Here is a 57,149-nt window from a genome sequence, read left to right as displayed (position 1 = left end):
CCGGAATCGGCGCCGGAGCTGGCGCTGACGCTGATGCTGATGCATGAACTGGAGTTGCCACGTAAACCGGGGTTGACGATGCCATGGCCTGGGGTGCGGACGGCTTCCGCGTCGGTTGCACACTCGCCGGGCGAGACAGCAAACCGTACCCCAATACAGCGACGGCCACGACGCCAATTGCAACTCTCCCGGCCATTGGCAGTGCAAGCGTGTCTACCTTTCCACGTTTGGCCCGCTTGCTCATATCTTTCCCCAGGTCACCATGCCTGGATAGGTACCCGGCAAAATTTAAGAAACATCGAAGCGATTTCGCGCAGACGGGAACCGCCGGCGATGGTTAACGCCGGACTCTTGTTCGGCAACATAGAAATCGGGCGGAGCGGACACGCTCCGCACTTTCGTTAACGGCGGCTTTGGGTTCAGAAGCGGTCCATGCCGCAAGCCACCGGAGAGGTCGACTAGGGGCCAAGGGCGGTCATTCGATCGCCTCGATCCTCCTGCGCAGCGGGCTATTCGGGCAACCCCGCTTTCCGAAGACCCTCAACAAACAGCTTTGAGTGTTTGGGGACCTGGGCGATCCACGCCGATATTGTAAAGGCGGGATCGATCTCAAGCACGCGCGCCGCCGCCTCGTGCGCCTCAGCGTCGCGTCCGAGATGGGCGAAACCGGACGCAAGGCCGCGGTAAGCTGGCATGAAGGAGGGGTTGTGACGAACGGCTTTCTTAAATGCTATGATCGCCTCGTCAAAGCGGCGAAGCCTCGTTAGGGCATGCCCAATGCCAAAAAACGTCATGTGTAGCAGCGGGTCTACGGGGCTCATGCGAATGGCGCGTTCAAAGCTCCGCATCGCTTCCTCTGGAAGCCCCGCCAATATATAGACCCAGCCTCTGTTGTTCCAAGTGCGCCATGAGTTTGGGTTGAGCGCGACCGCCCGGTCAGCCATTTCGATCTCGGCTTCGCTATCGCCGACCATGCCCGCCAAGATTACTGCAACCCTTGACAGCGTGTCCGGATCACCATCATCGATGCTCAATGCCAAACGAGCAAGCCGAACTGCTTCCTTGCAGTCGAACTGGGGATCGTTGGCATAGCCTAGAGCGACGTTGCTCGCATGACAGTCACCTGCCAAAGCCGCCGCAAAGCCGAACCTCGGGTCTAGCTCCAAAGCGCGATGAGCCAGCTTGATCGCCTCCGCCAAACTTTCGCGGGTCGTCAGGTGATACTGGTGCATGGCTCGGAGAAAAAAGTCATAGGCAGTGAGGTTCTCTGGTCGCCGCCGCGTCGCCATTCCAATTTCTGTTTGAAGCATCTTTGGCTGAATAGCCGAGACGACGGCGATGGTAACTTCGTCCTGAAGAGAGAAGACGTCGGTCAAATCACGCTCAAACCTGTCCGCCCATAGATGCGCGCCAGTAACCGCATCGATCAACTGCCCTGTGATGCGAACTTTCCCCGACGCCTTCCGCACAGCCCCCCCGAGGACATAGCGCACGCCGAGCCTTCGCCCGACTTCCTTGATATCGACCGCCCGGCCCTTGAAGGTGAAGCTCGAATTGCGCGCGATGACGAACAGCGACTTGAAGCGCGACAGAGCAGTGATGATTTCTTCCACCATGCCTTCGGCGAAGAATTCCTGCTCTGGATCGCCGCTCATGTTCTCAAATGGCAGCACGGCAATGGAGGGTTTGTCGGGGATCGCAAGGTCGGGCTGTTGAAGTTCTACCTGCTGGTTGCCGGTAACTGCTGCGTCCACCGGTTCCAGCGCTTCCCGGACTGCTCCGACGAAACGGAAGCCCTTGCGCGGCAGTGTCTTTATGAAGCGCTGCTCCTCGCCGGAATCGCCGATCGCAATCCGGGCGGCATTCAGGCGGGTTGTCAGAGCCGCGTCGGATACGCTGCGCCCATTCCAAATGGCTTTGACGAGGTCGTCTTTGCTGACAACTCGTCCCCTGTTGCGGATCAGATAATCGATCAGGTCAAAAACCTGGGGCGCCACGGAGACGACGTCTGCCCCGCGATGCACCTCGCGCCGGTCGACGTCGAATGCGTACTCCCCGAAAAGATAGCGCAAGTTGCCAATCCCTTTAGGCGGTCTACAGTCATCGGGTCCCTTGCAACACTTGGAACACGAAGAATAAGCTGCCGGTAAGGAAAATAAAAGCAACACATCAAGTGTGCTCGCCGGGCTCCTGGCGGCCGACGGTCGGAGTTGGACACGGCCAGCCGCGTCGTAGCGCGGATGCCGACTTCCGGTACGGGTCATTCGCGACCGGGTCGAGCCGGCAGCAAGTCCGATCAGTGTCCGTTTCGCCACCGAACGCGGAAGTCAATTCAGAGCATGAGGCCGCGCCGACGGCCGCCAAGCTGGTCGAAACCCGCCCTGGACGGGCTCTACGCCACGCTGAGCAGCGAGGCTGCGGCATCGGGGTGATAGCATTCTGCCTGAAAGCCGATGGCTGTCCACCTCATCCATGGTGGTACTCCCCCAGCTCGCCGCTCCGCACGAGCTGGCCGCTTCGCAAGACGTGCACCCACGCTGACCTATATTGAGTCCGTCATCTGGCGTCATCGTCACTGAACCTTTGCGGAATTTCCAGGACCAACCTTTATAGGCTGCGAGGACGACGGCTTTCTGCCGTGAATCGGCCCGACCACAGTGAAGTGACCGTCTGATTTTTTGGCGCTGCATTTGCGCAAGAGAGGTCCGTTATGGACCAAACAGCTGGCAGGAAAGTCAGTTGCCATGCCACACAGTGTCATTCGCCAGGATGGCGCCGCTGCCGGATTCTCATTGTTGCGATGCTCTGTACCGCTTGCACTCTCCTGTTTGCGAGCGAAGCCCGAGCTCAATGCACGGCGCGAGACGTCCTGCAGCACCAACTAAGGCTCAAGAAAGCTCCGTCAGCTGACAGGCCGCAAATCCCGATCAAATCCGCCGTCGATGTTCCCGTGTGGAAGACGATCACGATCGGGACGTTTGCAAATTTCTTTGCCCTCAGTAACGCATTGGATGCGGTAGGTTGCGGCATCGGAAACTCGGCTGGCGAAATTCTCGCACGACCGACCTTTATCCTTCGCGGCGCGAAAACAAACGTAGAGCTTTTTGCGGTGTCGGCAGCCGAACTCGGCTTTAAGACCGATACTGCGTCGCTGGCGGACATTTATGCGCGCGCCGAACAGCTGGGTTTCGGACTTGCGGCGGCAGAAGTCGGGCCACAGCTGAGGCTGCAATATTTTGACCAGCCGATCGGTGAATTTCTGATCATCGGAATGGAGCCAATCAGGACGTGGAAGGGCGCCCCCGTCATCTTGAACGTAGCCAATGGCGGAGCGGGACTCATTCTCATTGGCCAAGATGGCAGCGCCGACGCACGGATCTCAGTGTCATCCCGTTTTGTATTCGTGCGGACCAATGACGCCGCACCTGCCGAGGAGCAGGAGACCGTAGCACTTATCGATCGCTGAATTTCCAATCGCTGAATTTTTGGGTGTGCGCAGCGACACAGCCGGGATCGTGCCTGAAAACTCGCGTCGTTTCATCGAGCCCGAAGTTGCCGGCCGTCACAGGTTTGCCGAGACCGAAAGACGCTTCGGGTGGACCTCGCGTCGGTATAGCGGCACCTCGGCTCGCGGGCACAAAGCTCAGGGGAGTATCTGCCATGACACAAGCGTCCATCAAAGTCGGCATGATCGCGGAGGAGACCGGAGCACTTTCGTTCATGGGCCGCGCAAACGCCAACGTGGCAAGGATGGTGGTTGACGAGATCAACGCCGATGGCGGCCTGCTGGGGCGGAAGATCGAACTCTATCTCGAGGACGGCGCAACGACCGACGCAGTCGCGGAGGCCAAGGCGGCCAAGCTTGTATTGCAGGACAAGGTGGATGTGATCTTCGGCGGCATCTACAGCTCCACGCGGCAGGCCATCAAGGGCCCGGCCGTCGTGAAGGGCAGGACGCTCTACGTCTACCCCGAGCAATACGAAGGGCAGGAATGCGACCCGCTGATCTTCTGCACCGGCCCGGTGCCGGCGCAGCAGCTCGACCCGCTCATTCCCTGGCTGATGCGCAAGACCGGTGCCAGGACATTCTACCTGCCGTCCGCAGACTACATCTGGCCGCACGTGATGAACGAGAGGGTCCGCCAGCTCGTCACCGCCAATGGCGGCAGCATCGTCGGCGAGGAATACCATCCCCTCGATCACATGGAGTACGACGAGACAGTCGCGAGGATCATGTCCAGCGGCGCGGACGTGGTGTTCAACACCATCGTTCCACCCGGGGTCGTGCCCTTCTTCGCGCAACTCCATAACGCCGGTTTTCAGGATCGCGGCGGCCAGTTGATCTGCACATATTTCGACGAGAACCTGCTCGGCCTGCTGCCCGCGCCGCATGTGGAAGGCCTCTACGGCTGCCTCGACTTCTACCAGAACGTCAGCGATCCCTTCAGCAAGACGCTGCTCGGCGCGTACGACAAGCGCTATCACGGCAAGGAGCAGTTCACGGGCGGCAGCGCCTGCTCCGGCCTCTACCGTGGGATCAAGCTCTGGGCGGCGGCCGTGAACGAGGCCGGCTCGCTGCGCCAGGAGGACGTCATCGCTGCGCTCGATCACGCGGGGATCGCCGAGGGGCCGGGTGGTCCGGCGGAAATGGTTCCCGGCCAGCACCACGTCCGCATGAACATGTATATCGCCCAGGCGAAGAGCGGCCGTTTCGAGATCGTCGAGAGCCTGGGGGCTATCGCGCCGGACGAGGCGATGGTGCCGTCCGCCGCGGAGTCCGGCCGAAGACCAATGGCGTAGTCAGCCCACCAGGTAGGGAGCGTGAGATGAATGTCCGGTCTCCAGTCAACGAGAGTCTCCTGAGCGAGCGTCTCGCCGCGCTCGAAGCGGCAAGAAGCTGGCCACCGAATGTTCTGCCTGAGCTCGAGCGCTTCATCCGGACCGCCGACGATTATGATCTTCTTCGCGTCAACCCCATCCAATACGGCGGCGCCGTCCGCATGTCCGAGGCGGACGCGGTCGAGCTGTTCGTGCACGCTGCCAAGGTGGGCCTGTTCGATATGGACTGGCTGCTGATCTGCGCCTATTGCCCGCAGGTCGCCGGCAGCTTCCGCGAGCTCGACCAGGTCCATCCACGCTTTCAGTGCGCGTTCTGCAACGCGATCAACGATGTGGCGCTGGACGACTACATTCAGGTCGCATTTACGGTCTCGAGCGGCGTCCGCGACATCATATTCCGTCATCCCGAAAGGCTGTCGGTCGAGGATTTTTACCTGCGCTACAACTTTTCCAAGGGCTTCATCGCTCCGCATGGAATGACGCATCAGCAGCTCGTTGCTGCGCTCTCACGGGGATTCGCCGATATCGAGGCTCATGAGCACCGCAGCTTCGACTTCGACGTCACAGCTGGCCGTTTCGAGGTGCTGGATTTGAGCCACAAGCTCCTTCTGGTATTCTTCGCGAACGGGGAGCCGGCAGAGCCGCAAGGGACGCTGGTCCAGCTCGAGTCGGGCCGCTTCCATGTACCGGACCGGCCGACGGCACCGAAAGACATGGTCCTCGGCGACGGACGCTTTTCGTTCCGGCAGACGGCCGATCTCAGCCCAGGCAGGCACACCATCCGGATCGAGAACCGCACCGACGATCGCGGTCGCTTCTGGTTCGTCCAGTATCCCCCAGGTTTCGCGCCCCATCTGGTCGAGTATGAACCGTTTCTGTCCGGCAAGCGGTTGCTGCTCACCCCGAGCTTCCGTGAACTCTACAAGGCACAGCTGGTGGATGAGGGCGAGAGCCTCAATATCTCGGACATGACTTACCTGTTCACCGATCTGAAGAAGTCGACCCCGCTGTATGAAAGCGTTGGTGACGTGAACGCGTATTTTCTGGTTCGCCAGCACTTCGAGATCCTGAACAGGATCATCCGGGAACGATCCGGCGCCATCGTGAAGACGATCGGCGACGCGGTCATGGCCGGCTTCGAGCGTCCCCAGGACGCCGTTCACGCCTCCATCGAGATGGTCGAAGAGCTGTCGCGATTCAATCGGACCGCTTCGCGGCCGCTGGGACTCAAGGTCGGTGTCCACAGGGGGCGGGCGATTGCGGTGAATCTCAACGACCGGATCGACTATTTCGGGCAGGACGTGAATATCGCCGCACGCGTGCAAGGTCTCGCCGATGTCAACGAAGTCTGCATCAGCGCAACGGTGATGGAGGCACCGGGCGTCGCTGACATCGTCAAATCACGCTCGGTGTCGTGCAACTACGAGAACCTGAAGGGGGTCGGTCAAAAGATGGAAGTCCATCGCATAACAATCCTGCCGACGCAGGCATGAAGGACCGCAAGGGCGGCGCGCGTGGGGCCTACACCACCGTCCTGTGCCGCGCAATGCAGGTGCGCAGCACCTCGTCCATGGGCTTGCCCCACCAGTCGTTGGAGAAGATCTCGATCTCCGAATAGCCGGCAAACCCCTGCGCTTCGACCGCTTTGCGCACCGATTTGATGTCGATGACGCCGTCGCCCATCATGCCGCGGTCGTTGAGGATGTCCCTGGTCGGCACCAGCCAGTCACAGACGTGGAAGGCAAGCAGGCGATCCTTGCCGGCGCGCGCGATCTGGCTCATCAGCTCCGGGTCCCACCAGATGTGATAGACATCGAGCGCGACGCCGAGCATGCCGCTGGGGCCGGGGTCGAGCCGGTCGCAGATGTCGAGCGCCTGTTTTGTCGTATTCACGCAGGCGCGGTCGGCCGCGTAAGCCGGATGCAGCGGTTCGATGGCCAATGGCAGGTTTGCCTGCTTGGCATAATCTAGCATCTCGGCGAGTGCCTCCTCGACCTGCCCGCGCGCCGCCACGAGATCCTTCGAGGCCTCGCTGCCCGGCCGCGAATATTGCGGCAGGCCGCCGACCACGAGGACGATGCAGGATGCGCCCAGCGCCTTGGCCTCGTCGACGCAGCGCCGGTTGTCGTCACGCACCTCGGTGCGGCGCGATACGTCGGAGGTGAACATGCCGCCGCGGCAATAGCCTGACAGCTCGAGCCCGGCATCGCGCACCGCGCGGGCGGCGCGATCGAGACCGACAGCAGCGACCTGGTCGCGCCAGGGATCGATGGCGCGGATGCCGTGCTTTGCACAGGCGTCGATGATCTCGACGAGGTCACCCTGCTTGCGCACTGTCGCCGTGTTCAGCGACAGCCAGCGATGGTCGGACGAAAAATCGCGCATCAGGATTCCAGTCCATGCGAGGCCAGCACGGTCTTCATCCGCCGCGTCGCCAGTTCCGGATTGGTGAGGAGACCGGCCTTGTCGGCCAGCCGGAACAGCTCGGCCAGATGCAGCATCGAGCGCGCACTCTCCTGCCCGCCCACCATGGTGAAATGATCCTGATGGCCGTTGAGGTACGCCATGAACACTACGCCGGTCTTGTAGAAGCGCGTCGGCGCCTTGAAGATGTGGCGCGACAGCGGCACGGTCGGCCCCAGCACGTCGTGGAAGCCTGCCTCGTCGCCGGCAGCGAGCCGCGACAGCGCATAAGACGCCGCCGGCGCGATCGCATCGAAGATGCCGAGCAGCGCATGCGAGAAGCCCTGCTGATCACCGGCGATCAGCTCCGCGTAGTTGAAGTCGTCGCCGGTATACATCTTGATGCGCTTGTCGAGACGACGGCGCATGTCGATCTCGCGCTGCTTGTCGAGCAGCGAGACCTTGACGCCATCGACCTTGGCGGCGTTGTTGTTGATGATGGCCACCGCAACATCCATGGCCTTGTCGAGGTCCTTGGTACCCCAATATCCCGTCAGTGCCGGATCGAACATGTCGCCGAGCCAATGGATGATCACGGGCTGCCGGACCTGCGACAGCACACGGTTGTAGACCTTCGCGTAGTCGTCGGCGCCGCGACCGAGTTTTGCCAGCGCGCGCGACGCCATCAGGATGATGCGACCGCCGACCTTCTCGACCGCCGAGATCTGCTCCTCATAGGCGCGGATCACGTCGTCGAGACCCCTGGCATCCTCCACCGCGAGCTGGTCCGTGCCGGCGCCGGAATACACCAGCGCGTTGCGATGCTTGGCAGCGCCGACCGAGCGCGTGATCAGCTCCAGCGAGGTCGGCCAGTCCAGCCCCATGCCGCGCTGCGCGGTGTCCATGGCCTCGGCGACGCCGAGACCGAGGTCCCAGACGTGCTCACGGAAGGCGATGGTCTTGTCCCAGTCAACAGCGACGGAGAGCCACGGGTCATTGTCGGCGAAGGGATCGGCCACCGTGTGCACGGCCGAGAATGCGATGCGGTTCAGCGGTCCCTCGAGCTTCGCCGGGAACGTTCGCGAGGCCGCGAGCCGGTAGGTCTCGATGGACCGGTCGGCTTTGGGCAGCTCCAACGATAGGGATGACATCGGCAGGACGGGTTTGTTCATGATTTCAGACCTCTCCCCGTCATTGCGAGGAGCGAAGCGACGAAGCAATCCAGACCGTCGCCGCGGAGGGACTCTGGATTGCTTCGCTTCGCTCGCAATGACGGCTTGGTAAACATCGCGGCTTATCCAACTAACTTCAGGCCTTGATCGGGGCGACGTCGATCCAGCGCCGCTCCTTCCAGCTCTTCAGCGCGCATTCGGCAAGCTGCACGCCCTTGGCGCCTTCGAGCAGCGTGAACTTGTAAGGAGCGCCCTCGTAGACGTGACGGATGAACATCTCCCACTGCTCCTTGAAGCCGTTGTCGTAGGAGACATTGTCCGGCAGCTTCTGCCAGTCGCCGTAGAAATCGTGCAGCCGCTTCTCGTCGGGATTCCACACCGGCCTCGGGGTCGCCTGCCGCGCCTGGATCATGCAGTCGGAAAGGCCGGCGACGGCCGAGCCGAGCGTGCCGTCGACCTGGAAGGTGACGAGGTCGTCGCGATAGACGCGCGTGACCCAGGACATGTTGATGTGGGCAATGACGCCGCCCTCGAGCTGGAATGTGGCATAGGCGGAATCGTCCGCGGTCGCCTTGTATTTCTTGCCCTGCTCGTCAAAACGCTCCGGGATGTCGGTGTTGCCGATGCAGACCACGCTCTGGACGTTGCCGAAGAGGTTGTCGAGCACGTAGCGCCAGTGGCAGACCATGTCGAGGATGATGCCGCCGCCGTCCTCGTCGCGGTAATTCCAGGACGGCCGCTGCGCCTCCTGCCAACCGCCCTCGAACACCCAATAGCCGAACTCGCCGCGCACCGAGAGGATGCGGCCGAAGAAGCCGGAGTCGCGCAGGAAGGCGATCTTCTTGAGGCCCGGCAGGAACAGCTTGTCCTGCACCGTGCCGTGCTTGACGCCCTTGGCGTTGGCGAGCTTGACGACCTCGAGGGCCTCCTCGAAGTTCGTCGCGATCGGCTTCTCGCAATAGACGTGCTTGCCGGCATTGATGGCCTGGGTCAGAAGGCCCGGACGCGCCTGCGTGGTCGCGGCGTCGAAGAACATGGTGTCGTTCTTGTCGGCGAGCGCAACGTCGAGGTCGGTGGTCCAGCGCGCGATGTTGAACCGCTTGGCGAGGGCCTCGACCTTGTCGGCGCTGCGGCCGACCAGGATCGGATCCGGCATCACGCGGTCGCCGTTCTTCAGGCGGACGCCGCCCTGGTCGCGGATCGCGACGATCGAGCGGATCAGATGCTGGTTGAGCCCCATGCGGCCGGTGACGCCGTTCATGATGAGGCCGAGGCGTTGGGTGGTCATGCCAATTGCTCCTGAAGTGATTTTGGCTGTTCGAGCGGGCGGAGCGCCGACCAGTCCGGATGGACCGACGTCGCAAAGCCCGTAGCGGTCAGCGATCCCGTCAGGAGATCGCCGCTGTGAATGGAGAGCCGGCTGCCGTGGCCGGCATCGGCATAGAGATCTGGATGTGCGGCCGCGAAGGCCTGGGCTTCCGCGGCGGGCGTATCGCCGAAGCCGTCGACATAGTGGTGGCCGTTGCGCTCGGCATGGGCGATGCCGAGGAAGGCGCCGAGCGCGAGATCCTGCTGCACGGCAAGGCCGGCCTGGCAGGTCAGGTCCTCGCCGGTCACGAAGAACGTCTCTCCGCCCGCACTCCACTTCGCCGCGCGCGTCGCGTTGACGACGGACTTGTAGAGCCCCTTGCAGGACTTCGAGGAGATGCCGTGATAGCCGAGTGCCCGAGCGGCAGGGAAGGCATCGTAGGAATCGTCGGCCTCATCGATGATGAAACCGCGCTCGGCGAGCGAGCCGAGCGGCGACTGCCGTGAGATATCACGCGGCATCGGCTGCTCGATATAGAGCAACCGCGAAGCGATCGGTCCAAGGCCGGGGTCACGATCGAGCCGATCGATCAACGCCTGAAGCGCCGCGAGATCGGCGTACTGCTCGTTCGCATCGAGCGTCACCTTGTAGCCTTGTCCGAGCGTATCGAGCTCCTTGCCGATCCGCGCCAGCCGCGCTGCGTCGGCTGCGGGATCGCCCGACAGCTTCAGCTTGAAGTAACGCGCGCCGGCGTTCTCATGAGCATCGGCGACGCCGCCCTTACCTTCGACCGTATCGTCGAGGCCGACGGTATGCCTGATAGCAACCCGCGGCAGCGGCTTGCGGCCGGCAAGAAACGTTGTGATATCCGTTTCCTTCAAATCAGGCGACAACCGTGCATCGATACCGGCGATATTCCCGGCCATCCCATCGAAGAAGTTGGTCTCCACGGCACGCAGCACCGCATCGAGGACCGCCTTGTCGATCTCCGCAGGGCCGTAAGCCGCAGCAAGCGCCGGAATGTTCTTCTTCGCACAGGTCGCAATCTGTGCGCCGATGCACGACGCATGCAGGTCGAACGCGGTCAGATATCCGGTCCGCGCCAAATAAAGACCGCGCGCGATCTGAAGCGAGCGGCGCAGACCGTCGACCGTCTGCGCCGGCGACAGCTCCGGCCGCTTGTCGAACCATTTCGGCACCAGCAGTTCGGCGCTGGCGCCGACCGCGGTTCCCCTGCCCTCGACCTCGATCTCGACCCGCACGAACAGCTGCGGCGTCGCGTGAAGCGTGATCGCGCCAAAGCGGAACGGCCGCGCGAACTGCACGGGACGTTCGAAGAATGCGATGTCTCGCAGCTTCAGGCGCGGCGCCATGGCTTTAGTCCAGTGCACCTTGTGAGAAGAAATGCTTGCGGATGCGCTGCACCAGCTCGGTGAAGACCGGGTCAGCCATCACGTCGAGCGAACGCGGGCGCGGCAGCGGCACGTCGTAGATCGCGGCGACCGCGCCGGGACGCTCGGTCATGACCAGCACGCGGTCGGCGAGGAACACGGCCTCCGGAATCGAATGCGTGATCAGCAGCACGGTCTTCTTCGTCTCGCGCTGGATCCGCATCAGCTCGACATTCATGCGCTCGCGCGTCAGCGCGTCGAGCGCGCCGAACGGCTCGTCCATCAGCATGATCTTGGGATCGTGCACCAGCGCACGGCAGATCGAGGCGCGCTGCTGCATGCCGCCGGAGAGCTGCCAGGGCAGCTTCTTCTCGAAGCCTTCGAGCCCGACCAGCTTCAAGAGCGCCTTGGCGCGGTCGAGATATTTTTGGCGCGGCAGCCGCTTCATGTCGATCGGCAGCATCACGTTGGACAGGATGTTCCGCCATGGCAGCAGCAGCGCGTTCTGGAACACGATGCCGACATTGCCGTGCGGCTTCGTCACCTTCTCGCCCTCGACCAGGATCTCGCCTGACGTCGGCGGCAGCAGGCCCGAGATCAGCTTGAGCAGCGTGGACTTGCCGCAGCCGCTTGGGCCGACCACGACGAAGAACTCGCCCTCGTTGATGTCAAAATCGAGCGGCCGCAGCGACGGCACGTCGCCGTCACGCGTCCGGTAGGTCTTCGACACGCCGGACAGCTTGATGCCCGACGCCTCGCCGGCAGCCCGGTCGCTCACCAGTCTCAGATGCGCGGCCGGCTGCGCGTCGATTGGTTTGGTCGCGGGATTCATCGCACCCCTCTCCGCCCGTCGTCCCGGCGAACGCCGGGACCCATACGCCGTGCCGGCGCGTTTGGGCACGCGGCGAGAGACCTTCCGTAACAAGCATGGACGGTGGTTATGGGTCCCGGCCTTCGCCGGGACGACAGGGGATATTTGTCGCTCACGAGCCACTCTTCGGCAGATAATCGTTGGTGTAGAACGCCTTCGGGTTGTCCTTGGCCTTGGCATCGAGCCCGCCATACTCGACCAGCAGGTTGACGGTCTCGGTCATGTTCTGGTCGGTGACCTGGAACGGCCGCTTGCTCTTGGTCTCCGCGGTCCGGTAGAGCGGAATGGTCAGTTCGAAGCCCTGCGTCAGCGTGTCGATCTTGCCGCCCTTGGGGTTGGCATCGAGGATCGACTGCGCCGCCGCCTTCGGCTCCTTCTCGGCGGCTTCGACCGCCTTGGTCGTCGCCGACATGAAGCGGCGGACGAGGTCGGCATTGGCCTTCACATAGTCGGCGTTGGCGATGATGCCTGACGACACCATGTTGATGCCGTAGTCGGCGAACTTGATCGGATAGACGTCCTTGCCGGTGGCGTCCTTGATCTTCATCGACTGGTCCATGACGTAGCCGAGCAGCAGGTCAGCCTGGCCATTGATGACGGCGTTGAGCTTGGTCTGGCCGTCGCCCGCCACCGTCTGGAAGTCGCTTTCCTTCAGGCCGGTCTTCTTCAGGAACAGCGGCCAGATCTGGGTCATGGAGTCCGCCGGCGTGATCGCCACCGTCTTGCCCTTGATGTCCTCGGGCTTCCTGATGTTCTTGTCGACGAAGCCCATGGCGGACATCGGTGAGGTCTGAAGCAGCACACCGGTCGCGACCACAGGCGCGCCCTTGATGGCGGCGCGCATCATGGTGGGCACGTCGACATAGCCGAAGTCGGCGGTCTTGGCCGCAACGGCCTGCGTGGTCGCAGCCGAGCCGCGGCCTTCCTGGATCTCGAGGTCGATGCCTTCAGCCGCGAAAATGCCCTTGGCCTTGCCGTAATAGAACGGCGCATGCTCGCCATAGACGTACCAGTTCAGCATCAGCACGACCTTGTCGGCTGCCTGCGCCGGCATGGCCGCGAATGCCAGCAGCGCCACTGATGCAGCCCCTATCCACCGCTTCATCGTCACTCTCCCTTGTCGTTGTTGTTTCGGCCGTTGGTGGCCGTTCGTTGCTTCGCTTACGCTGCGAAAATCACGTCCTCGCGCTGGCTGACATGCCAGGGAATGACCAGCTTCTCGATCCGGTCCACGATCCAGAACAGGACCACGCCGAGCAGCGCGAGGATCACCAGGGCTGCGAACATCGTCGGCAGGTCGAACGTGCCGATCGAGCGCTGCATCACATAGCCGATGCCGGAATTGGAGCCGACGAACTCGCCGACGACGGCGCCGACCACCGCGAGCGTCACCGACACTTTGAGGCCGGAAAAGATCGCCGGCAGCGCATGCGGCAGGTTCACCGCGCGAAACACCTGGAAGCGGCTGCCCTGCATCGCGCGGGCGAGATCGACCATGTCAGGATCGACCGACTTGAAGCCCTGCACCGCCGAGACCACCACCGGGAAGAAGCCGAGCAGGAAGGCGGAAATCACTTTTGGAATGATGCCGAAGCCGAACCAGACCACGAACAGTGGCGCGATCGCGATCTTCGGCACGGACTGCGAGAACACCAGCAGCGGATAGACGTAGCTCTCCACCGTCTTCGACCCCGCGATCAGCATCGCGACTGGAATGCCGAACAGCGCCGAGAGCAGGAAACCGCAGACTGTCGCATAGGTGGTCGGCCAGGACTGGCGCAGCAATTCCGGCCATTCGGTGCGCAGCACGGCGACGACATCGAGCGGAGCCGGGATCTGGTAGGCGGGAATCCTGAACACCCGGATCGCGAGATCCCAGGCCACCACGATGAAGACCAGGAACAAGAACGGCCGAACCCAGGCCGCGTTCAGCACCTTGGACACCGCACCTTGCTGCTTCGGCTCGGCCAATTTTCACTCCCGGCATTCTTCTTCGTTCTCAGGAGAAATTAACTCGTTGGATAAATACTGTCCAGAGCTTTCCCTGTGACGTTTTGCGCGGGGGGGTTCCGGCCATTTAGGCCTGGGATCGCCGATGGAGGTGTTCTTGGTGGAGTAATCCGGCACCACACATTCGGTGTCGTCCCGGCGAAGGCCGGGACCCATAACCACAGGACAAAGTTTGGCGAAGACTGGTCGTTCGGGATTAGCACCGCGCGCCGTCGATAGATCACGCGGTATGGGTCCCGGCCTTCGCCGGGACGACGATGGGGAGGGATATCGGGTCAAGCGAAGCGGCGAAGCCGCAGCTCTACGCCGTCTGCACCACGCCCGCGCGCTTCTTCGGGGTATTGACGATCTCCAGCAGCTCCACCGACCGCCCCGTCAGCGCGGCCAGCACGAGGCCCGCCATGTGCGCGAGCCGCTCGTCCTTGGCCTCCTTGGCGAGCAGATCGCGGCCGAAGATCACGCTCAGCGTCGCCGAGTTCGAGAGATAGAAGAAGCTGAGCGCCGCGATCGAGATGTAGAGCTGGACGGGATCGACCGCGACCTGGAAGTCGCCGCTCTCGACGCCGCGCCGCACCACGGTGCGGATCATCTCGACGAAGGGCGAGTGCATCGACTTGACCTTGGTCGAGCGTTTCAGGTGCTTTGCGCGCGCGAGGTTCTCGGTCTGGAGCAGCGAGAGGAACTCGGGGTTGCGCAGGAAATAGCTCCAGGTGAATTCGATCAGGCGGCGGATCGCCTCGGGCGGATCGAGATGTTCGAGATCGAGCCCGCGCTCCTCGCTGCGGATCTTGTCATAGGCGCCTTCGAGCACCGCGAGATAAAGCTCGTCCTTGTTGCCGACGTGGTAGTACAGCATGCGCTTGTTGGCGCCGGCCTTGTCCGCGATGCGGTCGACGCGCGCCCCGGCAAGCCCGTGGGCGGAAAACTCCTGCTTGGCGGCTTCGAGAATGCGCAGCCGCATCCCCTCGGGATCGCGCTGCCATCTCAGATTTCGCTTTGCCTTCGCCTTCGCCAAACCGGTTGCTCGCTGGGTGCTGTCAGGATGTCCTGTAACACGCGCGCGCCGGTTTGAGAACGTTTCGTCATTCCGGGGCGCGCCCTCTTGGGCGCGAGCCCGGAATCCATCGTGCAGCGGGGTACGTGGATGAATGGATTCCGGGCTCGCCGCTCCGCGACGCCCCGGAATGACGGAGGAGAGAGAGGCGGCTCTAATCCACCGGCTTCGGCGAGCGCTCCAGCAGCACCGTCTGGATGCCACAGGTGCCGTTCCGCACCGTCATGATCCGCGTGCCCGGCTTGCGGCCGTTGCGCACCTCGGTGACGTCGAGGCCGGCGGCGATCAGGCGGGCGCGCGTGGCGTCGATGTCGGCGACCCGCCAGCTCAGGCCCCAGAGACGGTCATGCGCGGCATCGCCGCCCGCCACGGGACGGCGCACCACCTCGACGATGAGGTCGCCGCAGCGGAAGAACATGAGCTGGCCCCAGTCCTGGTGCGAGCGGTCGAGCGCGAGATCAAGCCCGAGCCGCGCGCCATAGAGCGCGGCGGCACGCTCTGAATCCTCGGTGGTGATCACGACGTGGTCGAGCGCGTCGATCGGCGCGATGTCGGTCGCGACCGATCGGGGGCGCTCCTCGGCCAGCTCGAGGAAGAACATGCGCACGCCGCGCGTGAGTTCCGTGGCGGCGCGCGTGCGTTTCCAGTGCAGGACGGCCTCGGTGACAGCGTCGCTGCTTTCGACCTCGGCAACCGGATCGGGCTTGAGCGCAACCCGCTCCAGCCGCCGGTGCATCCTGCTCATGTCTGCGACACGAAAGCACAGGCTGGCGAGCACGCCTTCATGGTCGTCGAGCAGCGCGCGCATCCGGTCGGCGGTGACGCTAAAGCCGCTGGGCGCCATCAATTCGATCGTCATGTTCTCGAGGGTAAACAGCACCCGGTCGGCGCCCTCGCCGGAATTCTGCCAGGCCGGTGCGCGTCCCAAAAGTGTCCGATACGCGGCCTTGGCCGCACCGATATCCCGCACCAGAGCGACGACGTGATCGAGGCCGGTGATCATGCTCCCTCCCTCCCGACGGGGCCGGAACCGAACGTTCTGGGGGCGTCGGTTCTGCCCGGGCAACGCTGGCCCTGCCACGGTCGTATTCCGGCCCCATACTGACCTCAAGCGCCTATCGCCATGACTCTGCAAATATTTTGGCTCTGCGAATGTTTTTGGCTCCCGCCGAAGCGGTGCTAAGGTAAGCAGCCGGCCGGGACCACCCAGCGCATCACGGACAAGCAATGCAGGCTCTCTTTATCGGACAGACCTATATCGACGTCGTCTTCATCACCGACCACATGCCGACCGGCGACGAGAAGCACGTGGCCTCGGACTACGCGGTGTCCTTCGGCGGCAACGCGGTCACGGCGGCGTTCTGCTGCGCCAAGCTCGGCATCGTGCCCGATCTGATCGCCACGGCGGCCAATGACTGGCTGGGGCGCATGTTCCAGGACATGTGCGCGAAATACGCGATCTCGCTGCATGCGCGAAAAGTGAACCAGTCTTCGCTGTCCTTCATCATGCCCAAGGACGGCAAGCGCGCCATCGTCCGCTGCCGCGACGATTCCCACATCCATCCCTTTCCGATCCTCAATCTCGGCAATTGCCGCGCGCTCCATATCGACGGCCACCAGCCGGACGCCGCGATCCACTATGCCAAGGTTTGCCGCGAGGCCGGCATCCTGACCTCGCTCGACGGCGGCGGCCTGCGCACCAACACGCACGAGCTGCTGGAATTCATCGACGTCGCGATCGTCGCCGAGCGGCTATGCGAGCAGATGGACCTGACGCCTGAGAAGATGCTGGACTACCTGAAGAGCCGCGGCTGCAAGATCGGCGGCGTCACCATGGGTGAGAAGGGCCTGCTCTGGTACAACGAGACGGGCACGGTCGAGATCATGCCGGCGATGCCGATCCCGCGCGAGCGCGTGATCGACACCAATGGCGCCGGCGACGTCTTCCATGGCGCCTATGTCTATTCCTACCTCGCCCATCCCGGCAAAAGCTGGCGCGAACATTTCGACTTCGCCCGCGCCGCCTCGACCTTCAAGATCCAGCGCCTCGGCAACGAGGCCGGCCTGCCGACCCTTGTCGACATCGCCAAGGTCAGGCACGAGTTCGAGGTCAAAGCCTAGTCTTCGGAGAGGTTCAAAATGGGGCGCGTCTACGTCGCCGGAAGCATCAACATGGATGTGGTGGCGACGGCCGACCGCCATCCAAAGGTCGGCGAAACCGTCGCCGGCCAACAGGTGCTGTATTTCCCCGGCGGCAAGGGCGCCAACCAGGCCGTCGCGGCCGCGCGGCTCGGCGCGCGGACCACGCTGATCGGCCGCCTGGGCAAGGATTCATTCGGCGCCGAGCTGAAGGCGTTCCTCGGCGGTCAGGGCATCGATCTCGGATATCTCCAGGAGACGGCGCAGGCGCACACCGGCACCGCCATCATCACGGTCGCGGCGGCCGACAACACCATCGTCGTTATTCCCGGCAGCAATGCGCTGGTCAGCGCGGATGACGTCAGTGTCGTCCCGCTTGTCAAAGGCGATGTCGCCGTCAGCCAGTTCGAGATTCCGCTCCCCACGATTGCCGCCTTCTTCCGGCGGGCGCGGGCGGCGGAGGCGACGACGCTGCTCAACCCGGCGCCGGCGCAGAAATTCGGCCGCGAGCTGCTTGAGCTCGTCGACATCCTCGTGCTCAACGAGACCGAGCTCGGCTTCCTCGCCGGCACCGAGCTCTCCGACAGCGACGAGGCCACGCGGATCATCGACGTGGCGCGGCAGCTTCAGGCGCGCGCGGACCAGACCATCTGCGTCACGCTCGGCAAGCGCGGCGTGCTCGCACTCGCAGGCCGGGAGGAATTTTCAGCGCCGGGCCGCGTGGTGAAGGCGGTCGACACCACGGGCGCCGGCGATTGCTTCGTCGGCGCGCTGGCGGCGCAACTCGCCGACGAAGTTCCCCTGCGCACGGCGCTCGCCTTCGCCAACGCCGCCGCCTCGATCAGCGTGCAGCGCATGGGTGCCGGGCCGTCGATGCCGACGGCCGCGGAAGTGGCGGCGGTTCTGTAAAGCGCTTGCTTCCGCCTCTCCCCGCCTGCGGCAGGGCAATCGCATTTAAGGCCATTGCTCTGCGGCCCATCCTTCGAGACGCCCGCCTTTGGCGGGCCCTCAGGATGAGGACGGAGTGCGCGGCAGCAATTTTCGACCGGCAAAGATGCCGCTCAGCCTCATCCTGAGAGCCTGACCGAAAAAGGTGAGCGGCTTTAGCGGGCCTGTGATTCCTTCGGATTTGCAAAGATTCGAGGGAGGACACCATGCCGTGGACCAAAGCCGCTCGTATCAAGTATCAGCGCAGTGGACTGCGTTACACAGGTGATCTGACCGATGCAGAGTGGGCGTTGATCGCCCGGAAGATGCCGCCGCGACGGCGATTGGGCCGGCCGCGGGAGGTTAATCTGCGCGAGATCGTGCAGGCGATCTTCTATATTCTGTCGAGCGGCTGCCAGTGGCGAGCCTTGCCGAAGGAGTTCCCGCCATACTCGACGGTTCAGGGCTATTTTTACGCTTGGCGCGACACGGGTAGATGGCAGGAGATCGTCGAAGCTTTGGTTCGGAAGGCGCGCCGGAAGCTTGGGCGAAAGCCCAGACCGACAGCTGCCGTCATCGATAGCCAGACCGCCTCGACGACCGAGGCCGGCGGGCCACGCGGATTCGACGCCGGCAAGCGTCTCCATGGGCGCAAGCGCCATATCGTTACCGACACCAACGGTCTCTTGCTGGCTGCCTATGTTCATCCCGCCAACATTCAGGATGTCCATGGTGCCGTTCCTCTGTTGGAGCTCTTGCGAGACCGCTTCCCAAAGCTTGAGCATGTCTTTGCCGATCGGATTTATCGCGGCAAACAGCTCGTCAACGCACTCTCCAACTGCGGACCATGGACGATCGAGATCGTCGAGCGACCGCTCGGGGTCAAAGGCTTCCAGCTCCTGCCCAGGCGCTGGGTCGTCGAGCGTACCTTTGCATGGTTCGGCAGATGTCGTCGCCTCTCCAAAGACTTCGAAGCCTCTGCCGCCACCGAGCTAGCCTGGTTGCTCGCCGCCCATCTGAGGCTCCTAACTCGCCGCTTGGCCAGACCCTGAAAACGTCTACGCTTTTTGAGTCAGGCTCTGAGGAGACCGCGGAGCCGTCGTCTCGAAGGACGAGGCGGTGCGCTCAGGCCCCCGCCAAGAAGTCACATGCGATGGCCCTGCCGCCTGAGGGGAGAGGCCGGAATTTGCGAGAGCAAATTCCGGGTGAGAGGAGTCTCCGCGAGTCCGACTGTCACCGCCCCTGCGGAGAGCCCCTCACCCCGCCCCTCTCCCCGCGCGCGGGGAGAGGGAGCAACCTCACGCCAGCGCGCTCTTCAGGTCAAAGCTCTCATCTGCGGCCTGCTCCGGGGTGATCGAGCGGTCCATGCCCTGCAATCTGCGACCGAACATGTGATCGCCGGCGCGGTTGATGGACTCGATGCCGACCAGTCTGTCGCCCCTGTAGCAGAACGCCGAGAACGCCTTCCTGGCGGGGTCGCCGCGCAGAACGACGCGATCGTAGCCGGTGGTGAGGCCCGCGATCTGGAGCTTGTCGTCGCCCTGGTCGCTCCAGAACCAGGGATGGCTGTCGTAAGGCTTGCGGTCGCCGGTCAGCCGGGCCGCGAGGCAGCGGGCGTGATCGGTGGCGTTTTGCACCGATTCCAGCCGCAGCGAGCCGCCGAAGCGCGGGCTTGCGAACAGCGCGCAATCGCCGATCGCCGAGATGTTGGGATCGGCCGTCGAGAGATATTCATCGACGATGATGCCGGCAGCGACCGGCAGCCCCGCCTCCGCCGCGAGCTCGATGTTCGGCAGCACGCCGACGCCGACCACGACGAGGTCGGCGGGCAGATGCCTGCCGTCGCTCAAGGAGACGCCGGTGACCTTGCCGCCCTCGGCCTCGATGGAGGTTGCCTGCACACCGAGATGAATGCGGATGCCGGCCTCGCGATGCCGCGCCTGGAAATACTCCGAGACCTCCGCCGTCACCGCGCGCGCCATCACGCGCGGGGCGAGCTCGAGCACGTCGACCTCCAGCCCCTTGATCCGGGCCGTCGCTGCGAATTCCAGGCCGATGAAGCCGGCGCCGATCACCACCACCCGCGTCTTCGACGCCATGATCTTGCGCAGCGCCTCGCTGTCGTCGAGGATGCGCAGATATTTCACATCGGGCAGGTTGGCGTTGGGCAGATCGAGCAGCCGGTTGCGCGCGCCGGTCGCCAGCACGAGGTGGCCGTAATCAAGCGTCTCGCCCGATGCGAGATGCAGCTTGCGCCCAGCGCGGTCGATCGACACCGCGCGGCCGGCGATCAGCTCGATCTTCTGGTCCGCATAGAATTTCTCCGGCCGGAACATCAGGCTCTCCGGTCCCGCGGAGCCCTTGATGTAGGCCTTGGACAAGGGCGGCCGCTGATAAGGCAGGTGCGCCTCGTCATTGATCAGGCAGACGCGATCGGAAAAACCGGCCTGCCGCAGGGATGCCGCGACCTGGTAGCCACCATGGCCGGCGCCGACAATGATCACCGGACCGCCAGTCATTGGAACAGCCCACTTCCGGAGACACGAGCGTGACCCATGTCGTCTCCTCTCACGCTGATATTGGCTTGGCTAGCCTAGGAGGAGCCGGCGCTCGTGTCCGTCCCTCAACAAAGGCGGCCCTATTTGAGCCTATCGTTCCGCCCAGCGCAAGGGCGGCGCGCGGGGATTGTCTCCCCTCGCCTTCTGCGATTTAGTCGCACGAACCACCTCATGCCGGGGATTTCCAATGCCAGCTCCCACCTCCCACCCCGATGATCCCGCCCTGCTGCGGATCGACGGCCCGATCGCGACCATCACGCTCAACCGCCCTGCCGCGTTCAACTCGATCAACCTGGCGATTGCGCAAAAGCTCGAACAGCTCGCGTCCTATCTCGAAGGCGACGACGCCATCAGGGTCGTGGTGATCGAGGGCGAAGGCCGCGCCTTCTCGGCCGGCGGCGATTTGCAGACGATTGGAGCTGCGGCCGAAGCGGGCACGGTGACGCCGGTGGTCGGCGAGCTGCTCAAGCATTATCACGCCTTCATCGAGACCATCCGGCGCATGCCGAAACTGTCGCTGTCCAGCGTCCATGGCTCGGCCGCCGGCGCCGGCATGGGCCTCGCCTTCGTCACCGATCTCTGCATCGCCGCGGAGGACGCCAAGTTCACGCCGGCCTATGCCAAGATTGGGGTGTCGCCGGACGGCGGCTCGACGGTCGGCATCGTCGGCACGGTCGGATCCCGCCGCGCGCTCCAGATCTTCCTGTCCGAGGACAATTTTACCGCGCAGCAGGCCCACGAATGGGGCCTGGTCGCCAAAATCGTTCCCGCGACCGAGCTGAAGGCGGCGACGCGGCAGCTCGCCGAACGTCTCGCGCAGAACCCGCCTGCCGCGATCGCCGGCACCAAGTCGCTGGTCTACCAGGCTGCCACGACGCCGGTGAAACAGCAGCTCGACGCCGAGGAGCACAAGATCATCATGGCGATGAACACGGAGGAGTTTCGGCTCGCCGTGAAGAAATTCACGAGCAAGTCGAAGTGACCGTACCGGCACGCGCGTTCTACGGCCTTCGTCACGGCGCGACCGACTGGAATCGCGAAGGACGCTTCCAGGGCCGCACCGACAATCCGCTGAACGAGGATGGTCTGCGGCAAGCGCACGAAGCCGTGGACATGCTGCGCGGCGCCGGCATCAGCCGCATCGTCGCAAGCCCCCTGGTCCGCGCGTCGCGAACGGCCGAGATCATCGCGGCTGCGATCTCGGTGCCGCTCGCGATCGACGACGGCATCATCGAGTTCGACTTCGGCAGCTTCGAAGGCCTCCCCGTTCGCGACCTCATGATCAAGCACGGTGTCAACTCGGCGACGGGCCTCGTCTCGATCCTGCCCGCCGACGGCGAGAGCTGGGACGCCATGACCGAACGGTCGCTGGCTTGCGTCTCCGCTTGGCTCGACCGTCACCCCGACGACAATCTGCTGTTCGTCTGCCACGACGCCGTGATGCAGGGCATGGCAAACGCGCTGTGCGGCAGCTATTTCAAGAACAGCCACGGCACGCCGTTCCGTTACGTGCGCGAGCAGGCGCAATGGCGGATCGAGCAGGTTGCTATTGCGGGCAGATATAGCCCGTCCCCGCCGGCGACTTGAAGCAGCCGACCGACTCGGGAAGCACGTGCCGCGGCAGCCACAGCACGACGCTCGGGAAATAGATCGCGAACGCGATCGTCCCCAGGAACACCACATAGATCGGCAATGCGGCGCGCAAGGCCTTGGCAAAGCTGATGCCGACGAATTTCGAGGCCATCAGCAGCACCAGGCCATAAGGCGGCGTGATCAGGCCGAAGGCGAGCGTGGCGATCAGCACCACGCCCATATGCACGGCATTGATGTCGCCCGCCTCCGTCAGCGTGTTGACCAGCGGCATGAAGATGATGATGGTCGGCACCGGCTCGATGAAGTCGCCGACCACGGTGAACAGGAGCACCATCAGCAGCATGATCAGATGCGGATCATGACCCGCGATCGAGGTGATCACTTCTGCGATGTAGCTCGCGCCGCGCAAGTAAGCGAGCATCCAGCCGAAGGCGTTGGCGGCGCCGATGGTGATCAGCGGCAGCGAGAAGATCAGCCCGGCGAGGCAGAAATCATAAGGGATCTTCCTGAAGTGGCCGCGGTTGAGCGCGGGGATGACCACGAGGACGATCCAGACCACGGCGACGACGCCGGCCTCCGTCGGCGTGAACCAGCCGGTCAGGATGCCGCCGAGCAGGATCACCGGGATCATCAGCGGCAGGGCCGCATCGCCCGCCGCGAACACCACTTGCCGCAGCGGCGCGCGCGGCTTGCGCAGGCCGGAGGGGCCGAAGAAATAGCAGTAGATCATCAGGCCGAAGCCGATCATCAGACCCGGCACCACGCCCGCCATGAACAGGCCGGCAATCGAGACGTTGCCGACGGCGCCATAGACCACCGCCGTGATGCTCGGCGGCACCAGCGCTGCAATCGTCGAGGCGGATGCGATGATCGCGGCGATGAAGGCGGGCTCGTAGCCCTCGCGCTTCATCGGGCCGCCCAGCGCGCGGCTCATCACCGCGACGTCGGCCGTGGTCGAGCCCGACATCTCCGAGAAGAACATACTGAAGACGACGACCACCTGCGACAGCCCGCCCCTGATATGCCCGACCAGCGACACCGACAGGTTCGCGATCCGCACCACCACATTGGCCGAGCTCATGAGCTCGCCGACCAGCAGGAAGAACGGGATCGCCAGCAGCGCCTCGGAATCGACGCCGTCGAAGATCTTCTGGATGATGGCGGCGAGCGAGACGTCGGACAGGATCGCGCCGATGAAGACGCCGGCCATCAGCGAGAACGGCACTGGCACGCCGAGATAGCCAAAGAAGAGGAAGCAGAACGTCATCAACGACAGGACGACAGGTGCGCTCACGGCTGCGCCCTCATCTGTACGTCGGTAACGACGGGCGCTGCGTCCTCGTCGGGCGGCTCGGGATGGTCAAAGCCGTTGCGCAGGCCGTTGACGAGCTGCTCGATGGTGAACAGGCCGATCAGCACGCCCGAGAGCGGAATGATTGCATAGAGCGAGGCGATCGGCGTGCCCGACGGCAGGCGAAAACTACCGAAGCCGCGCAGATAGTTCTGGTAGCCGTACCAGATCAGGCAGAAGGCGACGCCGAGCACGACCAGGCGGATGATGACTTCGACGATCAGCCGCGGTGTGCCGTGCATCGCCTCGGAGATCGCGGTGAGATAGAGGTGATCGTTGCGCCGCGTCGCAGCCGCTGTGCCGACGAAGATCGCGTAGATGAACAGCGTCGAGGTGACTTCCTGAAGCCACAGCCAGGGATGGCCGATGGTGCGGGTGACGATGTCGGCGGTGACCGACAGCGAGAAGCCGAAGCACAGCACGCCGCAGAGAATCATCAGCGCAAGCTCGAGCCAGTCGAGCCCGCGCCATTTCAGGTGGCGTTGGCGCTGAACGAGCAGTTTGTCGGCGATGGGCATTTGCGTCCTCGTCATCCCGTAGCTAGCGCGATGACAGCTGGGAAGCTGCCGATCGTGCTCGGCCTGCATGGTTCGAGACGCCCGCTTTGGCGGGCTCCTCACCATGAGGGTCTAAAATCTCGCCGCAAAACGAGACCTCATCCTGAGGGCCCGCCGCAGGCGGGCGTCTCGAAGGATGGCCGCGGGCGATCTAATTGACCGACCGGATCAAATTCTTGATCTTCTCGGCATGCGGGCCGAGCTCCTTGGCGAGCTTGTCGAGATAGGGATCGGCGATCATCGTAAAACTCTTCTTGTCGACGTTGTCGACGATCTTGACGCCCATCTTCTTCAGCTTGTCGGCCGCGGTGCGCTCGAGGTCGAACGCCTTCTGCGGTTCCTTGGTGCTGATCTCGTTGGCCGCCGCCTGCACCCACCCCTTCTGCTCCGCCGACAGGCTCTGCCAGAGCTTGTCGGAGATGAACACCAGCGCGTTGTTGGCTTCATGCTCGGTGATGTTGAGGACCGGCGCGACCTCGTAGTGCTTGTTGACGAGGTAGACGTTGATGCTGTTCTCGGCGACGTCGACCACGCCGGTCTGCAGCGAAGTATAGACGCTGCCGAACGGCATGTGCACGGTCTGGGCACCATAGGCCGGGAACATCAAGTCTTCGGTCGCGGTCGCCTGGACGCGGACCTTGAGGCCCTTGACGTCGCCGACATTGTGGATTTCCCGCCTGCTGTACATGTGGCGTACGCCCTGCGAGCCGGTCGCGATCACGTGCAGGCCCTGCGTGGTCTCGTCGATCATGGTCTTGAGCGCTTCGAACACGCGGGGATCGGCCAGCCCCTTGACCACGTGGTTCTCGTCGCGGAACAGGAAGTGCAACGACATCACGCCGGCCTGCGGCGAGATCGTCGCGGTGTTGGCCGAGGAGATGATCGCGAATTCGACGTCGCCGGCTTTCACGAGCTGGAGCACCTGCGGCTCCTGCCCGAGCTGCGCGCCCGGGTACTGGTCGATGATCATGGTGCCCTTGCTCAATTCCTTGAGCTTGTCGGCAAAGAGGTCGCCCGCGATCGAATAGCCGGTGTTGCGCGGCTGGTCATAGGCGAAACGATAATGCTTCACCTCCTGTGCCCCGGCCCCCGTGACGAAAAGTACGGCGGCCATGGCCACCAACCCACGCATGGATCGTGCAATCATCGTTTCCCCCTGTTTTATCGCCCGCCGCTTCAGCGGTCTGGGCGTTCGTTCGGGTGGTTGGTCACCCCTTCTCGGTCTGCTTCCCAGTCCTCTGCATGAAATCGAAATCGCAGCCCTCGTCGGCCTGCATGATGGTCTCGTTGAACAGCCAGGCGTAGCCGCGCCGCGCCTCTTCGGGCGCAGCCGCCGGCTTCAAGGCGGCGCGCCGCCGTTCCAGCTCGGCGGCATCGACCAGCAGCTCGATGCTGCGCCTGGCGACATCGAGCCGGATCATGTCGCCGTTCTTCACCAGCGCCAGCGGCCCGCCGACGGCGGATTCCGGCGTGATGTGCAGAACGATGGTGCCGAACGCCGTGCCGCTCATGCGCGCATCCGAAATGCGCACCATGTCCTTGGTGCCACCGCGTGCGAGCTTCTTCGGGATCGGCAGATAGCCCGCCTCGGGCATGCCCGGCGCGCCCTTCGGGCCGGCGTTGCGCAGCACCAGCACGTCGTCGGCGGTCACGTCGAGATCGGGATCGTCGACCCGCAAGGTCATGTCCTCGACGGATTCGAACACCATTGCCCGGCCCGTATGCTGCAACAGCTTCGGGCTTGCGGCGGATTGCTTGATGACCGCGCCGCGCGGGGCGAGATTGCCGTGCAGGACGGCGAGGCCGCCTTCCTTCTTGATCGGATTGTCGCGCGGACGGATCGCGTCCTGGCCGGGCACGTCTTCCGCATTCGCCGCGATATCGCGCAGCGTCTGACCGCTGATGGTCTTCGCGTCGAGATCGACGAGATCGCCGAGCTGCGCCAGCAGCTTCGGCACCCCGCCGGCGTGATGGAAATGCTCCATGTAGTGCTCGCCCGACGGCTTGAGATCGACCAGCACCGGCACCTCGCGGCCGATCTGGTCGAAGACTTCGAGATCGAGCCGGTGCGGCGAGCGATGCGCCATCGCCGTCAGATGGATCAGGCCGTTGGTCGAGCCGCCGATCGCCTGAAGCACGACCTGCGCGTTCTTGAAAGATGCCGGAGTCAGCAACTCGCTCGGCTTCGGCCCCTTGGTCTTGGCCATCTCGGCCGCAACCCGGCCGCTGGCCTCCGCAAGACGGAACCGTTCGGCATGCGGCGCCGGGATCGTGGCGCTCATCGGCAGCGAGAGCCCCATGGCTTCGATCATGCAGGCCATGGTGGAGGCCGTGCCCATCACCATGCAGGTGCCGACCGACGGCGCGAGACGGCCGTTGACCGCCTCGATCTCGGCGTCGTCGATGTCGCCGGCGCGATATTTCGCCCACAGCCGGCGACAGTCGGTGCAGGCGCCCAGCACCTCGCCCTTGTGATGGCCGACCACCATGGGGCCAACGGGGATGACCACGGTCGGCAGGTCGGCGCTGATCGCCGCCATCACCTGCGCCGGCAGCGTCTTGTCGCAGCCGCCGATCACGATCACCGAATCCATCGGCTGGGCCCGGATCATCTCCTCGGTGTCCATCGCCATCAGATTGCGCAGATACATCGAGGTCGGGTGCGCAAAGCTCTCGGCGATCGAGATGGTCGGAAACACGAACGGCATCGCGCCCGACAGCATCACGCCGCGTTTCGTGGCCTCGATGATCTGGGGCACGTTGCCGTGGCAGGGATTGTAGTCGCTATAGGTGTTGGTGATGCCGACGATCGGGCGCTCCAGCGCGTCGTCGGAATAGCCCATGGCCTTGATGAATGCCTTGCGCAGGAACAGCGAGAAGCCGGCATCGCCATAGCTCGTCAGACCCTTGCGCAAGCCACTCGTCATCATGCCACTCCATTCACCTTGCCATTGTCGTACAGCCTGTCCCTCGATTGTCAATAAGATAGGCGCGTATCCGGTAATTTCTGGATTGCCGCACCGCCAAACGACCGGATTATTGACAATCCGAGCCTTCCCTGCTCCACAGGACAGACCGGCACGGGGCCGGAGGCCGAGGGGATGCCCGAGAATCACACCGCAGACAGCATGACGGTCCGGCGCGACGATCCGGACGACGTGGTCGCGCGGCTGGAGGAGGACATCATCTTCGGCCGGCTCGCGCCGGGCGCGCGCCTGACCGAGGACGCGCTGATGTCGGCCTACGGCACCTCGCGGCACTTCGTGCGGCAGGCGCTGGTGGATGCCGAGCGGCGCGGCATCGTCCGCCGCGAGAAGAACGTCGGCGCCACCGTGCGGTTCTATTCGGCTGACGAGGTCCGGCAGATCTACGAGGTCCGGGAGATGCTGACCCGGCAGGCGGCGCTGATGATCCCCCTGCCCGCACCGCAAGGCCTGATCGACGAGCTGACCGCGCTACAGCGGCAATATTGCGCGAAGGCGGACATGCAGGATCTGCGCGGCATCCACGAGGCCAACGACGCCTTCCACCTCGCGCTGTTTTCCGCCTGCGGCAATCCCTATCTGGTGCGCTCGCTCCAGGACTACATGAACCTGACGCTGCCGATGCGCGCCAAGAACCTCGCCGACCGCGAGGGCCTTGCGCAATCGCGGCGCCAGCACGAGTTGATGATCCAGCTGTTGAAAGGCCGCGATAGCTGGGCGCTGGCGCAGCTTTGCGTGGATCACATGCAGTTCAGCAAGTCGGATTATCTGGCGCGGATTGCCAGCGAGGTGAGCTGACGTTAGACCAAGGCAACGCTACAGGTTTTACAATGCCGCATGATGTGAGCACGCCACCCCTGCTTGTTGACGTCGCCATCGAAGCGAAGTCCAAGGCCGATCATGAGAAGCTCGTTGCTGCGCTCGCGAGGCTCGCCGCCGATGACGAAGCGCTCGCCGTATCGGTCGATCGAGTCTCCGGTCAGATCATCCTGAAGGGAACGAGCGAAAACCACATCGAGAGCGTGATCGACGCCCTCAACCGGACCTCTGGAATAGCCATCGGTGTTGGCGTCCTGCAGGTGGCATTTCTTGAGCACCCGACCCAACGGGCGGAAGCGGAACACATTCACAAGAGGATCTACGGGCCCAAAGGTGACTTTGCCGCCATTAAGCTTGCCATCGAGCCGAATGAGCTTGGCAAGGGATACCAGCTTGAACGCAAGATTGGTGTGGATGCGCTACCGAACGAGTATATGCCTGGCATCGAGAAAGGACTCGAAAGCGTACTGGCTTGCGGTGTGATTGCCGGCTATCCGGTGGTGGACGTCAAGGTCCAGCTGATCGACGGCAAGTATCACGACGTCGATTCTTCACCGCTCGCCTTCGAGATCGCGGCCAGTGCAGTCTTCCGCAAGGCACTGCAAATTGCGGAATCGGTACTGCTCGAACCGATCATGAAGGTCGAAGTGATGACACCGGCATCATATGCGGCGTCCATTGCCGAGGACCTGAAGTTGCGGCGAGGGAAGAACAACTCCAGGGCCGTCGGAGGCGACACTATCGCTATCGACTCGACAGTGCCGCTCATCACCATGTTCGGCTATGCGAACAGCCTTCGGGCGATGAGCCAGGGGCTCGCCACGCATACAATGCGCTTCGACCACTATGCCGCAACACCGCGGTCCGATGACGATCCGCCATTTCCGCCGGCGATCGGGCTTCGCGCTTGACAGGCCGTTCAGTACCGTCTCAGCAGGCCGCGATCCACGCTGGTCTCGCCATAATCGGCGCAGGCCCTTTTCGGGTTTCTGATCAAGTCCGTCCGGACGCGCCTGAACGTTTTGCGGGCCGCGTCGGACACTTCGGGACGGAATTTGCGGGGATCGTAACTCTCGCCATCGCGGGCCTTGATGGCCGCAGCATAGGCGTCGATCATGGCCATCGCGGCCTCAGGACTGCCGAGCAGCCGGGCGCCGAGTTGAACGCCGCCGGCACCATCAACCTCGTAACCGTCGCATCGTTGCTCCAGCACTACGGATGCGGTGACGAGCTGGTCGAGGAACATCACTTCGGCATCGCTGAGCATGGCGGCTTGCGCCGGTCCGGATACGATCATCGCGAGCATCGCGACGACTGTCAGCACGATTTCCACGATCGTGTTGCTAGCGGTCACCACGCGGCAGAACATTTGGATTGCTCAGGCGCGCCCCTGACGACCCATGAAAAGGCCGTATAGAAACAGAAGGATGATGGCACCGACCACGCTTCCGATGAAGCCGGCGCCCTCCCCGAACCGGTACCATCCCACGGCCTGACCGAGCCAGGTCGCAACGAAGGCGCCGACAATTCCCAGCACCGTCGTCAAGATGAACCCTTTGGGCTCGGACTTATCGCCGGGCATGATGAACTTCGCGAGCAGTCCGACGAGAAATCCGATGATGATCGTCCAAAGGATGCCCATGTCCATCGCTCCATTCGGTCAATTCGAAATGTCAAACGTCTGAAGGAATGCGTGATCGCTTGATGGGCCAGACGATGCCGGGAATGACGTTGATCTAGATCAATGGGCCAAAGCAGCCGAGCCGAAAGCTGGAGACCGCTCTTCCTGTGTGAGACGGCGCTCAACGAGCCCGCAACGCGAAGCGGAATGATGCATGGCGATCATCGGCGAGATCACGCACACGACGACCTATCGCTATAGAAAGCCGGTGACGTTCGGCACGCACCGGGCCATGTTCCTGCCGCGGCGTGGGTCCTCGACCCGGCTGCTTCGCTGGTCCGCCTCGACCAGCCTGCCGTCAAAGGTGCATTGGGTCACCGATTCCCGCTCCAATGCCGTCACCGTGATGGACTTCAGCGAGCCCGGCAGCGAGTTGACATTCACCTTCAAGGTTCGCGGCATCTATTTCGGCATCAAGGGGCTGGAGACGTTTCCGCTGGAGCCGCGGGCCGAGGAAGTCCCCGTGCAGTATACGCCGGACGAGTGGACCGATCTTGCAGGATACCTGCGTCCGCATGCCGACGATCCAGACGGCAGCCATGCGGCATGGACCAAAAGCTTCGTTGCCGGCGATCAGGACCGGACTGCCGACCTGCTGCGCCGGATGCTGGGCACGTTTCGCAGCGACTTCAGCTATCGCGGGAGAGACGCGGAAGGCACCCAGTCCCCTGTCGAGACGCTGCGCACGAAATCCGGCACTTGCCGGGACTTCGCCTGGCTCATGATCGAGACGTTGCGCCGCCTCGGCTTTGCCGCGCGCTTCGTCAGCGGCTATCTCTATGATGCAGCGCTCGATGGCGGCGCCGTGGGGATGACCGGCTCCGGCGCCACCCATGCATGGGTGCAGGTGTTCCTGCCCGGCGCCGGCTGGCTCGATTACGATCCGACCAACAGGCTGAGCGCCGGCTTCGACCTCATCCCGGTGGCCATAGCGCGGCAACCGGGGCAGGCCGTGCCGCTGGCCGGCTCGTGGTACGGCGATTCCGGCGACTACCTCGGCATGTCGATCAATGTTGCCGTTCACAAGCTCGGCGAAATGCTCGATCCTTCGGAGGGATAGGCCACAGGCGCTGCGTTCAAACGTCCCAAGGCCGGGCGAGGGCCAGTCAGTGAGAGAAGACGCGCGTGCCAGGAGTCCACGGCCGCTGGCTTCCGACTGGACTGGCCCCGATCTCCCAGCCCGCGCCACCCCACAGGGCGTCAACCACGCCAAGATCGCCCGTGCCGTCACGGACGAAGAAGAGGTTCGGAACGGAGCTGGTCTGCAGCGCCCCGCTTTCGCCGTTGGCCTGCTGCTTCAAGAGACACCAGATATCGGCAAGCTTGCTCTCAGCGCGTGGGCCCAGCTCACCGAGGATCTGCACCGCACTCGAGGATTTATTCAGGACATGAGTCTGCAGAGACGTAGCGTCCGCAGCTTCGACCTTCACGGCGAACCGGCGCGCAAAGGTCGCCCCAAGCCACGAAATCTTGACAGTCGCGGTCGGCGCAATGTCTTCCCTGAAATGCTCGCTCGCAACGAAGGATTCGGAACCGGGAATGGCGGCCGTCGACGGGGGATCGAGGGGTTCACCGGGCTTGCGCTTGAGCGAACATTCGATCCTGGCGCGGGGAGCAAGCGACGCCGAGCTGCCGCCATCAGGCTTGTTCTCGTCGGCACGCGCGCTGAAACTGGATGCCGCCAGAACAATAACGAGCCACGTGTTGAGCGCTAAGCGGCGCATTGTTTGGCGTCCTTGAATTGCCGATTCAAGAACAAGGTAAACTGTAGATTGCGGCTGTAAATCGAGGATTAGGTTTCTGGTTAAGCTTAAAGCAAGGAACTTATTTGAGAGAAATGCAAACAATCTCCGGAACCATGTGCGCCACCCGGCCGCAGCGCGCAACGTAGCCGGACACCTCCAAAGAGGAACTGACGCGCGCCCCTTCTACTTGCCTGCCAAGCGCGCGACAACCTTATCAGCTGGAGGAACCTGCGAGCCCGGTTCGGACACTGGCTGCGTCGAGATCCGGCAGCATCTTGCCTGTGCGTGAAGCGGATCGCTCCACATCCAGCGCACACGCCAGGCAGGATTGTAGGCGTAGGCCGGGATGCGCCAGAACCAGATGGATTCGTAGACGCTATCTCCGAATTGCCCCACATCTGGGCGTGGCGTTGGCCAGGAGGCTGCTGCGACGAGGACGACCGCCAACACCGCGGCCCCCGACCAAACTATCTTGCGCATCTTGCTTCCACAATCGCTGGAATGAAAAGGCGGTCACTTCCGCGTAAGGCAATGCATAGAAGAAACGCTCACGTGTTCCGACAATAGAACGCCTATTTCCAAAAACGGAAATCCGGAACTCTACGGTGTGGACGCAGACGTTAGTCGCAAGGGCCCTTCAGACCTGCTGCACAAGCGAACCTCTGCCGGCTCCGGAAAGCGGAGCCGGCGAAGCGCAGCGACGTTCCTGCAAGCATCGACGCTACCGCTTGGTCCAATCGATGATGCGGCTCGCATCGCCGTCGAACTCGTTGCTACAGAACGCGCCGCCCTGGTAGTGGTCGCCGATCGGATCCGGCTTCAGCTTGGCCTGCTCGGCCATCGCGTGCGCCACGTGATCCTCGGAGCGGCCGGTCGGGCGGTAACCGAACTCGTAGGCGCGGTGGTTGTCCCACCAGGCGCGCTCGTTGAGGGAGGCGCCGTAGAAGACCTCGAAATGGATGTCGGGATGTTCGAGCCCGATGCGGCAGAGCTGCACGAGGTCGTCGGGTTTGAGCCAGATCGAGAGCCGGCGCTGGTCGAGCGGCATGTCGCCGAAATTGCCGATGCGCAGGCACGTCACCTTCAGCCCGTGCTTGTCGGCATAGAGCGCGCCGACGGCCTCGCCGAATACCTTGCTGACGCCGTAGCGGCCGTCGGGGCGCGGGGTGACATCGGTGCCGATCTTGTGATGGCGCGGATAGAAGCCGACGGCATGGTTCGACGAGGCGAACACCACGCGCTTGACGCCCTTGCGGTAGGCGGCCTCGAACAGATTGTAGCCGCCGATGATGTTGGCCTGGAGGATGTCGTTCCAGGGGCCTTCGACCGAATAGCCGCCGAAATGGATGATGCCGTCGACGCCCTCGCAGATCGCCTCGCACTGCGCGAGGTCGGCGAGATCCGCCGCCTTGAACTTTTCGTTCGCGCCGAGATCGGCGGGCGGCTTGATGTCGGAGAGCAGGAGATCCGGATAGATCGGCGGCAACAGCTTTCGCAGGCTCGTGCCGATTCCGCCCGAAGCTCCCGTCATCAAAATACGCGGCATGTCTTCCCTCGCCTGTGGTGACCGATTTGCGGCCGTAGATAACTGATGCTAGCAGACTTGGACAGAGGGAACGCAACAACGAGACCTGCACATGAACGATGCATCGTCCCACACTCAAGGCTGGCGGCCGGCGACCTATTACCCCGATCCGGCGATAAAAGCACTCGATCCCCGCTTCGAAAAATACTGGCTGAAGCTTTCCGCCGTGGAACGGCTGACGACCGGCCTGCGCTGGGCCGAGGGGCCGGTCTGGTTCGGCGATGGGCGCTATCTCTTGTGCAGCGACATCCCCAACCAGCGCATCATCAAATGGGAGGAGGAGACCGGTGCGGTCTCGGTGTTCCGCAAGCCCTCCAATTTCGCCAACGGCAACACCAGGGATCGCCAGGGCCGGCTCGTTACCTGCGAGCATGGCGGCCGCCGCGTGGTGCGCACCGAATATGACGGCAGCATCACCGTGCTGATGGATTCCTTTGGCGGCAAGCGGCTGAACTCGCCGAACGACGTCGTGGTGAAGTCCGACGGCTCCGTCTGGTTCACCGATCCGACCTTCGGCCTGCTCGGCAATTACGAGGGCTACAAGGCGGAGCCGGAGATCGATCCGAACGTCTACCGATACGATCCCGCAACGGGCAAGGCGACCATCGTCGCCGAGGGCGTGCTGGGGCCGAACGGGCTGTGCTTCTCGCCGGACGAGAAAATCCTCTATGTCGTGGAATCGCGCGGGGTGCCGAACCGCAAGATCCTCGCCTATGACGTCTCGGCGGACGGCACCACCATCTCCAACAAGCGCGTCTTCATCGACGCCGGTCCGGGTACGCCGGACGGCATGCGCTGCGATATCGACGGCAATCTCTGGTGCGGCTGGGGCATGGGCGATCCCGAGCTCGACGGCGTCGTGGTGTTCGCGCCCGACGGCGTCATGATCGGCCGCATCGCCCTGCCCGAGCGCTGCGCCAATCTCTGCTTCGGCGGCGTCAAGCACAACCGCCTGTTCATGGCGGCGAGCCAGTCGATCTACGCGCTGTACGTGAATACGCAGGGCGCGGTGGGGGGATAGGCGCTCCTCTCTCCTCCGTCATTCCGGGGCGCGCCGTCTTCGGCACGAACCCGGAATCCATCGTGCGCAGAGTCCGCTGCCAAATGGATTCCGGGCTCGTCGCTTCGCGACGCCCCGGAATGACGCGACGAAAAAACGCCGGAGCGGTTTCCCGCTCCGGCGTCATGTTCTCGTTCAAGCGATAGAGCTTACGCCGCGTTGAAGCCCGCAACCGCTTTCACTTCGAGGAAGTCCTCGAGGCCGTACTTGCCCCACTCGCGACCGTTGCCGGACTGCTTGTAGCCGCCGAACGGCGCGGTGCGGTCGTTGGGCACGCCCTGGAGGTTGACGTTGCCGGCGCGGATCTGCCGGCCGACGCGCTTGGCGTCCTCAACCGAAGCGCCCGTGACATAGCCCGCGAGACCATACGGCGTGTCGTTGGCAATGTGCACGGCCTCGGCTTCGTCCTTGGCGCCGATAATGGTCAGCACCGGTCCGAAGATTTCTTCGCGGGCGATCGTCATCTCGGGGGTGACGTCGGCGAAGATAGTCGGACGGACGTAGAAGCCCTTGTTGACGCCCTCGGGCAGGCCCGGGCCACCGGCGACGAGCGTTGCGCCCTCGTCGATGCCCTTCTTGATGAGGCCCTGGATCTTGTCCCACTGGCCGCGGTTGACCACGGGGCCGATGGTGGTGCCTTCGGCGCGCGGATCGCCCGCCTTGGTCTTGTCGGCGACCGCCTTCGCGATCGCGGCGACCTCCTTCATCTTCGAGGCCGGCACGATCATGCGCGAGGGCGCGTTGCAGGACTGGCCGGAGTTGTTGAACATGTGCATCACACCGCCGGTCACCGCCTTCGTGAGGTCGGCGCCTTCGAGGATGACGTTCGGCGACTTGCCGCCGAGCTCCTGGCTGACGCGCTTCACGGTCGGCGCGGCGCGCTTGGCAACATCGATGCCGGCGCGGGTCGAGCCGGTGAACGAGATCATGTCGATATCGGGATGCTCGCTCATGGCGGCGCCGACCTCGGGGCCGAGGCCGTTGACGAGGTTGAACACGCCCTTCGGCACGCCGGCTTCATGGAGGATTTCCGCGAAGATCAACGCCGAGGTCGGGGTGAACTCCGACGGCTTCAGGATCATGGTGCAGCCGGCGGCGAGCGCGGGCGCGACCTTGCAGGCGATCTGGTTGAGCGGCCAGTTCCAGGGCGTGATCATGCCGACCACACCGATCGGCTCGCGCAGCACCATGGCGGTGCCGACCGGCTCCTCGAAATGATAGTTCTTGAGCACGTCGAGCGTGGTCATGAGATGGCCGAGGCCGGCACCGGCCTGCAGCTTCTCCGCCATCGGCAGCGGCGCGCCCATCTCGTCGGAGACGGCGGCGCCGATTTCCTTGAGGCGGCCCTTGTAGATCTCGATCACTTTCGTGAGGAGCGTGACGCGCTCCTCGCGGCTGGTCTGGGAGAACGTTGCAAAGGCGCGCTTGGCGGCGGCAACGGCCTTGTCGACATCGGCCTTGGAGCCGAGCGCAACCTCGTACATCGCCTCTTCCGTCGCCGGATTGACCACGGCGGTGGACTTCTTGACGGCGGGATCGACCCAGGCGCCGTCGATGTAGAATTGCATGCGATTGACCATCGTTAACCTCTTCTTGGGGGCATGGTGGGGGCGTTTCGGCAGGCATCCTTGCACGAAAGCGCCGGCAATTGAACCCGCCATATGCGGGGCCAGCGTTGCGGCGGACGGAGGGTATATGAGCCGATGGCGGGAACGAGGCAAGGTGGTAGCCGCGTCGTCCCGGCCTAGTGCGCAATTGCGCACGGGGGGCCGGGACCCATAACCACCTTGCGCAGTTGGTTTGCTCAGGCGCCTACCACCTGCGGCCAATAACAACCGCCGCGGCGTATGGGCCCCGGCCTTCGCCGGGGCGACGGGGAGTTTCTACACCGCCATCTTCCGATGCAGCACCGGCGCGCCGGTGGTGAGGCTTTCGGCCGCATCGATGATGGCGTTGGCGTCGATGCCGTAGTGGCGGTAGAGGTCGGCGATGGTGCCGGTCTGGCCGAACTGCTCGACGCCGAGTGCCTCGACGCGGTGGCCGCGGACGCTGCCGAGCCAGCCGAGCGCGGAAGGATGGCCGTCGATCACGGTCACGATGCCGCAGTCGCGCGGCAGCGGTGCCAGCAGCTTCTCGATGTGGCTGAGGTGCTGCACGCCGCGGCGATCGCGGCGCAATTTCCGTGCGGCGGTCCAGCCCGCGTGCAAGCGGTCGGCCGAAGTGATCGCGAGCAGACCGATGTCGCGCCGGCTCTCGCCGATGAAGCCGGTCGCCTCGATCGCCTCGGGCGCCACCGCGCCGGTATAGGCGATCACGAGTTCGGCATTGGGGCCCGGTTTACGCAGCCAATAGGCGCCGTCGGTGATGCCTTGCTGAAGCTCCGGCGTCATGATCCGCTGCGCCTGCTCGATGCTGCGCGTCGAGAGGCGCAGATAGACGGAACCGCCCTCACCCGGATCGCGCTGCATGTGATTGAAACCCCAGCCCATGATCACGGCGAGCTCGTCGACGAAGGCCGGCTCGAACGAGGCGAGGCCATCCTGCGCCATGCCGATCAGCGGCGTCGCGATCGACTGGTGCGCGCCGCCCTCGGGCGCGAGCGTGATGCCTGATGGCGTCGCCGCCACCATGAAGCGCGCATCCTGGTAGCAGGCATAATTCAGCGCATCGAGCCCGCGCTCGATGAAGGGGTCGTAGAGCGTGCCGACCGGCAAGAGCCGCGCGCCGTTGATCTGGTGCGACAGGCCGAGCGCCGAGAGCATGATAAAGAGGTTCATCTCGGCGATGCCGAGCTCGAGATGCTGGCCCTTGGGCGAGGCGTCCCAGTTGTAGGTGGAGGGAATTTTCTCACTGCGGAATAAGTCCGCCTTCTCGGCGCTCGCAAACAGGCCGCGCCGGTTCACCCATGGGCCGAGATTGGTCGAGACGGTGACGTCGGGCGAGGTCGTGACGATGCGCCTAGCGAGCTCGCTGTCGCCGCGCGCAATCTCGTTCAGCACGAGGCCAAAGCCCTGCTGGGTGGACATCTGCGGCGACGGCTTGAAGGCGAGCTGCGACAGCACCTCGACGACCGGCGCGGTCAGCCGGCGGCCGTCCCGGTTGAATGGCACGCGCGCGAGGAACGCGTCGAGCTCGGCGGGAGCTAGCGCGAGGCCCTCGTACTTGTCCCATTCGTGGCCGGAGCGGATGTTCTGGCTCTCGCGATATTTCTCCATCTGCGCGACCGTCATCAGGCCGGCATGGTTGTCCTTGTGGCCCTGGAACGGCAGGCCGACGCCCTTGATGGTGTAGGCGATGAAGCAGACCGGGCGATCGTGGTCGATGGATTCGAACGCATCCAGCATGCTCGCCATGTCGTGGCCACCGAGGTTCGACATCAGCGCCAGCAGCTCCTCATCGCTGCGCTTGTCGATCAGCTTGGTGATCGGCCCCTGGTCGCCGATCTCGTCGTGCAGATGCTTGCGGAAGGCCGCGCCGCCCTGAAAGCACAGCGCCGCATAGAGCGCGTTCGGGCAATTGTCGATCCAGCGCTTGAGCGCCTCGCCGCCCGGCTCGGCGAAGGCCTCGCGCATCAGCCGGCCGTATTTCACGATCACCACGTCCCAGCCGAAATTGCGGAACATGGTCTCGAACTTTTCCCAGAGCCCTTCGCGCACGACGGCGTCGAGCGACTGGCGGTTGTAGTCGACCACCCACCAGGTGTTGCGCAGGCCATGCTTCCAGCCTTCTGCCAAGGCTTCGAAGATGTTGCCCTCGTCCATCTCGGCGTCGCCGACCAGCGCGATCATCCGCCCTTCGCGGCGATCCTTCATCCAGCCATGCGCCTTGACGTAGTCCTGCACCAGCGAGGCGAACAGCGTCTGCGCAACGCCGAGGCCGACCGAGCCGGTCGAGAAATCGACGTCGTCGACGTCCTTGGTGCGCGAGGGATAGGACTGCGCGCCCTTGAAGCCGCGAAAATTCTCCAGCTTCTCGCGGCTCTGCCGGCCGAACAGATACTGGATGGCGTGGAACACCGGGCTCGCATGCGGCTTCACCGCAACGCGGTCCTCAGGGCGCAACACGCTAAAGTACAGCGCCGACATGATGGTCGCGAGCGAGGCCGACGAGGCCTGGTGGCCGCCGACCTTCAACCCGTCCGCGTTGGAGCGGATATGGTTGGCGTGGTGGATGGTCCATGACGACAGCCACAGCGCCTTGCGGGCCAGGGCAGTCAGGGTTTCGAGACGCGCGGAATCGACGGGCATGGCGATGCTCCGGAAAAATCTGGCCTTGATGATACTCCCGCGAGGGGCCCCAAACTTCTCAATTTTTCGCGCCATACCTGCCGATATTGGGATATTTTACCAATCGAATGCCCCCTGACCTAGGTTTCATCCCAATGCCCGAGCTCGACGCCATCGACCGCAAAATCCTCAGCTACCTCCAAAACGACAGCCGCCTGACCATGCAGGAGCTCGCCGACAAGGTCGGGCTCTCGGTGTCGCCCTGCCACCGCCGGGTCAAGCTGCTGGAGGAGCGCGGCGTCATCTCGCGCTATATCGCGACCGTCGACCAGAAGGCGCTCGGCCTGCATGTTAGCGTCTTCATCTCGATCAAGCTGGCGCGGCAGAAGGAGGAGGACCTCAACCGCTTCGCGCGCGCGATCTCGAAATGGGACGAGGTGCTGGAGTGCTATCTGATGACAGGCAACCGCGACTATCTCCTGCGCGTCGTCGCCGCCGACCTCGCTTCCTACGAGACCTTCCTGAAGACCAAGCTGACCCGGCTCGACGGCATCGCCTCGATCGAGTCGAGCTTTGCGCTGAGCCAGGTGAAATATTCGATCGCGCTGCCGGTGTGACGGTCCACCGGGTTATTTCGGAACCGGTGTCACATGGGCGCAATAAACCCCGCCGATGGTCACGGGCGACAGGCACCCTGCCGAAAGAAGGACCCATGACCGCATCGGACCGCACCCCTGAAATGGCCAAACGCGAGCGCATCATCCGGGAAATGACCGACGATCTCGACGAAGAGCTGGAGATGGAGCTCGATGACAGCAGGCTCGACGAGCTGCTGGACGAGACCGACGCGCTTCGCCCGACGGTGGATCGCAGGCTCTATTTCCGTGAGCTGCTGCGGTTGCAGGGCGAGCTAGTCAAGCTCCAGGACTGGGTGCAGAGCGAAAAGAAGAAGGTCGTGGTGCTGTTCGAGGGCCGCGACTCCGCCGGCAAGGGCGGCGTGATCAAGCGCATCACCCAGCGGCTCAATCCCCGCATCTGCCGCGTCGCCGCCCTTCCGGCGCCGAGCGAGCGCGAGCGCTCGCAATGGTATTTCCAGCGCTACGTGGCGCATCTTCCCGCCGGCGGCGAGATGGTGCTGTTCGATCGCAGCTGGTACAACCGCGCCGGGGTCGAGCGCGTGATGGGCTTCTGCACCGAGGAGCAGTACCAGGAGTTCTTCAAGACGGTGCCGGAGTTCGAGCGGATGCTGATCCGCTCCGGCATCACCCTGGTCAAATACTGGTTCTCGATCACCGACGACGAGCAGCAGTTCCGCTTCAGCATGCGCATCAGGGATCCGCTCAAGCAGTGGAAGCTGAGCCCGATGGACGTCGAGGCGCGCAGCCGCTGGGAGCAGTACACCAAGGCCAAGGAGACGATGCTCGAGCACACCCACCTTCCGGATTCGCCGTGGTGGATCGTCGATGCCGTGGACAAGAAGCGCGCCCGGCTCAACTGCATCTCGCATTTGCTCAGCCAGATCCCGTACCAGGAGGTCGCACGCGTGCCGGTGGTGCTGCCGCCGCGCGTACGCAACCCCGACTATCACCGCGGGCCGGTTCCGCCGGAGATGTATGTGCCTGCGAAATACTGACGGAGGTGTCGTAGGGTGGGTTAGTCGAGCATATGCGCGAAGCGCGTCTGATCGGCGTAACCCGCCTCTTCTGTCACCGCTGCAAGAGAAGTGGTGGGTTACGCCGTGCGGACTGCGCTTCGCGCAGCCGCAAGGCTAACCCACCCTACGAAGCGATCACCGCCACGGCTGCACGATGATCTTCGTATGCGCCTCGGGATTGGCGAGGTCCGCGAAGGCCTTTGCGACGCCGTCGAGGCCGACCTCCGCCGTCACCATTGCTGCGGCGTCCACCTGCCCTTCGGCGATCAGGCGCAGCGAGCTTGCGAACTCGTCCGGCGTGTAGCCGAGCACGTACTGGACGTTGAGTTCCTTCATGATGCCGAGCATGGGCTCGTTTCTGTCGCTCTCCATGCAGACGCCGACCACGACGATCCTGGCATCGCGCGGGGCGCCCTCGAACACCTGCTGCAACAGGCCGGGCACGCCGACGCATTCGAAGATCAGCGCGGGCTTGAGCGCCGGCAGCATGGCCTGCAACGGCGGCCGCGCCGCCTTCTCGCCCTCCGACATCTGGGCGTGCTCGGCCCAGGTCGCGTAGGGCTGCGACAACTTGGGATCGACAACGATATCGGCGCCGAGCCTGGCCGCCAGCGCGCGCCGCGCCGGCGAATAGTCGGCGGCGACGATCGGATGCAGCCCCCTGATCTTCAGCGCGGCGATCACCGCGAGCCCGACCGGTCCGCAGCCGATGACAAGCGGCACCTCGCCGCCGCTGATGTTGGCTTTCGCCACGGCGTGGACGCCGACGGCGAGCGGCTCGGTCAGTGCGGCATGTTCGGGAGCCAGACCGTTGGGCACTTCGAGCAGCAGCGCTTCGCTGAGCAGCATCGCTTCGGCATAGCCACCGATATTGTCGTTGGAATAGCCGATGCCCTCGATACCCTGCGGCGTCACCAGGGCCGGCAGCGAGCAGACATGGGTGCCGGGCCTGAGCTTGCGCGCGGTGCCGGGACCGTAGTCGACGATCTCGCAGCAGAATTCATGACCGAACACGACGTCGCGGGCGAGGTCCATCGGCTTGCGGCCGACCTTGCGCGCCATCTCGACCATGCGGTGGGCGTGCTGGCGCGCATGCAGGTCGGAGCCGCAGATGCCGCAGGCGAGCGTCTTGACCAGCACCTGGCCGGGGCCCGGCTTCGGCTCGGCCATCTGACCAACGACAATCTCACCGTTCCTGAAGATCGCAGCGCGCATCCGGCTCCTCCCGTATTGTTGTTGGAGCCGTTGATAGCACGACGCGCGATGCGCGAACTTGCGTCAGGCGTTCGGGGAACGCTCTTCCAGCACCAGGAGCTGGGCGCGGCGGACGCGCTCGCGATGGGCGATGTAGAGACCGCTGGCGACGATGAAGGCCGCGCCGACGACGGTCCAGATGCTCGGCACCTCGCCGAAGATGAAGAAGCCGAGAATGCTGACCCACAACAATTGCGAATAGGAGAACGGCGCCAGCACCGAGGCATCGCCGTAGCGATAGGCGAGTACGACGATCCACTGGCCCGCCGTGGAGGCGACGCCGATGAAGATACCGAGTGCAATCGCGGTCCAGGACGGCGTGACCCAGACGAACGGCACCATCGCTGTCAGGATCGCAAGACCGGTCAACGAGGAATAGGCCATGGTGGTGACGACCGCCTCGCGACCGCTCATCATGCGCGTCAGGATCAGCGTGCCGGCCCAGCAAGCGGCCGAGATGACCGGGAAGAACGCTGCGAGATGAAACGCGCCGGTGCCCGGGCGCAGGATGATCAGCACGCCGATCAGGCCGAGCGCGGTGGCGAACCAGCGGCGCATGCCCACCTTCTCACCGAGGAAGACGATGGAGAGCGCAGTGACGAACAGCGGTGCGACGAAGCCGGTTGCGGACGCCTCCGCGATCGGCAGGAAGCGCAAGCCCGTGATGAAGAACAGCGAGGAGCCAAGCAGCACCGCGCCGCGCATCACATGCAATCCGAGGCGCTCGGTGCGCATCGCGTAGTACGGCGAGGACCGCAGCATCACCGGCGTGAATATAAGCGCGAAGGTAAGAAAGCGGATCCAGGTGATCTGGATCGACGGCAGGCTGGTCGAAAGATATTTCGCGGTGATGTCGGAGCAGCCGAGAAATACCGTCGACAGCAGGATCAGCGCGATGCCCTTGAAGGGATGGTCGACGCGCGCAGGCGCGCGGCGGCCGACGTTCTTCTTCTCCGGCATAGGCATGGAAATACTGTCGAGCCTTGCGGCTGCGGCGGGCGGCGGAGTCACGGCAGAAACTCTGGAAAAATGCGAATCGGGGACGGCTGTAAAAAACGACAAATGCGCCGCTTTCACAACTTCCGAAAACAGGATGCCGATATGCGCTGTGGGCTGCGCGCGTCAATATTCCATTAAGATTGCGCGCTTGCTGCACTACAGCATGGGAAGACCTCGCGGCTTCGGACCGCGCGGAAACGCCGCATCCAGCGTCGCAATCTCCTCTTTCGTCAACACGAGATCGCCGGCGGCCGCATTCTCGCCGGCATGTTCCGCCGACGACGCCTTCGGGATCGCGAACACCGTAGTTGCACGGGTGAGGAAGCTCAGCGCGACCTGACGCGGTGTCACGCGCCGCGCCTCCGCGATGCGCGCCAGCACGGCGCCGCCCTTGCTGTTGATTGCCGGAAAATCGTCATGGCCGAACGGCGAATAGGCGACGACAGCGACGCCATGCCGCTCGCACCACGGGATCACGGCATGCTCGATCGCACGTTCCTTCAGATGATAGAGCACCTGATTGCAGGCGATGCGGCCCTCGCCCGCGACATCGAGCATCTCGTCGAGATCGTCGGCATCGAAATTGGAAACGCCCCAGGATTTGATCTTGCCGGCCTTCGCCAGCTCCTCGAACGCTGCGACGGTGTCTTCGAGCGGATAGGAGCCGCGCCAATGCAGAAGATAACAATCGAGCCGATCGGTCTTGAGCCGCTTCAGCGAGCGTTCGCAGGCGGTAATCGTGCCGCGGCGCGACGCATTGCTTGGCAGCACTTTCGAGACGAGGAAAACGTCCTCGCGCCGGCCCGCGATCGCGTCAGCAATGACGAGCTCGGCATCGCCATACATCTCGGCGGTGTCGATGTGGGTCATGCCGAGATCGAGCCCGCGCTGAAGCGCCCCGATCGCGCGCTTGCGATCACCATGGTCGAGATACCAGGTGCCCTGCCCGATGACGGAGACGTTGGCGCCGGTCTTGCCGAAGGGATTTGTGTTCATGTTCGCTCCGATACCACTCTTTCGCTCAGGCAACGCCATCAAGCTCAGGAGTTCAATCCGCCGATATCCGCGACCAGCACGCTGCCGGTCGCGGACTCCGTGATATAGAGACGATCCTTGCTTTCGCCACCGATCGCGACATTGGTGCAATTCGGCCCCGCACAGGACTTGATCCGCGCGATCAATTCGCCGTTCGGCGCGAATACGAAGACGTGGCCGAGCGAGGCGTGGCCGACGAACAGGCGGCCACGCGCGTCCATCGTCATGCCATCAGGACCGCTGGTGCCGAACAGCGAGCAGAAGCGGCCGACCTTCGACACGCTGCCGTCCTTCATGAACGGCAGCCGCCACACCGCGTTGTCGCGTGTCATCGCGACGAACAGCACGGTCTCGGTTGGATCGAGCACCAGGCCGTTCGGGCTGATACCGGTGTCGATGAGGCAGTCGAGCCTGCCGCTCGGCGTCAGCCGGTACACGCGCCCGCTCGGATCGTGCAGGCCGGTCTGGCCCTGATCGGTGAAATAGATGTCGCCGTTGGAGGCCAGATGCAGGTCGTTGCAGCCGCGGAAGGATTCTGAATTGCGCGCGGTCAGGATAGGCTTGATGCGGCCGGCCGTCGCATCGAGCTCCATGATGCCGTGCATGTAGTCGGCGACCATGATGCGGCCGTCGGCCGCGATCTTCAGTCCGTTCGGCCAGCCTTCATATTCGACGATTTGCGACCATTCGCCGTCAGGCGCGATGCGGAAGATGCGGCCGAAGGGAATGTCGACGATGTGGAGATTGCCGTCCCTGTCGAATGACGGCCCCTCGATGAAGCTATCGGTCGCAACACCCGGCCGGTTGGCATCGGCCCAATCCGTCCGCACGCCCTTGCGGCGGAACTTGTCGGGCATGGCGGAGAAGAGTGTCGTCTCGATGAGACGCGGCGGCGTTTCCAGGTACATCATGGTTGTTATGGGTGCTGCTGATGGGAGAGCGCGGCAACATAGGGCACAATCGAGGGCGCGTCGATTGGGGCGGAGGTATGGCGCCACGCCCTCACCGTCATTCCCCGCGGAAGCGGGGAATCCAGTACGCCGCGGCCTCACCGCATAATCACAGGTGTCTCGGCGTACTGGATCGCCCGGTCAAGCCGGGCGATGACAGCGGAGTCTCCGGCAACGACCGAGAACGTCGCCCCTACCCCACCACACCCGCGACCTTCGCCTGCTTCACTGGCGCTACCTCCGTCGTCGCGATCAGGCGCTTCAGCTCGGGGATGCAGGAGCCGCAATTGGTGCCGGCCTTGAGCCTGGCGCCGATCTCGGCCGTCGTGCGCGCGCCAGTCGCGATGCTGTCGCAGATGGTGCCGCGGCCGACGCCGAAGCAGGCGCAGACGATCGGACCGGTCGCGGCGGCGCCTTCGCTGGACTTGCCGGACAGCAGCATGCGCCGCTGGTCGTCGGTGACCTGATCGGCCACGAACAGGCTCTTCACCACCTCCCAGTCGCCGGCATCATGGGCGGGTCCGACGAACAGGCAGGTCTCGATGCGATCGCCCGCGAACGAGGCCGCGCGATAGACGCCGCCGCCGAAATCGCGGTACTCGGCGACATCCTCGCCGGCGACACTCTCGAGCCAGGCGGGCCAGCGCGACAGATCGGCGTTGTCGGCGAAGAGATAACCGAAGCCGCCGCTGACCGTGACGCGCGTCCACAGCAGATTGGGCGGCAGATCGAGCTGTTGGCGCGACAGCGCGAAGCCGCGGAAGACGTATTCATAGGGCGCGATCGCGGCCGGCGTCGCCTTCGATTCCGGCTGCCCCGAGAACGGGTCGGTGAAGGACTGCACCAGCGCACCGACGCGGCCGTGCGAGGCGTTCATCGCGCTCCAGTGGATCGGCACGAACAGTGTGCCGCGCTGCTGCCGATCGCTGACGACCACCTTCAGGATGCACTGCCCGTAATCGGTGGTGATGCGGGCATAGCCGTCGTGGGCGATACCGTATTTGCCGGCGTCGTCTGGGTGGACCTCGACGAAGGGCTCGGGCAGATGCGCGCCCAGCCGCTGGCTGAGACCCGTGCGCGTCATGGTGTGCCACTGGTCGCGGATGCGCCCGGTGTTGAGCCGTAAGGGGCGCGACGCGCCGGTCTCGCCGCGCAGCGACGGCATCTCCGGCGCGACGAAGCGGCCTTTGCCGTCATTGGTGAAGAAGCCGCCCGTCGCAAAGAAGCGCTCGCCGGACGTCCCGCCTTCGCGCACCGGCCACTGCACGGGCTTCAAGGCGTCGAAGGCCTCGTTCGAAAGCGAGGTCAACGCGCCGATGTCGAAATCGCGGCTGCCATCGTTCTCGAACGCCGAAAGCGCCGCGTGCTCGCGGAAAATATCGGCGGCGGATTTGTAGTCAAAACTGTCGCCGAAGCCGAGACGTTTTGCGGTCTCGCTGAGAATCCACCAGTCCGGCCGCGCCTCGCCCGGCGCCGGCAGGAACGAGCGCTGGCGCGAGATGCGCCGTTCGGAGTTGGTCACCGTGCCCGACTTCTCGCCCCAGGCGAGCGCGGGCAGCAGCACATGCGGGCCGGCCTCGACCGTGTCATTGGAGAGCACGTTCTCGGAGACCACGAACAGCTCGAGCTTCTTCAGTGCCTCGCGCACGAAGTCCGCATCGGGCAGCGACACCGCGGGGTTGGTGCCCATCACCCACAGCGCCTTGACCTCGCCGCGGTTGATCGCCTCGAACAGCTGCACCGCTTTCAGCCCCTCATGGGTGGCGATGCGCGGCGCCTTCCAGAACCGCCTGACACGGTCGATGTCCGGCGGCGTGAAGTTCATGTGCGCGGCGAGCTGATTGGCGAGACCGCCGACCTCGCGGCCGCCCATCGCGTTGGGCTGGCCGGTGAGCGAGAACGGTGAGGCGCCCGGCTTGCCGATGCGGCCCGTGGCGAGATGGCAGTTGAGGATCGCGTTGACCTTGTCGGTGCCCTGCGCCGACTGGTTGACCCCTTGCGAATAGAGCGTGACAACGCGCTCGACATCACGGAACATCTTGAAGAACGTCGCGACGTCCTGCTCGGAGAGGCCTGTGGCCAGCGCAGTCGCAGCGACGCTGCCGGCGATGTTGCGCGCGCGCGCCAGCGCGTCGTCGAAGCCCGACGTGTTGGCCGCGATGTAGTCCTGGTCCAGCGCGCCGCTGTCGGCGAGATGGACGAACAGGCCCGAGAACAAGGCGGTGTCGGTGCCGGGCTTCAGCCCCAGGAACAGATCGACGTCGCTCGCAGTGTCGGTGCGACGCGGGTCGATCACGATCATGCGGGCGCCGCGCTCCTGCCGGTTCTTCAGCATGCGCTGGAACAGGACCGGGTGGCACCACGCCGCGTTCGAGCCGACGAAGACCAGCAGGTCGGCCTGGTCGAGATCCTCGTAGCAGCCGGGCACGGTGTCGGCGCCGAAGGCGCGGCGATGGCCGGCGACCGAGGACGACATGCAGAGCCGCGAATTGGTGTCGACATTGGCGGTGCCGACAAAGCCCTTCATCAGCTTGTTGGCGACGTAGTAATCCTCGGTCAGGAGCTGGCCCGAAAGATAGAACGCGACCGCATCGGCACCGTCGCGCGCCACGATGTGCTGCATGCGGTGGGCAACGTGGTCGAGCGCATCGCTCCAGGCGACGCGCTCCAGCACGCCCTTGCAGCGGATCATGGGGTAGAGCAGCCGGCCCTCCAGCCCGACGGTCTCGCCGAGCGCCGAGCCCTTCGAGCACAGCCGGCCGAAATTGGCGGGATGATCCGGGTCGCCGGCGATCGCCGCTCCGCCCTTGCCGTCGGGCGTTGCGAGCACGCCGCAGCCAACACCGCAATAGGGGCAGGTGGTCTTGGTGGTCCGGAGCGTCGGGTCGATCGCCGTCATATCGAGCTGCCTTATCAAGCCGCCTCTATCAAGCCGCTTTGGAGGGACGCGCGAGCGCGCGGCCGAACATCATGTCGGTACGGATCGCCGCCACCTTGTCGCGGTTGCGGATCAGTTCGAGATACCAGAGCGCATCGACGGTATCGCCGATCAGCACCGCGCCGGTGAGCCGACCGTCGGCGATGACGAGCTTCTTGTAGGTCCCGCGCCTGCGGTCGGACAGCACGAGGCTCTCGCTGCCCTCCCCGCCCATGAAGTCGCCGGCGGAGAATACACTGACGCCCGAGACCTTCAGATTGGTCGAGACCACGCTGCCCTGATAAGCGGCGGGCCGGCCTGCGAGATGCCGCGCCAGCACGCGCGCCTGCTCATAGGCAGGCTCGACCAGGCCATAGCAGGTGCCGCGATGCTCGGCGCATTCACCGAGCGCGAAGATGTCGGGTGACGCCGTCTGCATGACGTCGTTGACCACGATGCCGCGATTGACCGCGATGCCGGCGTCCTTGGCCAACGCGATATTGGGCTTGATGCCGGCGGCAAAGATCACGGCATCGGCCTCGATGCGGCTGCCGTCGGCGAGCTCGACGGCTTCGACATGGCCATCGCCATGGATGCATTTCGTGCTGGCATTGAGCAGGATGCGGATGCCCTTGCGCTCGACCAGCGTCTTGAGCAGGTCGGCGGCCGGCCCATCGAGCTGGCGCTCCATCAGCCGGTCCATCAGATGCAGCAGCGTCACCGGGGCGCCGGCCTTGGCAAGCCCATAGGCCGCCTCCAACCCGAGCAGACCGCCGCCGACCACGACGACGCGCTTCTTCGCCGCCGCAAGCGTCAGCAGCAGGTCGACGTCGCGCGTGTCGCGGAACGTATGCACGCCGGCGAGATCGGCGCCCGGCACGTTGAGCCGCAGCGGCGTCGATCCCGTGGCAAGCACGAGCTTGGAATATTCCATGCTCTCCTCGCCCTCGATCTTGAGCTCGCGGCGGCCGGTGTCGATCTCGGTGACGCGGTAGCCGTAGCGCACCGTGACGCCGCGATGGCGCCACCAGTCGGCCGGCCGCAGCTCGATCTCGTGCGAGCCGGTCTCGCCGGCCAGCACGGAGGAGAGCAGCACGCGGTTGTAAGCGAGCCTCGGTTCATCGCCGATAACGGCAACCGCGTAGCGGCCAAGCGCGGTCTTGGCGAGCTCGTCGACCAGACGCGCGGCCGCCATACCGTTACCGACGATGACCAGCGGTTCACTCACAAGGCATCTCCTATTCGGCGGCCTGCGCCTGAGCGCCGTAGGCCTCGGAAATCATGTAGCCGGACAGCACGCCGTAGGCGTCGGTCCAGGCCGTGGCGAGTTCGGGCGTCCAGGCCTCGCCGAGACCCTTCTCCAGGGTCCACAGCAAGGTCGCGCCGACGACGGGGTAGTGCTCGGCCTTGGCGCCGTAGGCGACGTGACGCTTGGCAAGCGCCGAGGCCGCGGGAAGAATCGAGTCCAGGTTCGACAGGCCACCGACGACGGCAGCAAGCATGCCCATCAGCTTCTTGCGCTGCTCGGTCATGTCTTCAGGAAACATCGCGCGCACGGACGGCGCCACCTCGAACAGGCGATCGTAGAACAGCACCGCTGCGGTTTCCGAAATCGGCGCGACCTTGGCGAAGCTCTGCTGGACGAGGGCGATCTGTTCTGAAGTCATGGTGTTCTCCTGCCTGTTGGGTTTGTCTTGGTGCGCGCCATTGCGAACCAGGTTCATGGTCAAACTGTCGGGCAATGCTTCTCCCCGCGTACGGGGAGAAGCGAGATTCATACCAAGCGGTCACACCCTTGCTTCGGCGAGGCTTGGCGCGCCTTCACGCTGCGGGCTGCGACGCAGGTAGAACCACCAGGTCAGGCCGAGGCAGGACGCGTAGAAGGCGAGATAGATCGCGAGCGCGAGCTGCGGCCCGCCGGTCATGGCGATCGACTTGCCGAAACCGCTCGGGATCAGATAGCCGCCGACAGCGCCGACCGCGCCGATGAAGCCAACCGCCGCACCGCTCTCGATGCTCGCCGTCTTCAGGGCGACCGCGCGCGCCGCATCGCCCTTGCCGCGCACCTTGAACAGGTTCTGCTCGCGGAAGATCGAGGGGATCATGCGGTAGGTCGAGCCGTTGCCGATGCCCGTCGTCACGAACAGGATCAGGAACATCGACAGGAAGCCGATGAAATCCTTGTGCCCGACGAAATAGAGCACGCCGACGGTGGCGCCCGCCATCACGATGAAGTTCCAGAAGGTGATGACCGAGCCGCCGATCCTGTCCGCCAGCCAGCCGCCGAACGGGCGCGACAGCGAACCGACGAGAGGCCCGAGGAACGCGATCGCGATCGTCACCGACGGAAACTGCGTCTTGATCAGCAGCGGAAACGCCGCGGAGTAGCCGATGAAGGATCCGAACGTGCCAATGTAGAGGTACGCCATGATCCAGGTGTGCTTGCGCTTGACCACCGCGAGCTGATTCCTGATCGACGACTTGGCCGTGGTCAGGTTGTTCATGAAGAACACCGCGCCGAACACCGCGATCGCGATCGGCAGCACCCACATCAGGCCGGCGTTCTGAAGGAACACGCCGTCGACGGGGGTTGCCTGGAACAGGTTGATGACGGCGAGCGTCATCAGGATCGGGGTCAGGAGCTGCACGCTGGAGACACCGATATTGCCGCCGGCTGCGTTGAGGCCCAGCGCCCATCCCTTCATCTTGTCCGGGAAGAAGAAGGAGATGTTGGTCATGCTGGAGGCGAAATTGCCGCCGCCGAGACCGGCGGTCGAGGCGATCAGCAGCATCAGCCAGAACGGCGTGTCGGGCTGGCTGACGAAATAGGCGAGCGACAACGTCGGAATGAACAGGATGGCCGCGCTGAAAATGGTCCAGTTGCGACCGCCGAACGTCGTCACCGCGAACGTGTAGGGAAAACGCATCAGCGCGCCGATCAGGCCCGGCACGGCAACGAGCTGGAACAGCTGGTCGGTGGTGTAATGGAAGCCTGCCTGCGGCAGCTTGGTGGTGACGATGCTCCAGATCAGCCAGACCGAGAAGCCGATATGCTCGGCCACGATCGACCAGATCAGGTTGCGTCGCGCGATAGTCTTGCCAGTCGCGTTCCAGAACGCCTCGTCTTCGGGGCGCCAGTCTGAAATCCAGGTCGGATTCTTCGTCATTGAGTATCCCTTCTAGGCTCACCGCTGCGTCGTTGCAGGCTCAGCCTCCAGGCGCGGAGGCGCGCTCCGAGGCTTCACCCCGGTGGCGAGTTCACGATGCTGATTGATGATGTTGAGGGACGTCGTCGTTGGCGTCGCGCAAATGCTTTTCAATTTCCGTGCCAACTGCGCGCGCTCGGGAAATACAGGGAATTCAGGGGCTTGTTCGAATTGCCCGAAATTCTTGCAGGGCTATTTCGCACGCAAATTTTGCGATTCGCTCAATCCCTGTGCGCCGCACAAGGATTGAGCGAGGTGTCGATTATTTAGGCGCGCACATCTTCCGCGTTAAACCTTCGTTTACGCGGCTTCTACGAAGCGATGACGCTCGTAGAGGAATTCGAGCACGCGCTGCCGGCACTTCAGATAGGTGGTGTTGGTGGCGAGCTCGAGCCGCTTGCGGGGACGCGCCAGCGGCACCTCCAGCACCTCGCCGATGCGCGCGCTTGGCCCGTTCGTCATCATCACGATACGGTCGGACAGGAGCACGGCCTCGTCGACATCGTGGGTGATCATCAGAATGGTGTTGCCGAGCTTCTGGTGCAGCGCCATCACCGAGTCCTGCAGATGCGCGCGGGTCAGCGCGTCGAGTGCGCCGAACGGCTCGTCGAGTAGCAGCACCTTCGGCTCCATCGCCAGCGCCCGCGCGATGCCGACGCGCTGCTTCATGCCGCCGGAGATTTCGGAAGGACGCTTGTCCTTGGCGTGCGCCATCTGCACCAGATTGAGATTGTGCATCACCCAGGCGTCGCGCTCGGCCCGCGTCTTGGTCTTGGCGAACACCTTGTCGACACCGAGCCTGACGTTCTCGTAGACCGTGAGCCAGGGCAGCAGGCTGTGGTTCTGGAACACCACGGCGCGATCGGGCCCCGGCGAGTTGACCTCGCGGTTCTCCAGCAGCACGCCGCCGGTCGAGGCGTTGGTCAGCCCTGCGATGATGTTGAGCAGGGTCGACTTGCCGCAGCCGGAATGGCCGATGATCGAGACATATTGCCCCTTCTCGATCGTCAGACTGATGTCCTTCAGGACCTCCGTGGTGGCGGCGCCGCGGGTAAAAATCTTGTCGATGTGGTCGAGCTTCAGATAGGCGGTCATGTGTCCCTCCCCTCAGTTCATCGCGGTGCCGCGGGTGACGATCTTGCCGAGGCCCGCAATCAGGCGATCGAGCACGAAGCCGACGATGCCGACATAGATCAGGGCCAGGATGATCTCGCTGATGTGCGAGGAGTTCCAGGCGTCCCAGATGAAGAAGCCGATGCCGACGCCGCCGATCAGCATTTCGGCGGCGACGATGGCGAGCCACGACAGACCGATGCCGATGCGCAGGCCGGTGAAGATGTAGGGCGCGGCCGCCGGGATCATGACCTTGCCGAAGAACTCCAGCGGATTGAGCTGCACGACAGCCGCGACGTTGCGGTAGTCCTGCGGGATGTTGCGGATGCCGACCGCCGTGTTGATGATGATCGGCCAGATCGACGTGATGAAGATGACGAAGATCGCCGAGGGCTGGCCGTCACGGAACGCTGCGAGCGAGAGCGGCAGCCAGGCGAGCGGCGGGATGGTGCGCAGGACCTGGAACAGCGGATCGAGCCCGCGCATCGCCCAGACCGACTGGCCAACCAGCACGCCGAGCGCGATGCCGGCGATCGCGGAGAGCGAATAGCCGAAGGCGACGCGCTGAAGGCTGGCGGAGAGATGCCAGAACAGGCCCTTGTCGATGCCGCCATGGTCGAAGAACGGATCGAGGATCAGCTCCTTGGTGTCCTTGAATACCCGCGACGGCGGCGGCAGTGCCGAGCCGGCGCGGCGGCAGACCAGCTCCCAGACCAGCGTCAGCAGCGCGATCACGACGATCGGCGGGATGACGCGCACAGCGGTCTCGCGCACCATGCGCGCGTAAGCCTCGCTCCGCGGCGGCCGCTTCGGCGTCATCGCGACGACGGGCGCGGCGCTCCCCGCGGGCGTCGCGGTCTCAACCTCAATCTTCGTGGCAGGCATGTTCATCGCTATCTCTCTTCGGCTCCGGGACGATGCGGCCGCCTCGCGGCGGCCGCAGGGCTCCATCAGACTTCGACGCGCTTGATCGCGAGCGACTTCAGATAGGCCGCCGGATTTTCGGGATCGAACACCTTGCCATCGAAGAAGGTCTCCTTGCCGCGCGAGGTGGAGGCCGGGATCTCCGAGGCGGCGACGCCGAGCGTCTTGGCGGCGTCGCGCCACATATCCTCGCGGTTGACCTTGGCGATCAGCGCCTTGGTGTCGAAGTTCGCCTCGTATTTGCCCCAGCGGATGTCCTCGGTGAGGAACCAGAGGTCGTGGCTCTGGAACGGATAAGAGGCGAAGTCGCGCCAGTACTTCATGATGTGCGGCGAGTTCTCGACCACCTTGCCGGGGATGCCGTAGTCGAACTTGCCCGAGGTGCGATCGAGCACGTCCTCGACCGGGCAGTTCATCCACTGCCGCTTGCCCATGATGGCGGCGAGCTCGGCCTTGTTCTCGGCCTTGTCGGCCCATTGCTGGGCCTCCATCACGGCCATCAGCAGCGCCTTGGCGGCCTTCGGATATTTGTCGACGAAGGCTGCGCGCATGCCGAAGGATTTTTCCGGATGCTTGTTCCAGAGTTCGCCCGTGTTGATCGCCGTGTAGCCGATGCCCTGGTGGATCAGCTGCAGGTTCCAGGGCTCGCCGACGCAGAAGGCGTCCATGGTGCCGACCTTCATGTTGGCCACCATCTGCGGCGGCGGCACAACGATGGTCTCGATGTCCTTGTCGGGATCGATGCCGCCGGCGGCGAGCCAGTAGCGGATCCAGAGGTCGTGGGTGCCGCCGGGGAACGTCATCGCGGCCTTCACCGACTTGCCGGAGGCCTTCTTCTTCTCCAGCGCCGCCTTGAACGGCGACGCGTCGACGCCGAGCTTGAGGTCGGCATATTCGTTGGCAACCGAGATGCACTGACTGTCGAGATTCAGCCGCGCCAGGATGTACATCGGCGTCGGCTGGTTGTTCTGCGTCACCTTGCCGGCCGAGATCAGATACGGCATCGGGGTGAGGATGTGGGCGCCATCGATGCCGTTGCCTTCGGAGCCGAGCACGAGGTTGTCGCGCGTCGTGCCCCAGGAGGCCTGCTTCTGCACGTCAGTGTCAGGCATGCCGTATTTGGCGAACAGGCCCTTGTCCTTGGCGACGAAGAGCGGACCGGCGTCGCTGAGCGCGATGAAGCCGAGCTTGGCGCCCTTGACCTCGGGGCCTGCGTCCTGCGCGAACGCGCCGGCGGGGAAATTGAGCTTGGCGGCGGCAAGAAGGGCAGCCGTGCTGCCGGTGGCCTTCAACAATTGACGGCGGCTGAGGCCAGTCTCGGAGGGCCGGCGGATGCGCTTGGTCATCGGTGATGTCGTCCTTTTGCGTCGTTGCGAATGATTGCGTCAGTGCGCACGAGCAGCCCGTCCGTCCGTGACGCCCGAAAAAGGCGCATGCGAACGCGCGACGGGGGGACCCCCGTCTGGTGGCGTCAGCAAAATCGGATGAGAAGTCTCGCGGGACGGCTTCAATGGCGTCGGCTTGGAACTATTCAAGCTTCATGCCAAGCGCTGCACCTCTTAAACCGATGAGAATTCAATACGTTATATGCGCCGCGCCAGTCTGTCGCAGGGTTGCTGCGCACGCGAAATTTGCGGACTGCTCATTTCTTGTGCGCCGCACAATTCTTATGCAGCCGCCTAAGCAAAAGGCCGCGGAGCCGGCAAAAGCCGGATCAAGGCACGTACCATCCATTTGAAATCGCTTACGTTTTCTATCGCACCCAAGCGGCACGCGACTTGCATTTCCATTGGCGTCAACGAAGACTGCGGCTTGCCGCATTGTTGCAGCCTCTGGCGGCTGCAAACCGGAAGCTCCACTGCTTCGCGGCCCTTCTCGGCTCAGTCGTCGTGACGCGATTCCCAAGGCTTCCAGACCTCCATAGCCCTCGTGCGCGGCAGAGCTGTCCGCACGGCCCAAGACGTTCAGCCGCGCTCTCATCGAGAGGGCGTGTCGATCTAACTTACGAAGCAAAAGGAACCATTGATGTCGTATCTCGCGCCTTCGGAATTCGTCACCAAGATGGTGGATGCGGGCGAGTCCAAGATCTTCATGTCCACCCGGGATACCATCATCCGGGCCTATATGGCCGGCGCCATCCTCACGCTGGCGGCCTGGTTCGCCGTCACCATCAACGTGAACACCGGCCAGCCGCTCGTCGGTGCGCTGCTGTTTCCGGTCGGCTTCGTCATGCTCTACCTGCTCGGCTTCGACCTCTTGACCGGTGTGTTCGTGCTCTCGCCGCTCGCCCTGATCGACAAGCGCCCGGGCGTCACCTTTGGCGGCGTGCTCCGCAACTGGGGCCTCGTCTTCGTCGGCAACTTCGCCGGCGCCTTCACCGTGGCCTTCATGATGGCCTTCGTCACGACCTTCGGCTTCACGCAGGACCCCGACAAGGTCGGCGCGGCGATCGGCAATATCGGTGAGGGCCGAACGCTCGGCTATGCCGCGCACGGCGCCGCCGGCATGGCGACGCTGTTCATGCGCGGCATGCTCTGCAACTGGATGGTCTCGACCGGCGTCGTCGGCGCCATGATCTCGACCTCGGTCCCCGGCAAGGTCATCGCGATGTGGATGCCGATCCTGGTGTTCTTCTACATGGTGTTCGAGCACTCCGTGGTGAACATGTTCCTGTTCCCGTCGGGCCTGATGCTGCACGCGAAGTTCTCAATCATGGACTACCTGATCTGGAACGAGATCCCGACCGTGCTCGGCAACCTCGTCGGCGGCCTCGCCTTCACCGGCATGACGCTCTACGCCACGCACGTCATGACCCTGCCGAAGCGCCAGGCCGGCAAGACCACGCAGCCCCGCGTCGCGGCCTGATCAAACAACGTCTCGACAGGGGAGCCTCGCCCGAGCAGGGTGAGGCTCCCCCTTGCCGGTGATGACGATGACCCGCGGACTCCTGATTTCGATCGGCCAGCACTCCGACAGGGGTCGCAAGCCCGTCAACCAGGATTTTCACGGCATCCTGATTCCGGAGGAGCCGCTGCTCAGCCTGAAGGGCATCGCGGCGGTTCTCGCCGACGGCATCTCCAGCAGCACGGTGAGCCAGATCGCCAGCGAGTCGGCGGTCAAGAGCTTCCTGATGGACTATTACTGCACGTCGGAATCCTGGACGGTGAAGACCTCCGCCCGCCGCGTGCTCGACGCGACCAATTCCTGGCTGCACGCGCAGACGCGCAAGAGCCAATATGCCTATGACCGCGACAAGGGCTATGTCTGCACCCTCAGCGCCATGGTCATCAAGGCGACCACCGCGCACATCTTCCATGTCGGCGACTGCCGCATCTACCGCATCGCCGGCAAGGCGCTCGAGCAGCTGACCGACGATCACCGCATCATCGTGTCGTCGGAGCAGACCTATCTCGGTCGCGCGCTCGGCATCAACCCGCAGCTCGAGATCGACTACCAGACGGTCGAGATCGAGGCCGGCGACACCTTTATCCTCGCAACCGACGGCGCCTACGAATTCGTCGATGCGCGCTTCATCACGAGCGCGCTCAACGAGCATGCAGCCGATCTCGACGGCGCCGCGAAGGCGATCGTGGACGAAGCCTACCGGCGCGGCAGCGACGACAACATCACCGTCCAGATCCTCCGCATCGACGCAGTGCCGCAGCGCGACTCGGCAGGCATCTTCAATCAGACCTTCGAACTGCCGCTTCCTGCGCTGCCCGAGCCGCGGGCGATGTTCGACGGCTACAGGATCGTCCGCGAGATTCACGGCAGCAGCCGCAGCCACATCTACCTTGCCGTCGATGTGGAGACCGAGGAGGCGGTCGCGCTCAAGCTGCCGTCGATCGACCTGCGCGACAATGCCGCCTATCTCAAGCGCTTCCTGATGGAGGAGTGGATCGCGCGCCGCATCGTCAGCCCGCACGTGCTGAAGCCGCTCTCACAGTCGAGACGGCGCAGCTACCTCTATGTCGCAACGGAGTTCATCGAAGGGCAGACCTTGAGGCAGTGGATGCTCGACAACCCGCGTCCCGATCTGGAGACGGTCCGCAGGATCGTCGAGCAGATCGCCACGGGGCTTCGCGCCTTCCACCGCATGGAGATGCTGCACCAGGACCTCAGGCCCGACAATGTCCTGATCGACAAGACCGGCACCGCGAAGATCATCGACTTCGGATCGGTCAGGGTCGCCGGCGTCGCCGAGGCGGCGCCGAAATCGGCGGACGAGGAAATTCTCGGCACGGTCCAGTACACGGCCCCGGAGTATTTCCTCGGCGAGGGAGGATCGCCGCGGTCCGACATGTTTTCGCTGGCCGCCATTTGCTACCATATGCTCACCGGACATCTCCCCTACGGCGCCCAGCTCGCCAAGATCCGGGGAAGATCGGACGCGTGGAAGTTGAGATATCGCCCGGCCATCGATGCCGAGCGGGGCATCCCGGGATGGATCGACGGCGCGCTCAGGAAAGCGCTGCATCCCGATCCCTACAAGCGCCACGAGGACCTCTCCGAGTTCGTCTTCGAACTCAGGAATCCCAATCCGGCCTATCTCGCCACGCGGAGCACGCCTCTTCTGGAGCGCAACCCGCTGATGTTCTGGAAGCTGACCACGGCGGCGCTCGCCTGCGCAGTCGTGGTTCTGCTCGCGCTGCTGCACGCGCGTTAGGGCGGTGCGGTCATAGAAGCCCGGACGTCAGCTTCTCGCGGCCATGCGGACATAGATGGCCGGTTCAGAACATTACCGCTTGTGACCCTGGCTGTGTGAAAACGCTGCGCTTGATGTGATTCGCGCGATATGATTCCCGCACGATTTGCGGGGGCTG

At 64.1% G+C, this 57,149-nt stretch carries 50 protein-coding genes (1 of these 50 running past the window's edge); 17 read left to right on the top strand and 33 right to left on the bottom strand.

The genetic code is table 11. From position 1 onward, the window contains the following. On the bottom strand, positions 1 to 244 hold the 5' portion of the coding sequence (locus tag XI08_RS03970; protein WP_271573429.1) for a L,D-transpeptidase. Its footprint begins 629 nt before the window's first position; only the first 244 of its 873 coding nucleotides appear in the window; the start codon lies at positions 242 to 244; its stop codon lies off the left edge, out of view. Positions 245 to 509: 265 nt separating this feature from the next. Continuing rightward, on the bottom strand, positions 510 to 2,072 hold the full coding sequence (locus XI08_RS03965) for a winged helix-turn-helix domain-containing tetratricopeptide repeat protein (RefSeq protein WP_271573428.1): 1,563 nt from the start codon (positions 2,070 to 2,072) through the stop codon (positions 510 to 512). 638 nt (positions 2,073 to 2,710) lie between these two features. Here XI08_RS03965 and XI08_RS03960 point away from each other — a divergent pair. The 3 genes from XI08_RS03960 to XI08_RS03950 all read left to right on the top strand — a co-directional run bounded on the left by XI08_RS03960 (position 2,711) and on the right by XI08_RS03950 (position 6,332). Then, on the top strand, positions 2,711 to 3,466 hold the full coding sequence (locus tag XI08_RS03960) for a hypothetical protein (RefSeq protein ID WP_271573427.1): 756 nt from the start codon (positions 2,711 to 2,713) through the stop codon (positions 3,464 to 3,466). Between the two features lie 194 nt (positions 3,467 to 3,660). Beyond that, positions 3,661 to 4,800 carry a substrate-binding protein gene (locus tag XI08_RS03955; RefSeq protein ID WP_271573426.1) on the top strand — a complete coding sequence of 380 codons (1,140 nt, stop codon included), beginning with the start codon at positions 3,661 to 3,663 and terminating at the stop codon, positions 4,798 to 4,800. A 26-nt stretch (positions 4,801 to 4,826) separates the two neighbouring features. Beyond that, a complete protein-coding gene (locus XI08_RS03950; RefSeq protein ID WP_271573425.1) occupies positions 4,827 to 6,332 on the top strand; it encodes an adenylate/guanylate cyclase domain-containing protein in 1,506 nt (501 codons plus the stop codon). A gap of 28 nt (positions 6,333 to 6,360) precedes the next feature. Here XI08_RS03950 and XI08_RS03945 read toward each other — a convergent pair whose 3' ends face one another. The 9 genes from XI08_RS03945 to XI08_RS03905 form a co-directional block, all read right to left on the bottom strand. After that, entirely contained in the window at positions 6,361 to 7,224 is an 864-nt protein-coding gene (locus XI08_RS03945) for a sugar phosphate isomerase/epimerase family protein (RefSeq protein ID WP_271573424.1), read from the bottom strand. Then, positions 7,224 to 8,414, bottom strand: coding sequence for a dihydrodipicolinate synthase family protein (locus XI08_RS03940; protein ID WP_271573423.1), 1,191 nt, complete (start codon positions 8,412 to 8,414; stop codon positions 7,224 to 7,226). The genes XI08_RS03945 and XI08_RS03940 overlap by 1 nt, the downstream gene beginning before the upstream one ends. 136 nt (positions 8,415 to 8,550) lie before the next feature. After that, the gene (locus XI08_RS03935; protein WP_271573422.1) at positions 8,551 to 9,702 is read right to left on the bottom strand and encodes a Gfo/Idh/MocA family protein; all 1,152 of its coding nucleotides are present in this window, start codon (positions 9,700 to 9,702) and stop codon (positions 8,551 to 8,553) included. Continuing rightward, the gene (locus XI08_RS03930) at positions 9,699 to 11,096 is read right to left on the bottom strand and encodes a hypothetical protein (protein WP_271573421.1); all 1,398 of its coding nucleotides are present in this window, start codon (positions 11,094 to 11,096) and stop codon (positions 9,699 to 9,701) included. The genes XI08_RS03935 and XI08_RS03930 overlap by 4 nt, the downstream gene beginning before the upstream one ends. Before the next feature lie 4 nt (positions 11,097 to 11,100). Continuing rightward, positions 11,101 to 11,946, bottom strand: a complete 846-nt coding sequence (locus XI08_RS03925; RefSeq protein ID WP_271573420.1) for an ABC transporter ATP-binding protein — start codon at positions 11,944 to 11,946, stop codon at positions 11,101 to 11,103. A 151-nt stretch (positions 11,947 to 12,097) separates the two neighbouring features. Continuing rightward, positions 12,098 to 13,090 carry an ABC transporter substrate-binding protein gene (locus XI08_RS03920; RefSeq protein WP_271573419.1) on the bottom strand — a complete coding sequence of 331 codons (993 nt, stop codon included), beginning with the start codon at positions 13,088 to 13,090 and terminating at the stop codon, positions 12,098 to 12,100. Between the two features lie 56 nt (positions 13,091 to 13,146). Next, positions 13,147 to 13,956 (bottom strand): ABC transporter permease, encoded by an 810-nt coding sequence (locus XI08_RS03915; RefSeq protein ID WP_271573418.1) that lies wholly within the window; start codon positions 13,954 to 13,956, stop codon positions 13,147 to 13,149. A gap of 340 nt (positions 13,957 to 14,296) precedes the next feature. Continuing rightward, entirely contained in the window at positions 14,297 to 14,956 is a 660-nt protein-coding gene (locus XI08_RS03910; protein ID WP_271573417.1) for a TetR/AcrR family transcriptional regulator, read from the bottom strand. A 247-nt stretch (positions 14,957 to 15,203) separates the two neighbouring features. Then, the gene (locus XI08_RS03905) at positions 15,204 to 16,052 is read right to left on the bottom strand and encodes a VOC family protein (protein WP_271573416.1); all 849 of its coding nucleotides are present in this window, start codon (positions 16,050 to 16,052) and stop codon (positions 15,204 to 15,206) included. Between the two features lie 224 nt (positions 16,053 to 16,276). On the opposite strand from XI08_RS03905, the gene XI08_RS03900 reads away from it, so the two are divergent. The 3 genes from XI08_RS03900 (at position 16,277) to XI08_RS03890 (ending at position 19,167) form a co-directional block, all read left to right on the top strand. Further along, positions 16,277 to 17,170 carry a sugar kinase gene (locus XI08_RS03900; protein ID WP_027547979.1) on the top strand — a complete coding sequence of 298 codons (894 nt, stop codon included), beginning with the start codon at positions 16,277 to 16,279 and terminating at the stop codon, positions 17,168 to 17,170. Positions 17,171 to 17,188: 18 nt separating this feature from the next. Further along, the gene (locus tag XI08_RS03895; protein ID WP_271573415.1) at positions 17,189 to 18,097 is read left to right on the top strand and encodes a ribokinase; all 909 of its coding nucleotides are present in this window, start codon (positions 17,189 to 17,191) and stop codon (positions 18,095 to 18,097) included. Between the two features lie 245 nt (positions 18,098 to 18,342). Next, positions 18,343 to 19,167 carry an IS5 family transposase gene (locus XI08_RS03890; protein WP_271573414.1) on the top strand — a complete coding sequence of 275 codons (825 nt, stop codon included), beginning with the start codon at positions 18,343 to 18,345 and terminating at the stop codon, positions 19,165 to 19,167. 246 nt (positions 19,168 to 19,413) lie between these two features. Here the strand turns inward: XI08_RS03890 and XI08_RS03885 are convergent, their stop codons facing one another. Next, entirely contained in the window at positions 19,414 to 20,634 is a 1,221-nt protein-coding gene (locus XI08_RS03885; protein WP_271573413.1) for an NAD(P)/FAD-dependent oxidoreductase, read from the bottom strand. Positions 20,635 to 20,860: 226 nt separating this feature from the next. Between XI08_RS03885 and XI08_RS03880 the strand changes: the two genes are divergently transcribed. Both XI08_RS03880 and XI08_RS03875 read left to right on the top strand, forming a co-directional pair. Beyond that, positions 20,861 to 21,655 carry an enoyl-CoA hydratase/isomerase family protein gene (locus XI08_RS03880; RefSeq protein ID WP_271573412.1) on the top strand — a complete coding sequence of 265 codons (795 nt, stop codon included), beginning with the start codon at positions 20,861 to 20,863 and terminating at the stop codon, positions 21,653 to 21,655. Then, complete coding sequence (locus XI08_RS03875) at positions 21,652 to 22,260, top strand: histidine phosphatase family protein (RefSeq protein WP_027547983.1); 609 nt, start codon at positions 21,652 to 21,654, stop codon at positions 22,258 to 22,260. Before XI08_RS03880 ends, XI08_RS03875 begins: the two co-directional genes overlap by 4 nt. Here the strand turns inward: XI08_RS03875 and XI08_RS03870 are convergent. The 4 genes from XI08_RS03870 to XI08_RS03855 form a co-directional block, all read right to left on the bottom strand. Next, complete coding sequence (locus XI08_RS03870; protein ID WP_027547984.1) at positions 22,220 to 23,560, bottom strand: TRAP transporter large permease; 1,341 nt, start codon at positions 23,558 to 23,560, stop codon at positions 22,220 to 22,222. The genes XI08_RS03875 and XI08_RS03870 overlap by 41 nt on opposite strands. Next, positions 23,557 to 24,135, bottom strand: a complete 579-nt coding sequence (locus XI08_RS03865) for a TRAP transporter small permease (RefSeq protein WP_271573411.1) — start codon at positions 24,133 to 24,135, stop codon at positions 23,557 to 23,559. The genes XI08_RS03870 and XI08_RS03865 overlap by 4 nt, the downstream gene beginning before the upstream one ends. 190 nt (positions 24,136 to 24,325) lie before the next feature. After that, positions 24,326 to 25,321 (bottom strand): TRAP transporter substrate-binding protein, encoded by a 996-nt coding sequence (locus XI08_RS03860; protein WP_271573410.1) that lies wholly within the window; start codon positions 25,319 to 25,321, stop codon positions 24,326 to 24,328. Positions 25,322 to 25,382: 61 nt separating this feature from the next. Continuing rightward, a complete protein-coding gene (locus XI08_RS03855) occupies positions 25,383 to 27,101 on the bottom strand; it encodes an IlvD/Edd family dehydratase (protein WP_271573409.1) in 1,719 nt (572 codons plus the stop codon). A gap of 174 nt (positions 27,102 to 27,275) precedes the next feature. On the opposite strand from XI08_RS03855, the gene XI08_RS03850 reads away from it, so the two are divergent. Next, positions 27,276 to 27,956 (top strand): GntR family transcriptional regulator, encoded by a 681-nt coding sequence (locus tag XI08_RS03850; protein ID WP_271573408.1) that lies wholly within the window; start codon positions 27,276 to 27,278, stop codon positions 27,954 to 27,956. Positions 27,957 to 27,988: 32 nt separating this feature from the next. Next, a complete protein-coding gene (locus XI08_RS03845) occupies positions 27,989 to 28,888 on the top strand; it encodes a hypothetical protein (protein WP_271573407.1) in 900 nt (299 codons plus the stop codon). Positions 28,889 to 28,896: 8 nt separating this feature from the next. Here the strand turns inward: XI08_RS03845 and XI08_RS03840 are convergent, their stop codons facing one another. Both XI08_RS03840 and XI08_RS03835 read right to left on the bottom strand, forming a co-directional pair. After that, complete coding sequence (locus XI08_RS03840) at positions 28,897 to 29,283, bottom strand: hypothetical protein (RefSeq protein WP_271573609.1); 387 nt, start codon at positions 29,281 to 29,283, stop codon at positions 28,897 to 28,899. Positions 29,284 to 29,355: 72 nt separating this feature from the next. Continuing rightward, positions 29,356 to 29,619 carry a GlsB/YeaQ/YmgE family stress response membrane protein gene (locus tag XI08_RS03835; RefSeq protein WP_167771482.1) on the bottom strand — a complete coding sequence of 88 codons (264 nt, stop codon included), beginning with the start codon at positions 29,617 to 29,619 and terminating at the stop codon, positions 29,356 to 29,358. Between the two features lie 193 nt (positions 29,620 to 29,812). Here XI08_RS03835 and XI08_RS03830 point away from each other — a divergent pair, with 193 nt between their 5' ends. Beyond that, positions 29,813 to 30,718, top strand: coding sequence for a transglutaminase family protein (locus XI08_RS03830; protein ID WP_271573406.1), 906 nt, complete (start codon positions 29,813 to 29,815; stop codon positions 30,716 to 30,718). Positions 30,719 to 30,764: 46 nt separating this feature from the next. Here XI08_RS03830 and XI08_RS03825 read toward each other — a convergent pair whose 3' ends face one another. Continuing rightward, positions 30,765 to 31,505 (bottom strand): hypothetical protein, encoded by a 741-nt coding sequence (locus tag XI08_RS03825; protein WP_271573405.1) that lies wholly within the window; start codon positions 31,503 to 31,505, stop codon positions 30,765 to 30,767. Positions 31,506 to 32,124: 619 nt separating this feature from the next. Further along, positions 32,125 to 32,949, bottom strand: a complete 825-nt coding sequence (locus tag XI08_RS03820) for an NAD-dependent epimerase/dehydratase family protein (RefSeq protein WP_271573404.1) — start codon at positions 32,947 to 32,949, stop codon at positions 32,125 to 32,127. A gap of 91 nt (positions 32,950 to 33,040) precedes the next feature. Here XI08_RS03820 and XI08_RS03815 point away from each other — a divergent pair, with 91 nt between their 5' ends. Then, the gene (locus tag XI08_RS03815) at positions 33,041 to 34,009 is read left to right on the top strand and encodes an SMP-30/gluconolactonase/LRE family protein (protein WP_271573403.1); all 969 of its coding nucleotides are present in this window, start codon (positions 33,041 to 33,043) and stop codon (positions 34,007 to 34,009) included. 188 nt (positions 34,010 to 34,197) lie between these two features. Here the strand turns inward: XI08_RS03815 and XI08_RS03810 are convergent, their stop codons facing one another. Further along, on the bottom strand, positions 34,198 to 35,628 hold the full coding sequence (locus XI08_RS03810; protein WP_271573402.1) for an aldehyde dehydrogenase family protein: 1,431 nt from the start codon (positions 35,626 to 35,628) through the stop codon (positions 34,198 to 34,200). A gap of 303 nt (positions 35,629 to 35,931) precedes the next feature. Beyond that, a complete protein-coding gene (locus XI08_RS03805) occupies positions 35,932 to 38,295 on the bottom strand; it encodes a transketolase (protein ID WP_271573401.1) in 2,364 nt (787 codons plus the stop codon). A gap of 134 nt (positions 38,296 to 38,429) precedes the next feature. On the opposite strand from XI08_RS03805, the gene XI08_RS03800 reads away from it, so the two are divergent. Continuing rightward, complete coding sequence (locus XI08_RS03800) at positions 38,430 to 38,891, top strand: Lrp/AsnC family transcriptional regulator (RefSeq protein WP_027546512.1); 462 nt, start codon at positions 38,430 to 38,432, stop codon at positions 38,889 to 38,891. A gap of 95 nt (positions 38,892 to 38,986) precedes the next feature. After that, positions 38,987 to 39,907 (top strand): polyphosphate kinase 2, encoded by a 921-nt coding sequence (gene ppk2, locus XI08_RS03795; protein WP_271573400.1) that lies wholly within the window; start codon positions 38,987 to 38,989, stop codon positions 39,905 to 39,907. A 156-nt stretch (positions 39,908 to 40,063) separates the two neighbouring features. Here ppk2 and XI08_RS03790 read toward each other — a convergent pair whose 3' ends face one another. The 8 genes from XI08_RS03790 to XI08_RS03755 form a co-directional block, all read right to left on the bottom strand. Continuing rightward, on the bottom strand, positions 40,064 to 41,143 hold the full coding sequence (locus tag XI08_RS03790; RefSeq protein WP_271573399.1) for a zinc-binding dehydrogenase: 1,080 nt from the start codon (positions 41,141 to 41,143) through the stop codon (positions 40,064 to 40,066). A 63-nt stretch (positions 41,144 to 41,206) separates the two neighbouring features. After that, positions 41,207 to 42,148, bottom strand: coding sequence for a DMT family transporter (locus XI08_RS03785; RefSeq protein ID WP_167771495.1), 942 nt, complete (start codon positions 42,146 to 42,148; stop codon positions 41,207 to 41,209). A 189-nt stretch (positions 42,149 to 42,337) separates the two neighbouring features. Continuing rightward, complete coding sequence (locus tag XI08_RS03780) at positions 42,338 to 43,177, bottom strand: aldo/keto reductase (RefSeq protein ID WP_271573398.1); 840 nt, start codon at positions 43,175 to 43,177, stop codon at positions 42,338 to 42,340. Positions 43,178 to 43,221: 44 nt separating this feature from the next. Continuing rightward, positions 43,222 to 44,124: an SMP-30/gluconolactonase/LRE family protein gene (locus XI08_RS03775; RefSeq protein ID WP_271573608.1), complete on the bottom strand. Its 903-nt coding sequence runs from the start codon at positions 44,122 to 44,124 to the stop codon at positions 43,222 to 43,224. A gap of 235 nt (positions 44,125 to 44,359) precedes the next feature. After that, the gene (locus tag XI08_RS03770) at positions 44,360 to 47,065 is read right to left on the bottom strand and encodes a nitrate reductase (protein WP_271573397.1); all 2,706 of its coding nucleotides are present in this window, start codon (positions 47,063 to 47,065) and stop codon (positions 44,360 to 44,362) included. A 28-nt stretch (positions 47,066 to 47,093) separates the two neighbouring features. Then, complete coding sequence (locus XI08_RS03765; protein WP_271573396.1) at positions 47,094 to 48,311, bottom strand: NAD(P)/FAD-dependent oxidoreductase; 1,218 nt, start codon at positions 48,309 to 48,311, stop codon at positions 47,094 to 47,096. Positions 48,312 to 48,321: 10 nt separating this feature from the next. After that, positions 48,322 to 48,750, bottom strand: coding sequence for a globin family protein (locus XI08_RS03760; RefSeq protein WP_027546519.1), 429 nt, complete (start codon positions 48,748 to 48,750; stop codon positions 48,322 to 48,324). 120 nt (positions 48,751 to 48,870) lie between these two features. After that, complete coding sequence (locus XI08_RS03755) at positions 48,871 to 50,250, bottom strand: MFS transporter (RefSeq protein ID WP_027546520.1); 1,380 nt, start codon at positions 50,248 to 50,250, stop codon at positions 48,871 to 48,873. 96 nt (positions 50,251 to 50,346) lie between these two features. On the opposite strand from XI08_RS03755, the gene XI08_RS03750 reads away from it, so the two are divergent. Next, the gene (locus tag XI08_RS03750; protein WP_156936979.1) at positions 50,347 to 50,559 is read left to right on the top strand and encodes a hypothetical protein; all 213 of its coding nucleotides are present in this window, start codon (positions 50,347 to 50,349) and stop codon (positions 50,557 to 50,559) included. A gap of 30 nt (positions 50,560 to 50,589) precedes the next feature. Here XI08_RS03750 and XI08_RS03745 read toward each other — a convergent pair whose 3' ends face one another. The 3 genes from XI08_RS03745 to XI08_RS03735 are packed head-to-tail and all read right to left on the bottom strand — an operon-like array spanning position 50,590 to position 53,672. Beyond that, complete coding sequence (locus XI08_RS03745; RefSeq protein ID WP_027546521.1) at positions 50,590 to 51,384, bottom strand: ABC transporter ATP-binding protein; 795 nt, start codon at positions 51,382 to 51,384, stop codon at positions 50,590 to 50,592. A gap of 12 nt (positions 51,385 to 51,396) precedes the next feature. Then, entirely contained in the window at positions 51,397 to 52,293 is an 897-nt protein-coding gene (gene ntrB, locus XI08_RS03740) for a nitrate ABC transporter permease (RefSeq protein ID WP_027546522.1), read from the bottom strand. A 59-nt stretch (positions 52,294 to 52,352) separates the two neighbouring features. Beyond that, a complete protein-coding gene (locus tag XI08_RS03735) occupies positions 52,353 to 53,672 on the bottom strand; it encodes a CmpA/NrtA family ABC transporter substrate-binding protein (protein ID WP_135178485.1) in 1,320 nt (439 codons plus the stop codon). 679 nt (positions 53,673 to 54,351) lie between these two features. Between XI08_RS03735 and XI08_RS03730 the strand changes: the two genes are divergently transcribed. Together XI08_RS03730 and XI08_RS03725 are read left to right on the top strand one after the other, a co-directional pair. Further along, on the top strand, positions 54,352 to 55,191 hold the full coding sequence (locus tag XI08_RS03730; protein ID WP_271573395.1) for a formate/nitrite transporter family protein: 840 nt from the start codon (positions 54,352 to 54,354) through the stop codon (positions 55,189 to 55,191). A 61-nt stretch (positions 55,192 to 55,252) separates the two neighbouring features. Further along, positions 55,253 to 56,992, top strand: coding sequence for a bifunctional protein-serine/threonine kinase/phosphatase (locus tag XI08_RS03725; RefSeq protein WP_271573607.1), 1,740 nt, complete (start codon positions 55,253 to 55,255; stop codon positions 56,990 to 56,992). Positions 56,993 to 57,149: the final 157 nt, after the last annotated feature.

The sequence above is a fragment of the Bradyrhizobium sp. CCBAU 11361 genome, assembly GCF_028128935.1.
Classification (GTDB): Bacteria; Pseudomonadota; Alphaproteobacteria; order Rhizobiales; family Xanthobacteraceae; genus Bradyrhizobium; species Bradyrhizobium niftali.
This window is presented reverse-complemented; position numbering and strand designations above follow the sequence as displayed.

What these genes read in the sequence shown, in the direction of transcription:
- XI08_RS03805 (WP_271573401.1), bottom strand. Translation starts at nt 38,295, where the DNA reads ATGCCCGTCGATTCCGCGCGTCTCGAAACCCTGACTGCCCTGGCCCGC.
- XI08_RS03885 (WP_271573413.1), bottom strand. Translation starts at nt 20,634, where the DNA reads ATGACTGGCGGTCCGGTGATCATTGTCGGCGCCGGCCATGGTGGCTAC.
- XI08_RS03725 (WP_271573607.1), top strand. Translation starts at nt 55,253, where the DNA reads ATGACGATGACCCGCGGACTCCTGATTTCGATCGGCCAGCACTCCGAC.
- XI08_RS03775 (WP_271573608.1), bottom strand. Translation starts at nt 44,124, where the DNA reads ATGTACCTGGAAACGCCGCCGCGTCTCATCGAGACGACACTCTTCTCC.
- XI08_RS03860 (WP_271573410.1), bottom strand. Translation starts at nt 25,321, where the DNA reads ATGATTGCACGATCCATGCGTGGGTTGGTGGCCATGGCCGCCGTACTT.
- XI08_RS03785 (WP_167771495.1), bottom strand. Translation starts at nt 42,148, where the DNA reads ATGCCTATGCCGGAGAAGAAGAACGTCGGCCGCCGCGCGCCTGCGCGC.
- XI08_RS03815 (WP_271573403.1), top strand. Translation starts at nt 33,041, where the DNA reads ATGAACGATGCATCGTCCCACACTCAAGGCTGGCGGCCGGCGACCTAT.
- XI08_RS03920 (WP_271573419.1), bottom strand. Translation starts at nt 13,090, where the DNA reads ATGAAGCGGTGGATAGGGGCTGCATCAGTGGCGCTGCTGGCATTCGCG.
- XI08_RS03890 (WP_271573414.1), top strand. Translation starts at nt 18,343, where the DNA reads ATGCCGTGGACCAAAGCCGCTCGTATCAAGTATCAGCGCAGTGGACTG.
- XI08_RS03950 (WP_271573425.1), top strand. Translation starts at nt 4,827, where the DNA reads ATGAATGTCCGGTCTCCAGTCAACGAGAGTCTCCTGAGCGAGCGTCTC.
- XI08_RS03910 (WP_271573417.1), bottom strand. Translation starts at nt 14,956, where the DNA reads ATGCGGCTGCGCATTCTCGAAGCCGCCAAGCAGGAGTTTTCCGCCCAC.
- XI08_RS03925 (WP_271573420.1), bottom strand. Translation starts at nt 11,946, where the DNA reads ATGAATCCCGCGACCAAACCAATCGACGCGCAGCCGGCCGCGCATCTG.
- XI08_RS03930 (WP_271573421.1), bottom strand. Translation starts at nt 11,096, where the DNA reads ATGGCGCCGCGCCTGAAGCTGCGAGACATCGCATTCTTCGAACGTCCC.
- XI08_RS03755 (WP_027546520.1), bottom strand. Translation starts at nt 50,250, where the DNA reads ATGACGAAGAATCCGACCTGGATTTCAGACTGGCGCCCCGAAGACGAG.
- XI08_RS03760 (WP_027546519.1), bottom strand. Translation starts at nt 48,750, where the DNA reads ATGACTTCAGAACAGATCGCCCTCGTCCAGCAGAGCTTCGCCAAGGTC.
- XI08_RS03790 (WP_271573399.1), bottom strand. Translation starts at nt 41,143, where the DNA reads ATGCGCGCTGCGATCTTCAGGAACGGTGAGATTGTCGTTGGTCAGATG.
- XI08_RS03810 (WP_271573402.1), bottom strand. Translation starts at nt 35,628, where the DNA reads ATGGTCAATCGCATGCAATTCTACATCGACGGCGCCTGGGTCGATCCC.
- XI08_RS03940 (WP_271573423.1), bottom strand. Translation starts at nt 8,414, where the DNA reads ATGAACAAACCCGTCCTGCCGATGTCATCCCTATCGTTGGAGCTGCCC.
- XI08_RS03730 (WP_271573395.1), top strand. Translation starts at nt 54,352, where the DNA reads ATGTCGTATCTCGCGCCTTCGGAATTCGTCACCAAGATGGTGGATGCG.
- XI08_RS03770 (WP_271573397.1), bottom strand. Translation starts at nt 47,065, where the DNA reads ATGACGGCGATCGACCCGACGCTCCGGACCACCAAGACCACCTGCCCC.
- XI08_RS03800 (WP_027546512.1), top strand. Translation starts at nt 38,430, where the DNA reads ATGCCCGAGCTCGACGCCATCGACCGCAAAATCCTCAGCTACCTCCAA.
- XI08_RS03750 (WP_156936979.1), top strand. Translation starts at nt 50,347, where the DNA reads ATGCTGATTGATGATGTTGAGGGACGTCGTCGTTGGCGTCGCGCAAAT.
- XI08_RS03840 (WP_271573609.1), bottom strand. Translation starts at nt 29,283, where the DNA reads ATGCTCGCGATGATCGTATCCGGACCGGCGCAAGCCGCCATGCTCAGC.
- XI08_RS03850 (WP_271573408.1), top strand. Translation starts at nt 27,276, where the DNA reads ATGCCCGAGAATCACACCGCAGACAGCATGACGGTCCGGCGCGACGAT.
- XI08_RS03960 (WP_271573427.1), top strand. Translation starts at nt 2,711, where the DNA reads ATGGACCAAACAGCTGGCAGGAAAGTCAGTTGCCATGCCACACAGTGT.
- XI08_RS03780 (WP_271573398.1), bottom strand. Translation starts at nt 43,177, where the DNA reads ATGAACACAAATCCCTTCGGCAAGACCGGCGCCAACGTCTCCGTCATC.
- XI08_RS03745 (WP_027546521.1), bottom strand. Translation starts at nt 51,384, where the DNA reads ATGACCGCCTATCTGAAGCTCGACCACATCGACAAGATTTTTACCCGC.
- XI08_RS03865 (WP_271573411.1), bottom strand. Translation starts at nt 24,135, where the DNA reads ATGCCCATCGCCGACAAACTGCTCGTTCAGCGCCAACGCCACCTGAAA.
- XI08_RS03735 (WP_135178485.1), bottom strand. Translation starts at nt 53,672, where the DNA reads ATGACCAAGCGCATCCGCCGGCCCTCCGAGACTGGCCTCAGCCGCCGT.
- XI08_RS03855 (WP_271573409.1), bottom strand. Translation starts at nt 27,101, where the DNA reads ATGACGAGTGGCTTGCGCAAGGGTCTGACGAGCTATGGCGATGCCGGC.
- XI08_RS03935 (WP_271573422.1), bottom strand. Translation starts at nt 9,702, where the DNA reads ATGACCACCCAACGCCTCGGCCTCATCATGAACGGCGTCACCGGCCGC.
- XI08_RS03880 (WP_271573412.1), top strand. Translation starts at nt 20,861, where the DNA reads ATGCCAGCTCCCACCTCCCACCCCGATGATCCCGCCCTGCTGCGGATC.
- XI08_RS03900 (WP_027547979.1), top strand. Translation starts at nt 16,277, where the DNA reads ATGCAGGCTCTCTTTATCGGACAGACCTATATCGACGTCGTCTTCATC.
- XI08_RS03945 (WP_271573424.1), bottom strand. Translation starts at nt 7,224, where the DNA reads ATGCGCGATTTTTCGTCCGACCATCGCTGGCTGTCGCTGAACACGGCG.
- XI08_RS03955 (WP_271573426.1), top strand. Translation starts at nt 3,661, where the DNA reads ATGACACAAGCGTCCATCAAAGTCGGCATGATCGCGGAGGAGACCGGA.
- XI08_RS03830 (WP_271573406.1), top strand. Translation starts at nt 29,813, where the DNA reads ATGGCGATCATCGGCGAGATCACGCACACGACGACCTATCGCTATAGA.
- XI08_RS03895 (WP_271573415.1), top strand. Translation starts at nt 17,189, where the DNA reads ATGGGGCGCGTCTACGTCGCCGGAAGCATCAACATGGATGTGGTGGCG.
- XI08_RS03845 (WP_271573407.1), top strand. Translation starts at nt 27,989, where the DNA reads ATGCCGCATGATGTGAGCACGCCACCCCTGCTTGTTGACGTCGCCATC.
- ppk2 (WP_271573400.1), top strand. Translation starts at nt 38,987, where the DNA reads ATGACCGCATCGGACCGCACCCCTGAAATGGCCAAACGCGAGCGCATC.
- XI08_RS03820 (WP_271573404.1), bottom strand. Translation starts at nt 32,949, where the DNA reads ATGCCGCGTATTTTGATGACGGGAGCTTCGGGCGGAATCGGCACGAGC.
- XI08_RS03905 (WP_271573416.1), bottom strand. Translation starts at nt 16,052, where the DNA reads ATGATCACCGGCCTCGATCACGTCGTCGCTCTGGTGCGGGATATCGGT.
- ntrB (WP_027546522.1), bottom strand. Translation starts at nt 52,293, where the DNA reads ATGAACATGCCTGCCACGAAGATTGAGGTTGAGACCGCGACGCCCGCG.
- XI08_RS03835 (WP_167771482.1), bottom strand. Translation starts at nt 29,619, where the DNA reads ATGGGCATCCTTTGGACGATCATCATCGGATTTCTCGTCGGACTGCTC.